Origin of the sequence: Nonomuraea sp. NPDC049421 (genome assembly GCF_040677005.1) — a bacterium.
GTDB classification, from domain to species: domain Bacteria; phylum Actinomycetota; class Actinomycetes; order Streptosporangiales; family Streptosporangiaceae; genus Nonomuraea; species Nonomuraea salmonea.
The window spans coordinates 383,190-428,765 of record NZ_JBFAQA010000004.1; the positions used below are offsets into that span (position 1 = coordinate 383,190).

General features: G+C 71.6%; 44 protein-coding genes and 1 pseudogene (1 of these 45 cut by a window edge). 23 read left to right on the top strand and 22 right to left on the bottom strand.

The genetic code is table 11. From position 1 onward, the window contains the following. From AB0K18_RS10125 to AB0K18_RS10135, 3 genes are all read left to right on the top strand, one after another. Positions 1-488, top strand: partial view of a CBS domain-containing protein gene (locus AB0K18_RS10125; protein ID WP_364912608.1) — the 3' portion only. 118 nt of this gene lie to the left of the window's left edge; 488 of the gene's 606 nt are visible here — the last part of the coding sequence; the start codon falls outside the window, past its left edge; the stop codon is at positions 486-488. Then, positions 485-1,168, top strand: a complete 684-nt coding sequence (locus AB0K18_RS10130) for a CBS domain-containing protein (protein WP_364912610.1) — start codon at positions 485-487, stop codon at positions 1,166-1,168. The genes AB0K18_RS10125 and AB0K18_RS10130 overlap by 4 nt, the downstream gene beginning before the upstream one ends. A gap of 142 nt (positions 1,169-1,310) precedes the next feature. Further along, positions 1,311-2,669 carry a DUF4389 domain-containing protein gene (locus tag AB0K18_RS10135; protein ID WP_364912613.1) on the top strand — a complete coding sequence of 453 codons (1,359 nt, stop codon included), beginning with the start codon at positions 1,311-1,313 and terminating at the stop codon, positions 2,667-2,669. Positions 2,670-2,678: 9 nt separating this feature from the next. Here the strand turns inward: AB0K18_RS10135 and AB0K18_RS10140 are convergent, their stop codons facing one another. The 9 genes and pseudogenes from AB0K18_RS10140 to AB0K18_RS10180 form a co-directional block, all read right to left on the bottom strand. Continuing rightward, the gene (locus tag AB0K18_RS10140) at positions 2,679-2,762 is read right to left on the bottom strand and encodes a universal stress protein (protein ID WP_364912747.1); all 84 of its coding nucleotides are present in this window, start codon (positions 2,760-2,762) and stop codon (positions 2,679-2,681) included. 96 nt (positions 2,763-2,858) lie between these two features. Beyond that, positions 2,859-3,086 carry a hypothetical protein gene (locus AB0K18_RS10145; RefSeq protein ID WP_364912615.1) on the bottom strand — a complete coding sequence of 76 codons (228 nt, stop codon included), beginning with the start codon at positions 3,084-3,086 and terminating at the stop codon, positions 2,859-2,861. 151 nt (positions 3,087-3,237) lie between these two features. After that, a pseudogene (locus AB0K18_RS10150) lies at positions 3,238-3,576 on the bottom strand (aldo/keto reductase); the annotation flags it as partial. Positions 3,577-3,784: 208 nt separating this feature from the next. Then, a complete protein-coding gene (locus AB0K18_RS10155) occupies positions 3,785-4,147 on the bottom strand; it encodes a hypothetical protein (protein WP_364912618.1) in 363 nt (120 codons plus the stop codon). 289 nt (positions 4,148-4,436) lie between these two features. Then, positions 4,437-5,273, bottom strand: a complete 837-nt coding sequence (locus AB0K18_RS10160) for a universal stress protein (protein ID WP_364912620.1) — start codon at positions 5,271-5,273, stop codon at positions 4,437-4,439. A 100-nt stretch (positions 5,274-5,373) separates the two neighbouring features. Beyond that, complete coding sequence (locus tag AB0K18_RS10165; RefSeq protein WP_364912623.1) at positions 5,374-7,068, bottom strand: GAF domain-containing protein; 1,695 nt, start codon at positions 7,066-7,068, stop codon at positions 5,374-5,376. Between the two features lie 43 nt (positions 7,069-7,111). Then, positions 7,112-8,671, bottom strand: coding sequence for an ABC transporter permease (locus AB0K18_RS10170; RefSeq protein WP_364912626.1), 1,560 nt, complete (start codon positions 8,669-8,671; stop codon positions 7,112-7,114). Further along, a complete protein-coding gene (locus tag AB0K18_RS10175; protein ID WP_364912629.1) occupies positions 8,668-9,570 on the bottom strand; it encodes an ABC transporter ATP-binding protein in 903 nt (300 codons plus the stop codon). Before AB0K18_RS10175 ends, AB0K18_RS10170 begins: the two co-directional genes overlap by 4 nt. A 214-nt stretch (positions 9,571-9,784) precedes the next feature. After that, positions 9,785-10,735, bottom strand: coding sequence for a sigma-70 family RNA polymerase sigma factor (locus AB0K18_RS10180; protein ID WP_364912632.1), 951 nt, complete (start codon positions 10,733-10,735; stop codon positions 9,785-9,787). 146 nt (positions 10,736-10,881) lie between these two features. Between AB0K18_RS10180 and AB0K18_RS10185 the strand changes: the two genes are divergently transcribed. Continuing rightward, complete coding sequence (locus AB0K18_RS10185) at positions 10,882-11,523, top strand: response regulator transcription factor (protein WP_364912635.1); 642 nt, start codon at positions 10,882-10,884, stop codon at positions 11,521-11,523. A gap of 7 nt (positions 11,524-11,530) precedes the next feature. On the opposite strand, the gene AB0K18_RS10190 is transcribed toward AB0K18_RS10185, so the two are convergent. The 4 genes from AB0K18_RS10190 to gap form a co-directional block, all read right to left on the bottom strand. Further along, positions 11,531-11,674: a hypothetical protein gene (locus AB0K18_RS10190; protein WP_364912637.1), complete on the bottom strand. Its 144-nt coding sequence runs from the start codon at positions 11,672-11,674 to the stop codon at positions 11,531-11,533. A gap of 346 nt (positions 11,675-12,020) precedes the next feature. Continuing rightward, positions 12,021-12,677, bottom strand: coding sequence for a CBS domain-containing protein (locus AB0K18_RS10195; RefSeq protein ID WP_364912639.1), 657 nt, complete (start codon positions 12,675-12,677; stop codon positions 12,021-12,023). Positions 12,678-12,769: 92 nt separating this feature from the next. Further along, positions 12,770-13,612: a universal stress protein gene (locus tag AB0K18_RS10200; RefSeq protein WP_364912642.1), complete on the bottom strand. Its 843-nt coding sequence runs from the start codon at positions 13,610-13,612 to the stop codon at positions 12,770-12,772. 197 nt (positions 13,613-13,809) lie between these two features. Further along, entirely contained in the window at positions 13,810-14,793 is a 984-nt protein-coding gene (gene gap, locus AB0K18_RS10205) for a type I glyceraldehyde-3-phosphate dehydrogenase (RefSeq protein WP_364912645.1), read from the bottom strand. A 191-nt stretch (positions 14,794-14,984) separates the two neighbouring features. On the opposite strand from gap, the gene AB0K18_RS10210 reads away from it, so the two are divergent. The 7 genes from AB0K18_RS10210 (at position 14,985) to narI (ending at position 25,361) form a co-directional block, all read left to right on the top strand. After that, positions 14,985-15,434, top strand: a complete 450-nt coding sequence (locus AB0K18_RS10210; protein WP_364912647.1) for a hypothetical protein — start codon at positions 14,985-14,987, stop codon at positions 15,432-15,434. 262 nt (positions 15,435-15,696) lie between these two features. Continuing rightward, positions 15,697-17,937 (top strand): formate C-acetyltransferase, encoded by a 2,241-nt coding sequence (pflB, locus tag AB0K18_RS10215; protein ID WP_364912650.1) that lies wholly within the window; start codon positions 15,697-15,699, stop codon positions 17,935-17,937. Then, positions 17,934-18,698: a pyruvate formate-lyase-activating protein gene (pflA, locus tag AB0K18_RS10220; RefSeq protein ID WP_364912652.1), complete on the top strand. Its 765-nt coding sequence runs from the start codon at positions 17,934-17,936 to the stop codon at positions 18,696-18,698. The genes pflB and pflA overlap by 4 nt, the downstream gene beginning before the upstream one ends. 123 nt (positions 18,699-18,821) lie before the next feature. Further along, positions 18,822-22,415 (top strand): nitrate reductase subunit alpha, encoded by a 3,594-nt coding sequence (locus AB0K18_RS10225; protein ID WP_364912655.1) that lies wholly within the window; start codon positions 18,822-18,824, stop codon positions 22,413-22,415. Beyond that, on the top strand, positions 22,415-24,046 hold the full coding sequence (gene narH, locus AB0K18_RS10230; RefSeq protein WP_364912658.1) for a nitrate reductase subunit beta: 1,632 nt from the start codon (positions 22,415-22,417) through the stop codon (positions 24,044-24,046). Before AB0K18_RS10225 ends, narH begins: the two co-directional genes overlap by 1 nt. Continuing rightward, a complete protein-coding gene (gene narJ, locus AB0K18_RS10235; RefSeq protein ID WP_364912659.1) occupies positions 24,043-24,651 on the top strand; it encodes a nitrate reductase molybdenum cofactor assembly chaperone in 609 nt (202 codons plus the stop codon). The genes narH and narJ overlap by 4 nt, the downstream gene beginning before the upstream one ends. Beyond that, positions 24,648-25,361, top strand: coding sequence for a respiratory nitrate reductase subunit gamma (gene narI / locus AB0K18_RS10240; RefSeq protein ID WP_364912661.1), 714 nt, complete (start codon positions 24,648-24,650; stop codon positions 25,359-25,361). Before narJ ends, narI begins: the two co-directional genes overlap by 4 nt. A gap of 3 nt (positions 25,362-25,364) precedes the next feature. Here narI and AB0K18_RS10245 read toward each other — a convergent pair whose 3' ends face one another. The 3 genes from AB0K18_RS10245 to AB0K18_RS10255 all read right to left on the bottom strand — a co-directional run bounded on the left by AB0K18_RS10245 (position 25,365) and on the right by AB0K18_RS10255 (position 29,936). Beyond that, complete coding sequence (locus tag AB0K18_RS10245) at positions 25,365-26,537, bottom strand: MFS transporter (RefSeq protein ID WP_364912664.1); 1,173 nt, start codon at positions 26,535-26,537, stop codon at positions 25,365-25,367. Positions 26,538-26,646: 109 nt separating this feature from the next. After that, positions 26,647-27,456 carry a universal stress protein gene (locus AB0K18_RS10250; protein ID WP_364912665.1) on the bottom strand — a complete coding sequence of 270 codons (810 nt, stop codon included), beginning with the start codon at positions 27,454-27,456 and terminating at the stop codon, positions 26,647-26,649. A gap of 59 nt (positions 27,457-27,515) precedes the next feature. Beyond that, positions 27,516-29,936 (bottom strand): phosphoketolase family protein, encoded by a 2,421-nt coding sequence (locus AB0K18_RS10255; RefSeq protein ID WP_364912667.1) that lies wholly within the window; start codon positions 29,934-29,936, stop codon positions 27,516-27,518. A 246-nt stretch (positions 29,937-30,182) separates the two neighbouring features. Between AB0K18_RS10255 and AB0K18_RS10260 the strand changes: the two genes are divergently transcribed. Together AB0K18_RS10260 and AB0K18_RS10265 are read left to right on the top strand one after the other, a co-directional pair. After that, the gene (locus tag AB0K18_RS10260) at positions 30,183-30,839 is read left to right on the top strand and encodes a pyridoxamine 5'-phosphate oxidase family protein (RefSeq protein ID WP_364912670.1); all 657 of its coding nucleotides are present in this window, start codon (positions 30,183-30,185) and stop codon (positions 30,837-30,839) included. A gap of 81 nt (positions 30,840-30,920) precedes the next feature. Beyond that, positions 30,921-31,283 carry a hypothetical protein gene (locus AB0K18_RS10265; protein WP_364912673.1) on the top strand — a complete coding sequence of 121 codons (363 nt, stop codon included), beginning with the start codon at positions 30,921-30,923 and terminating at the stop codon, positions 31,281-31,283. A 357-nt stretch (positions 31,284-31,640) separates the two neighbouring features. Here the strand turns inward: AB0K18_RS10265 and AB0K18_RS10270 are convergent, their stop codons facing one another. Further along, on the bottom strand, positions 31,641-32,006 hold the full coding sequence (locus AB0K18_RS10270) for a DoxX family protein (protein ID WP_364912676.1): 366 nt from the start codon (positions 32,004-32,006) through the stop codon (positions 31,641-31,643). Positions 32,007-32,138: 132 nt separating this feature from the next. On the opposite strand from AB0K18_RS10270, the gene AB0K18_RS10275 reads away from it, so the two are divergent. From AB0K18_RS10275 to AB0K18_RS10290, 4 genes are all read left to right on the top strand, one after another. Beyond that, positions 32,139-32,516: a helix-turn-helix domain-containing protein gene (locus AB0K18_RS10275; RefSeq protein WP_364912679.1), complete on the top strand. Its 378-nt coding sequence runs from the start codon at positions 32,139-32,141 to the stop codon at positions 32,514-32,516. A 244-nt stretch (positions 32,517-32,760) separates the two neighbouring features. Continuing rightward, positions 32,761-33,906: an FAD-dependent oxidoreductase gene (locus AB0K18_RS10280; protein ID WP_364912682.1), complete on the top strand. Its 1,146-nt coding sequence runs from the start codon at positions 32,761-32,763 to the stop codon at positions 33,904-33,906. Between the two features lie 3 nt (positions 33,907-33,909). Then, entirely contained in the window at positions 33,910-34,932 is a 1,023-nt protein-coding gene (locus tag AB0K18_RS10285) for an NAD-dependent epimerase/dehydratase family protein (RefSeq protein ID WP_364912685.1), read from the top strand. 39 nt (positions 34,933-34,971) lie between these two features. After that, positions 34,972-35,577, top strand: coding sequence for a TetR/AcrR family transcriptional regulator (locus AB0K18_RS10290; protein ID WP_364912688.1), 606 nt, complete (start codon positions 34,972-34,974; stop codon positions 35,575-35,577). Between the two features lie 168 nt (positions 35,578-35,745). Here the strand turns inward: AB0K18_RS10290 and AB0K18_RS10295 are convergent, their stop codons facing one another. Both AB0K18_RS10295 and AB0K18_RS10300 read right to left on the bottom strand, forming a co-directional pair. Next, the gene (locus AB0K18_RS10295; RefSeq protein ID WP_364912690.1) at positions 35,746-37,365 is read right to left on the bottom strand and encodes a CocE/NonD family hydrolase; all 1,620 of its coding nucleotides are present in this window, start codon (positions 37,363-37,365) and stop codon (positions 35,746-35,748) included. Positions 37,366-37,401: 36 nt separating this feature from the next. After that, complete coding sequence (locus AB0K18_RS10300) at positions 37,402-38,028, bottom strand: TetR family transcriptional regulator (RefSeq protein WP_364912693.1); 627 nt, start codon at positions 38,026-38,028, stop codon at positions 37,402-37,404. Positions 38,029-38,330: 302 nt separating this feature from the next. On the opposite strand from AB0K18_RS10300, the gene AB0K18_RS10305 reads away from it, so the two are divergent. The 4 genes from AB0K18_RS10305 (at position 38,331) to AB0K18_RS10320 (ending at position 41,255) form a co-directional block, all read left to right on the top strand. Beyond that, complete coding sequence (locus AB0K18_RS10305) at positions 38,331-39,056, top strand: potassium transporter TrkG (protein ID WP_364912696.1); 726 nt, start codon at positions 38,331-38,333, stop codon at positions 39,054-39,056. After that, complete coding sequence (locus AB0K18_RS10310) at positions 38,978-39,496, top strand: potassium transporter TrkG (RefSeq protein WP_364912698.1); 519 nt, start codon at positions 38,978-38,980, stop codon at positions 39,494-39,496. The genes AB0K18_RS10305 and AB0K18_RS10310 overlap by 79 nt, the downstream gene beginning before the upstream one ends. A 110-nt stretch (positions 39,497-39,606) precedes the next feature. Continuing rightward, a complete protein-coding gene (locus AB0K18_RS10315) occupies positions 39,607-40,104 on the top strand; it encodes a transcriptional regulator (RefSeq protein ID WP_364912701.1) in 498 nt (165 codons plus the stop codon). Next, a complete protein-coding gene (locus tag AB0K18_RS10320; RefSeq protein ID WP_364912703.1) occupies positions 40,101-41,255 on the top strand; it encodes an FAD-dependent monooxygenase in 1,155 nt (384 codons plus the stop codon). The genes AB0K18_RS10315 and AB0K18_RS10320 overlap by 4 nt, the downstream gene beginning before the upstream one ends. A gap of 89 nt (positions 41,256-41,344) precedes the next feature. Here AB0K18_RS10320 and AB0K18_RS10325 read toward each other — a convergent pair whose 3' ends face one another. From AB0K18_RS10325 to AB0K18_RS10335, 3 genes are all read right to left on the bottom strand, one after another. Continuing rightward, on the bottom strand, positions 41,345-42,634 hold the full coding sequence (locus AB0K18_RS10325) for an ArsB/NhaD family transporter (RefSeq protein WP_364912706.1): 1,290 nt from the start codon (positions 42,632-42,634) through the stop codon (positions 41,345-41,347). After that, complete coding sequence (locus AB0K18_RS10330) at positions 42,631-43,074, bottom strand: CBS domain-containing protein (RefSeq protein WP_364912708.1); 444 nt, start codon at positions 43,072-43,074, stop codon at positions 42,631-42,633. The genes AB0K18_RS10325 and AB0K18_RS10330 overlap by 4 nt, the downstream gene beginning before the upstream one ends. 157 nt (positions 43,075-43,231) lie before the next feature. Then, positions 43,232-43,423 (bottom strand): hypothetical protein, encoded by a 192-nt coding sequence (locus AB0K18_RS10335; RefSeq protein ID WP_364912711.1) that lies wholly within the window; start codon positions 43,421-43,423, stop codon positions 43,232-43,234. Positions 43,424-43,535: 112 nt separating this feature from the next. Between AB0K18_RS10335 and AB0K18_RS10340 the strand changes: the two genes are divergently transcribed. Together AB0K18_RS10340 and AB0K18_RS10345 are read left to right on the top strand one after the other, a co-directional pair. Continuing rightward, entirely contained in the window at positions 43,536-44,741 is a 1,206-nt protein-coding gene (locus tag AB0K18_RS10340; RefSeq protein ID WP_364912714.1) for a sensor histidine kinase, read from the top strand. Then, a complete protein-coding gene (locus tag AB0K18_RS10345) occupies positions 44,738-45,364 on the top strand; it encodes a response regulator transcription factor (protein WP_364912717.1) in 627 nt (208 codons plus the stop codon). Before AB0K18_RS10340 ends, AB0K18_RS10345 begins: the two co-directional genes overlap by 4 nt. The last annotated feature ends 212 nt before the right edge of the window (positions 45,365-45,576 follow it).

The window sequence follows — 45,576 nt, forward strand, 5'->3', positions numbered from 1 at the left end:
ACTCCGGCCGGCTGGTCGGCGTGGTCAGCGAGCTGGACCTGCTGCACGGGGAGTTCGAGCCGGACCCGCGCGCCACCGTACGTCCCGCGCCGGCGGCCGAGGAGGCGCCGCCCCGCCGCGTCATGGAGGTCATGACCCGCCGGCCGGTCACCGTCACCGAGACCACCGACGTCACCACCGCCATCGGCCTCATGGTCGGCGAGCGGATCAAGAGCCTGCCCGTGGTCGACGGCGACCGCGTCGTGGGCATGGTCAGCCGCCGCGACCTCATGGCGATGCTCGCCCGCCCCGACGCCGAGCTGCGCGAGGCCGTGGTGGAGGCGCTGCGCGAGCAGTACCCGTTCGGCCCGAGCTGGGACGTCACCGTCCGCGACGGCGTCGCCGAGCTGAGCGGCCCGCCCCATGAGCACGCGGACAAGATCGCCGATGTGCTCGCCCGTACCGTCCCCGGCATCATCCGGGTCAAGCACATCAGGAGGACGCCATGACCGCCACCGTCGAGAACGTGATGACCACCGACGTGGCCGCCGTCAACGAGAACGCGAGCTTCCACACCGTTGCTGAGCTGCTCATCAGCCGCGGCGTCAGCGGCGTGCCCGTGCTGGACGGCGAGCTCCGCGTGCTGGGCGTCGTGTCCGAGGCCGATCTGCTGGCCAAGGAGGAGTTCAAGGAGCGCTACCACGGCGACGACTACCGTCCGCCGCTGCGCGCCCGCATCCGGCAGGCGGCCGGCACCGGAGGCAGCGGCTACCGCAAGTCGCTCGGCGAGACCGCCGGCGCGCTGATGACCAGGCCCGCCCACGTCACCACCCCCGACGCGCCCGTGGTGTCGGCCGCCCGGCTGATGGACCGCCACGGCGTCAAGCGGCTCCCTGTCGTGGACGCCGACGGCCGCCTGGCCGGCATCGTCACCCGCCGCGACCTCATCAAGGTCTTCCTCCGGCGCGACGAGGACATCGAGCGGGAGGTGCGCGAGGCGTTGCACGGCAGGGCCGAGGTCGCGGTGCGCGAGGCCGTCGTCACCCTCACCGGGACGTACCCCGAGCGCAGCCAGGCCGTCACCGCCGTCCGCCTGGCCGAGAACATCGACGGCGTGGTCGCCGTGCGCGACGACCTGAGCTGGAAGCACGACGACATCGCCGACCTGCCCATCTGGGGCGGCGCCTGACCGGGTACGGCGCACGCCGTCGCGGGGCTTCCCCTGCGACGGCGTCGTCGTGCCGGTAACGCCCGTGGCCGATGCCGGTCAGCGCGCGAAGTCGGGACCTTCGTCCGTGGACCGGCCTCCCGCGCGGTGCTGCGCTCAAGGTATGACCGCTTATCCCGTACGGGTGGAGGCCCGGCTCGACGAGCCGCTCAACCGGGGCCTCTGGATCGTCAAGTGGCTCCTGGCGATACCCCACTACGTCGTGCTGAGCCTGCTGTGGACCGCGTTCGCGGCCCTCACCGTCATCGCGTTCTTCGCGATCCTGTTCACCGGCCGATATCCGCGCGCGCTGTTCGACTTCAATGTCGGGGTGCTGCGCTGGACCTGGCGGGTGGCGTATTACACCTACGGCGCCCTTGCCACCGACCGCTACCCGCCGTTCACCCTCGGCCCGGCTCCGGACTATCCGGCCACCCTGGAGATCGCCTACCCCGAACGACTCTCGCGCGGGCTGGTGCTGGTCAAGTGGTGGCTGCTGGCCATCCCGCACTACCTCATCGTGGGCCTGTTCACCAGCGGCAGGTTGATCTCCTGGCGCGGCGACCTGCCCGACGGCGGCGGCGTGCTGTACACGCTGGACTGGGGCGGGCTGATCGGGCTGCTGGTGCTCGTGGCCGCCCTGTCCCTGCTGTTCACCGGCCGCTACCCGAAGGGTGTGCACGACCTCGTCGTCGGCATGAACCGGTGGGTGCTGCGGGTGGCCGCGTACGCGACTTTGATGACCGACGCGTACCCGCCGTTCCGGCTGGAGCAGGGCGGCCACGAGACCCCGGACGCGGACGGGCGCCCCGCACCCACCCCGGTACGCCACGGCGCCCGCTCGATGGTCGCCATCACCCTCGGCGCGCTGCTGGCCTTCGCCGGGCTCGCCACCGCGGCCACCGCCACCGGATCGGCCCTGGTGAACGGCACCCGTGACGCCGCCGGCTTCATCAGCGCCCCCAGCACGTACGTCACCACCCCCACCTACGCCCTGACCACCGGGCAGTTCTCGGTCGCCGGGCAGGACCTGCCGTTCCTCCACGAGACCATCGGCCGCGTCCGCGTCGAGACCACCGACCCAGGCCTGTTCATCGGCATCGCCCGGCGAGACGACGCCACCGCCTACCTGCGCGACGTCGCGCACGAGCGCATCACGCACCTGTCCGGCCTGCCCGGCGGCGCCGGCTACGACCGCCGTCCCGGCGCGGCCCCCGCGACGCCGCCCACCGCCCAGACCTTCTGGGCCGCCACCGGGACGGGGTCGCTGATGTGGGACATCCGGCCCGGCGAGTGGACCGCCGTCCTCATGAACGCCGACGCCGCGCCCGACGTGACGACCGACCTCACCCTGGCGGCCACGCTGCCCTGGCTGGGCCGCCTGACATGGGGGTTGGCGATCGCCGCGGCGGTCCTGCTGCTCGCCGGCGTCGCCCTCGTCTTGACCGGCATCCGCCTCGCCGCCCCGCGCCGTGAGGGGTGACGTCGGGGCTCAGTGTGTTCTGATCACGGCGACCGTGCAGCGGGCGTGGTGCAGGACGCCCTTGCTGACCGAGCCCAGCAGGGCCGTGGTCAGAGCGCCGCGCCCGTGGGGAGCCGACGACCAGCAGGTCCGCCTCCTGTGACGCCTCGAGGAGCGTCTCGATCGGGTCGGCGTAGCGGAGGTCCTGGGTCACGGTGACGCCTGGGTGCCGCCGGGCGAACGGCCGCGGCAACTCCTCGACCATCGCCGTACGCTCCTCCCGGTTCTCGGCGTAGGCGTGACCGCCGCCTTGGCCTGCTCGCGCAGGACAGTCGCCGGCGTCCCCTCCTCCAGCAACGTCGTCACCTCGACGCCGGGCTGGCGCTCGTGGACGAGGGCGAGCGCCTCGTTGAGCGCCTTCTGCCCGCCGCGCCGCAACGAGTCAGACTGAGCGCGGTGGAGATGCGGCAGCGGTCGGTCGCCGGCGAGATCGAGCTGGGCAGCGCAGGCGTCCGCTACGCGAGTCCTTCGAGACGGCGGGCATCTTTGATCTCGCCGAACCGGGCAGCCGTCATCGGGGTCCAGTCCCTCCTCTCCCCAGCGGGCTGTAGGGGACGAAGGTGATGCCCAGCTCGCGGCAGGCGGGCAGCACCTCCTGCTCCACCTCGCGAGCCCACAGCGAGTACTCGCTCTGGAGGGCCGAGATCGGCGCCACGGCGGACGCCCGGTGCAGGATGTCCGGACCGACCGCGCTGAGCCCGATCGCGCGCACCTTGCCCGCCGTCACCAGACCGGCCATCGCGCCGACGGTGTCCTCGATCGGCACGGAGGTGTCATGGCGGTGGCAGTAATAAAGGTCGATGTGGTCGACCCCGAGGCGGCGCAGGCTGGCGTCGCAGGCGGCGGTCACGTAGCCGGGATGCCCGTCGAAGACCACCCCGCCCTCCGGGGCGAGCCGACACCAGCTCGGAGTCGGTCAGCACCGGGGGCGGCCCGTCCATCGCGGTCCCTTCAATTCATCGTCGATCTTCACGTAGAGTGCGGTCAAGAGGGTGTTCAGGTCCTGCGTCACAACAAGATCTTGAACACCCTCTACTCATGTCTGATCACCGGCCCAGGACTTGGGACTCACTCGTCTAGGGCCTGTACGAAGTTGAGATCAGAGGCGAGACGACACCGCCGGGCGGCACGCGCGAATACTCGTCCACGGTCGTGAACGTCGCGGGCGTCGATCCGTCCGGGAACAGGCCCTTCCCCGTCCCGACGACGACTGGGTACTGGAGCAGCCGGTAGTCGTCAGGTTCGGTGACTTTCGGCCAATACCCACCGAGCAGATCGAAGCTCGTGCGGCCGAAGAGGAAGGCGCCGGCCTCACCGAACCAGCTCTCGACGACCTCGTCGGTGTGCGCCGAGGCGTGCGGAACGGGCCACTCGCCAGACCACGTTAACGATGGCGACCACCAAGCCGATTGCCTCCACCCCTTCACCGTATCCGGCATGCCCTCTCACGACATGAGATTGGACAGCAATGAGCGCTTTTGACCAGGACCCCTGGACCACCGACAGTCGCCGTCGAGGAAGCGTACGCGTCGTTGTCCCAGACGACCTTGCCGTCGGCCGCCGTGATCAGGGCGGGTGACAAGCTCGCGATGAAACCGCGCTCGGCGGCGTCGAAGTCCGCGCGGTCGTGCAAGGGAAGGTCTGCCATGCGGCGGTCATGCCCGCGTCCGTCTTCGATCAGGGCAGCGAACACCCAAGAAACCCCCACGGCGCCTGATCCCGCCTCGGTCAGTGGACTACGGCGACGGGGCAGGGCGCGTGGTGCACCATGGCCTGGCTGACCGAGCCGAGCAGCAGTCCGCGCACCTCGCCCACGCCGCGCGCGCCGACCACCAACAGGCGGGCCTTGCGCGCCGCCTCCAGCAGCGCGCGGCGCGCGGGCTCGTCCACTAGCTCGACGCTCGCCCGCAGCTCCGGGCAGGCGCGCTGCCGGCCGGTCAGCTCGTTCCATGCGAGCCCTTCCGCCTGGATGCGCTGCTCCTGCGTGTCGGTGTCCCTGTGCCGCTCGCTGCGCGCGACCACGACCTGGATCGGGCTGCCCAGCCGGTACGCCTCCTCAGCGGCGAAGCGCAGCGCGGCCAGCGACGCCGGGCTGCCGTCGAAGCCCACCACGACCTCGCGGGCACCGCGTTCCTCCGCGTCGCCGCGCATGACGATCACCGGGCACGCGGCGCGGGCGGCGACCTGACCGCTCACCGACCCGGCCGCCATCCCGTACAGCGCGCCGTGCCCCCGGCTGCCCACCATGATCAGTGCGGCGCCGGCGGCCAGGTCCGTCAGGAGCGCGGCCGGGGAGCCACGGCCGGTCAGCGTGTTCACCGGCACGCGGGGATGGTGCCGCGCGACCCAGGACGCCGCGGCCTTGACCAGCCGCTGGGCGGGGCGGCGCACGAGTTCGAGCGGCACCAGCTCGCCGGGCCACTCGTGGTGCGGCCACTCCCACGCGTGGCACACCGTCAGCGGCACTCCCCTGCCGTCGGCCTCGGCGGCGCCCCAGTGCAGGGCCTCCCCCGCCGACGGGGATCCGTCGTAGCCGACCACCACACCGAGCTCGTCCGTGTCCATCGCAGCCTCCTCAGGGCTGCTTCCACCCTCCCGCGAACCGAACGCGCAGCGTAGGGGCATCCCTCCCGGACCGGCGGGACTTTGGTCCCCATCGCGGGTGCTACAGGGGGATCTGCCACCGCAGCCGCGTGCCGCCCCCGTCGGGCGACTCCAGGTGAGCGGTGCCGCCCAGCCGACCGGCCCGTTCCTCGATGTTGCGCAGGCCGCTGCGCCGGTCGTCGTCGCCCACCCCGACCCCGTTGTCGCTGACGATCAGGGTGAGGGTGGCGGCGCCGACCTCGACGGACACCTCGGCGCGGGTGGCGTGGGAGTGGCGGACCACGTTGGACAGCGCCTCGCGCAGCACGGCCAGGACGTGCTCGGCGGCCGGCTCGGGCACCAGCGTGTCGATCTGGCCCTCCATGCGCAGGCCCGGCATGAACCCGAGGTGGCTGCCCGCGCCCTCCACCAGGTCCACGATCTGCGCACGCAGGCTCGGCACGGCGTCGGCGGGCGAGCCCTGCAGGGCGAAGATGGACGAGCGGATCTGCCTGATGGTCTCGTCCAGCTCGTCGATGGCGTGCTGCAGCCGTTTCGACGCCTCGGGCCGCTCCACCAGCCGGACCGCGCTCATCAGCGTCATCGCGGTCGCGAACAGCCGCTGGATGACCACGTCGTGCAGGTCTCTGGCGATCCGATCGCGGTCTTCTAGCAGGCCCAGCCGCTCGGCGTCGCGGCGCGCCTCGGCCAGCTCGAGCGCGATCGCCGCCTGCCCGGCGAACGCCTGGAGCATCTGCCGGGTCGCCTGGCTGAACGGCAGCCGCCCGCTGCGCTTGGCCATCGCCAGCACCCCGCGCACGTCCGGCGCCGCCCCCAGCGGAACCATCAGCCCTGGACCGTAGCCCAGCCGCCCGAGAGGCGAACCCTGGTAGGGGGCGGTCTGCAGGTCGGGGCTGTCCATCGGCTCCCCCTGGGTGAAGGCGTCGCCCGCGAGCGTGGTGGACATCTCGTAGGAGACGCCGGTCAGGTCGCCGGCGCCGTCGCCCTCGGCGACCTCCACCAGCAGCGAGTGCCCCTCCGCGTCCGGCAGCAGCACCTGCACGGCGTCCGCGTCGCTCATCTGGCGGGCGCGAGCGGCCACCACTCTCAGCACCTCCCGCTGGTCCGCGCCGGACAGCAGGCTCGTGGTCACCTCCGAGGACGCCTGCAGCCAGGTTTCGCGGCTGCGCGACTCCTCGTACAGGCGGGCGTTCTCCACCGCCACGCCCGCCGCGGTGGCCAGGGCGATCACCACCGCCTGGTCCTCTTCGTCGAACTCGGCGCCGCCGCGCTTCTCGGTGAGGTAGAGGTTGCCGAACACCTCGTCGCGCACCCGGATCGGAACGCCGAGGAAGCTGCCCATGGGCGGGTGGCCGGGCGGGAAGCCGTAGGACTCGGGGTGGTCGGAGATGCGGGCCAGCCGCAGCGGCCTGGCGTCCTTGATGAGCAGGCCGAGCAGGCCGAGGCCGTGCGGCCAGTGCTCGATGCGGGCGATCTCCTCCTCGCTCAGCCCGACCGGGATGAACTGGAGGAGGGTGTTCTCCTGCCCGACGACGCCGAGCGCGCCGTAGCTGGCGTCGACCAGTTTGGTCGCCGTCTCCACGATGCGGCGCAGCACGGTCTCCAGATCGAGGTCGCTGCCCACCGAGACGACGGCCTCCAGCAGGGCGTGCACCCGGTCGCGGGTGGCCAGCACGGCGTTCAGCCTGGTCTGCAGTTCCGCGAGCAGCTCGTCGAGCCGCATCTGCGGCATCAGCGGATTGCGCTCATCCTCCACGCCGAACAGTGTGGCACCGGAGTGTCGCGCTGCCTAGGCGTGATCATGGAGTGGTCCTTCGCCGGGCGCGTACGACGGCGAGCGCCGCGATCCCGGCCGCCGTCCAGGCCGCCACGACGGCGAGGTCCGCCCACGGCCACGGCCGGCCCGCCGGGTCCAGCACGGTGAGGATCGCGTGGGAGACGTGCCTGAGCGGCAGGACGTCGCCGGCGCCGCGCAGCACGGCGGGCAGCTCGCCGATGACGAAGACGTCGGAGACGAAGGCCAGGGGCAGGAAGGTGCCGAGGGTAATGGCGTTGACCGTCTGCTGCCTGCTCGCCAGGGCCACCACGAGGGCGCCGAGCACGGAGAAGCACGCTGCTCCGGCGACGATCGCGGCGAGCATGCCGAGCACCGCGCGCGGCTCGATCCGCACGCCGTAGCCGAGCGCCGTCACCAGCGCCAACGTCAGGGCGGTGGCGATGGTCACCAGGAGTGCGTTGGTGAGGTTGCCTGCGTGGTAGGCCCAGCCCGGCAGCGGGGTGCCGGCCAGCCGCTTGAGCACGCCGCGCTCGCGGTCGCCGGAGATCGTCTCGGCGATGTTCACGTAGGAGGCCACGCCCACCGTGTACGTGATCATCGCGCCGAGCATGAACACCGGCAGCCGCACCCCCGACACCTGGGCTCCGGGGAAGATGAGCGAGATCAGCACGAGGAGCAGCACCGGCAGGATCACCGTGAAGAACGCGGTGGCCGGATCCCGCCGTAACCGGACCAGCGCGTGGACGGCCTGCCCGGCCGGCAGCGACATGGACGAGGGGCGGCCCCGCGGGCGTGCCGGCCGCCCGCGCGGCGTGGCGGCCGTCCGGGCCGGGGCGCGTTCCCATCCGAAGCGCCACACGGCCAGCGCCGCGCCGCCGATCCCCCAGGCCACCAGCACCAGCAGGTGATCGCCTGACAAGCCCGCTCCCGGCAGGAACGGGTTCGTCGCGTCCCGCACGGCGTGGGCCAGATGCCGTAGGGGGAAGACCCAGCCCACGGCGTCCAGCCAGGCGGGCAGGCGAGCGCCGACGAGGATGACGTCGGAGATGAACGCCAGTGCCAGCAGCAGGCCGGTGCCGAGCAGCTGCACCGCCGCGGCGCTGCGTACCAGCGCGACCGCGGCGAAGCCGAGCGCTGTGAAGCACGCCGCCCCGGCGAGCAGGGCGAGCAGCAGCGCGGGCACCGCACGCCACACCACCTGCGTGTCGTAGAAGACGACGCCCACGGCCAGCTGCACGGCCACCGTCGCCGCTCCGACGGCCAGCGACGCCCCCGCCAGCCCGCCGAGCACCGCCCACGCGGGCACAGGCGTGCCGCGCAGCCGTTTGAGCCAGCCGCGGTCGCGCAGCTCCGCCATGCGGATGGCCAGGGCGCCGAAGCAGCCCTGCGCGAGGCCGAACACCGCCATGACGGGGACGACGAACTGCATGACCCGCACGTCCGAGCCCGGCCGGACGAGCTGGTCGCCCAGGCTCGCCCCGATGATCACCGTCATCAGCAGCGGCATCGCGACGGTGAAGACGGCCGCCATCGGCGTGCGGAGGAACGACCTGGTCTCGTGCCAGGCCAGCCGCCCGATCATGACGTCGCCTCGCCGACCAGGTCGAGGTAGACGTCCTCGAGCGACGGGCGGGCCAGCGTGAGGGAGGTCAGCTCGTGGCCGTGCTCCAGCGCCCATCCGGTCAGCGCGTGCATGTCGCGGGCGGGCTCGGCGGTCGCGAGCGACACGGCCGGGCCGCGCGCCTCGACGTGGCCGCTGAGTGGCGGCAGGTCAGTGGTGGCCGTGCCCTCGGGCAGGCGGAAGGACAGCACGCTGGTGCGTTCCGCCGCGATGAGCGTGCCGGGGGCGCCGGTGGCGACCACGCGGCCCGCGCGCAGCACGGCGACCCGGTCGGCCAGGTGCTGGGCCTCGTCCATGTAGTGGGTGGTGAGCAGAATCGTCGTGCCGGACGAACGCAGCCCGTCGATGAGCTCCCAGGCGTGGTGGCGGGCAGACGGGTCGAAGCCGGTGGTGGGCTCGTCGAGGAACAGCATCTCGGGCCGCCCGACGAGGCCGAGCGCCAGGTCCAGGCGGCGGCGCTGCCCGCCCGACAGGGTGCGCACGCGCGCGTCCCGCTTGTCCTTCAGCCCCACCTGCTCGATGGTCTCGTCGGGGTCGCGCGGGCGCGGGTAGAAGCCGGCGTACAGGCGGACCAGCTCGAAGACGGAGAACTCCTCCTCGAACCCGGCCTCCTGGAGCACGATCCCGATGTGCTCGCGGTAGGCCCGGCCACCGGTGGCGGGGTCGAAGCCGAGCACCGACACCTCGCCGGCGTCGCGCTCCCGATGTCCCTCCAGGATCTCCACCGTGGTGGTCTTGCCCGCCCCGTTAGGGCCGAGCAGCGCGAACACCTCACCGCGCTCGACGGTGAAGCTCACGGTGTCCACGGCCGTCACGGTGCCGTACCGTTTGCGCAGTCCTTCGACGATCACCGCTGACATGGCCCGCTCCTTTCCTGCACCTCCAGCGTCGGACGCACCCCGGAGCTCGCACAGGGCCGAAAGACCCCTTCTACGGGCCGTGATCTGGAACACGAGGACCTGTGCGGCGACCTGCCGAAAGTCCTTGAGCGGCGCGTGGCGCAGGATGGCGCATGTTCCGTGGGCTCGACCTCGACGAGCCGGACGCTCATGCGCCGGCCGGGCACCTCCGACGTCACCTGCTCACCCAGGCGCGCAGGCCGTACGGGCGGCCGGAGCGGCGCAGCCTCCCGAGCGACTCCTGCTCGAGCTGGCGGACCCACTGCGGGGTGAGCCCGAATTTCTCGGCGATCTGCCGGGCGGTGTGCGGGGCGTGGCCGTCCAGGCCGTAGCGCATCCGCATGATGAGCGCCTGCCGGGGTGCGAGCCCGGCCACGAGGGGGTCGAGCACCGCTTTCAGCGCCCGCTGCTCGGCCTGGTGGGCGACGGCCGGGGTGCGGTCGTCCTCCATGAGGTCCCCGAGGGTGTAGTGGTGGCGGTCCGCACCGGCCTCGACGTCGAGGCTGGCACAGGTGGCGGGCAGTTGCCGCAGGAAGGCGAGCCGTGCGGGTTTGCGACCCGACTCCTCGGCCACCTCACGCTCGGTCGGGACGCGTTCCAGCCGGTGCGTCGCCCGTCCCTCCGCCTGCGCGACCTCGGCCAGCTCCCGCTGTATGGCGATGGGCAGCCGGACGGGGTACGCGTGTTCCAGGCCCCGCTGGATGGCCTTGCGGATCCACCAGGTGGCGACCGTGGAGAACCGGTTGCCGCGCCGGTGGTCGAACCGCTCGACGGCCTCGATCAGGCCGAGGTTGCCATCCTGGATCACGTCCGCCAGCGACGTGCCGCGGTGCGCGTACCGTTTGGCGATGGACACCACCAGCCGCAGGTTCGCCTCGATCAGGTGGCGGCGGGCCGTTAGGCCGTCGGCGGCGACGTCCCGCAGCCCCGGCTCGCCGGCGCCCTCCCGGATGAGACGGGCGGCCTCGGCGCCCGCCTCCATACGTTCGGCGAGGCGGACCTCCTCGGGGGCGGTCAGCAACCGCGTGCGGCCGATGCGGGCGAGATAGTCGTGCACCGGGTCCGCCGGGGCGCCCGCGTCCGCCTGCGGACGGCGTGCGGGTGGGTGCACATCGACGAGCGTCATGGCTCCTCCTTCGTGTCCTCTCAAGGACACGCCGGAGATCGCCGCCCGCCCAGCGCCGTAGGGCCCGACGCGGGTGGACGTTCGCCCGGCTGAAACGAGGACTTTCGTCCTTTCGGCGGGGCCGCCGCTTCGGTAGCGTCACAGACATGATTCGTGTGTTCCTCCTCGACGACCACGAGGTCGTCCGCCGAGGTGTCGCCGCCCTGCTGGACTCCGAGGACGACATCGAGGTGATCGGCGAGGCAGGCACCGCCGAGTCCGCGATCGCGCGCATCCCGGCGCTCACGCCCGACGTGGCGGTGCTGGACGTGCGCCTGCCCGACGGCAACGGCGTGGACGTCTGCCGCGAGGTGCGTTCGCGGGTGCCGGGGCTGGCGTGCCTGATGCTGACCTCGTTCGCCGACGACGACGCCCTGTTCGACGCCGTGATGGCGGGCGCCGCCGGCTACGTGCTCAAGCAGATCCACGGCTCGGACCTCGTCGGCGCCGTCCGCACGGTCGCCTCGGGACAGTCGCTGCTCGACCCGCAGACCACGGCCGCCATGCTGCAGCGGCTGCGCGACCAGGCCGCCAAGAAGGACCCGCTCGCCGCCCTGACCGAGCAGGAGCGCCACATCCTCGACCTCATCGGGGAAGGGCTGACCAACCGGCAGATCGGCGAGCGCATGTTTTTGGCCGAGAAGACCGTCAAGAACTACGTCTCGAACCTGCTGTCCAAGCTCGACATGCAGCGCCGTACCCAGGCCGCCGCTCTGGCCGCCCGCCTGCGGGCCGACCGCAAGGACTGACGGGGCCTCACTCGCGTGCCAGCCGCGCCGCCGCAACCGCCGCAACCGCCGCCTGCCCGTAGCTGATGCCGGCGTCGTCGACCGGCACCCGCTCCCCGATGTACGGCTCGAAACCCGCCGCCGCGAGCCGGGCCAGCACGCCGGTGGCCACGCAGAGGAACGGCGGCCGCAGCCGGTGTTCGGCGGCGACGGCGAGCCCCGAGATCCCACCGGCCGGCCGGCGTGGCCGGCGCTGGTGACCAAACGAGGGGGCGGCGCAGCGCGTCCAGCAGCAGGTGGTGCAGGGGCGTGTACGGCAGGAACACCCCGATGTCCGGCATGCCGTGGCAGACTCCGGGCGACAGCAAGCCGCCCAGCCCTTTGACGGCGACGACGCCGCCGCACGCGATGGCGTCCACGGCCGCCCGCGGCGCGGCGGGACGAGCACGTCCCGGACGTCGTCCGACGTCCGGGAGCTGGCGTCCCGCACCTCCATGGCGGTGTCCATGGCGGCGCGCCTACATCAGCGGCGGGACGACGACGAAGTCGTCCTCGTCGCAGACCACCTCGCTGACCACGTCCACCACGCCCTCGACGGCGCGGACGGCCTCGGCCAGCGCGATCGCCTGCGACCGCCGGCGCACCCGGCCGCCGACCGTCACCACGCCCGCGTCGATCTCGACGGTGAACGGGACGCCCTCCGGCAGCGCGGTGCGCACGTCCTTCTCCAGCTCGGCGGCCGGGCGGTTGAAGACGCGCAGCACGTCGCGCCGGCGCAGGACGCCGATGACGCGGCCGGTCACCACGTCGATCACCGGAAGCTGCTTGATCTGCCTGGCGTGCATCAGCTGCGCCGCGTCCCGCACGCTCGTCCTCGGCGTGACGGTGATGGCCGGCGCGGTCATCAGCTCGCCCGCTGTGACGGCGGCGGCCTTGTCGTGCGCGCGGCGCCGCCTGCGGGACTCGAAGATCGACACGCTGTGCCGCACCGGGTCGATCTCCTTGAGCAACAGGTCGTCCTCCGAGACCACGCCGATCGGCCGCCGCTCGGCGTCGATCACCGTGACCGCGTCGACCGCGTACCGCCGCATCGCGGCGACGATCTCCCCGAACGACGCCTGCACGAGCACCGTGACGGCCGTCCGGCCCATGACGTCCTTGACTTCGATCGACATGACGTCCACCTCCCTTGTCACCTCTCACGCTTCCGCGGCGCGGCTCGCGCGGTCAGCGGCGTACGTCCTTGGCCGCAGGGCCGAAGGTCCCCTCACGGGCGGACCACGGCCACCGGGCAGCCGGCGTGGTGCAGCACGCCCCTGCTGACCGAGCCGAGCAGCGCCGCGCCCAGCGCGCCGCGCCCGTGCGAGCCCACCACCAGCAGGTCGGCCCGCCCGGCCGCCGTGATGAGCGCGTCCACCGGGTGCGTGGACCGCACGTGCTCGACCACCGTCACCCCGGGGTGGCCCTGGCCGGCGATCTTGACCTGCTCGCGGACGGCCTGCTGCCGGGACGCGCGCAGTTCGGCGGCGTCGCGGGCGGTCTGCGGTGTGAAGTCGTGCACCGCCGGCTGCCAGGCGTGCACGACATGGAGCGCCGCGCCGCGCAGTTGCGCCTGCTCGAAGGCGTAGACCAAGGCGGGCGCGCTGTCCGGGGAACCGTCCACGCCGACCACGACCTCGCCGCGCACGGGCCGGCGCTCGGCCCGCACGACCACGACGGGGCAGGGGGCGTGCCCGGCCACGTGCGCGCTCACCGAGCCCAGCAGCGCGCCGGACAGCCCGCCGAGCCCGCGGCTGCCGACCACCAGGGTGATCGCGCCCCGCGCCTGCTCGCACAGCGCCTGGGAGGGGGTGCCCTCCATCTCGCGTGTGGTGACCTCGACGGACGGCTGCCGCTCGCGTACGAGGGCCTCCGCCTCCCGCAGCACCCGCCGCCCCTCCTTGTGCAGGGAGTCGGGCAGCACGGCGGTGGGGCGCCTGCCCACCAGGTACCAGGACGTGTCGGTCACGTGCACGATGCGCAGCGGCACATCTCTGCGAGCGGCGTCACCTGCGGCCCACACCACGGCGGCCCGTGCGGCGACGGAACCGTCGACTCCTACAATGATCATGTTCCCTCCTTCGTCACCTCTCCATCGGACCTTGCGCGCGTGCGGGTGATGCAGAGCCGGAAGTCCGCGGTGCGTGGGACGAAGGACCCCGAGGCTCCACTGGGGGCAGCCGCATGCGTCCGCCGCACGACGGCGCCGGCCCGCTCCGCCGCCGTCGAAGCGGAGTGTGATGGCAAGGTGGGGGTTCATGGCGGGGCTCAGGTCATCCGCTGGGCCATCTCGACGAGCCGGTTGGCGTAGCCCCACTCGTTGTCGTACCAGCCGAAGACTTTGACCAGCTCGCCGCCCGCCTGGGTGAGGGGCGCGTCGAACACGCAGGACGACGCGTCGCCGATGACGTCGCGGGAGACCAGCGGGGCGGTGCTGTAGCGCAGGATGCCGGGCAGCTCGTCGCGGGCGGCGGCGTGGAAGGCGTCGTTGACCTCCTCCACCGTGACCGGGCGGGTCAGCTGGGCGGACAGGTCGGTGATCGAACCGTCCTCGACCGGCACGCGGATGGCGACGCCGTCCAGCCTGCCGTCAAGCTCGGGCAGCACCTGGCCGACCATGCGGGCGGCGCCGGTGGTCGTGGGCACGATGTTGACGGCCGCGGAGCGGGCCCTGCGCGGATCCTTGTGCGGGGCGTCCAGCAGCATCTGGTCGCCGGTGTAGGCGTGGATGGTGGTCATGAAGCCGCGTACGAGGCCGAAGCGCTCGTGCAGCACCTTGACCATGGGGGCGACGCAGTTGGTGGTGCAGGAGGCCAGCGAGACGATCTCGTGGCGGTCCGGGTCGTAGACGGCGTCGTTGACGCCGGGCACGACGGTGGCGTCCAGGCCCTTGCCGGGAGCCGACAGCAGCACCCTGCGGGCGCCCGCCTTCAGGTGGCCGGCCAGGGCGTCCCTCGTGCGGAAGCGGCCGGTGGCGTCGATGACCAGCTCCACGTCGTGGTCTCGCCAGCCGATCGCGGCGGGGTCGCGTTCCGTGCTGACGGCGATCGTGCGGCCGTCCACGTCGATCAGGCCGGGGCCGGCGGCGACGGGCAGGTCGAGCGGCCCGTACGTGGAGTCGTACGCGAGCAGGTGGGCCAGCGTGTCGGGACCGGTGATGTCGTTGATCGCGACGATCTCTAGGTCGGTGCGCAGCGCGCGGCGCAGGACGGCCCTGCCGATCCTGCCGAAGCCGTTGATTCCGATTCTCATGCCGTCATCGTCCGGCGGCGCCGGGAGGCGGGTCAGAGGCAACGGTCCCCCGGAGCGAGGGACCTTCGGCCCCCCATGAGGACCGCCGCCACCTGCCCTCGGACATACCGGTCACTAGAGTCGAGCGCGCTGAGTGGATCATGAAGTAAGATCGCGCGAGTTTGTGAGCACCCGCGCGAAAGGCCCCCCACATGTCCCTGCGTAGCAAGCTGTCCGCCGTCCTGGCGGCATGCGTCGTGACCATCCCGCTGTCGGCGGTGGCGGCGCAGCCCGCCTCCGCCACCGGCGGCAGCTGCGGATCCGGGTACAACTTCCTGTCGTCGTACCCCATGCGTTACGGCGACGCCGTCGGCGGCAGTCTGGACCTCTACTACAACCCCTCCAACGGCTACAACTGCGCCATCGCCCGGGCCAAGGCCGCGTGGGACGGCGTAGCGCACCACATCAAGGTCATGCTGAGCGACGGCGGCTCCCGCATCGTCAGGGACCCGGCGCTCAACAGCACCGCCAACTACCGCTACTACGCGGGCCCGGTCAAGCTCTACCTGAAGAACACGTGCGTGTACGCGGACGGTCAACTGACCTACAACGGCGACTGGTACCGCACCGGCGATGCCGCGTTCGGGGTCCACTGCGGCTGACGAAAGCCGCCGCCGGGTCGGAGGCCCCGGTCCCCCGGGACGAGGGGCCTTGGCCGGGTCGAGCGCGAGCAGCACGTTCGTGGACCAGGGTGAAGCCGGCCGGCATGCCGGTCAGGCTGCTGCACGACCCGGTCCGCTCCCCAGGGCCGTCCGTCACCGGCGCGAAAGGACCTTGGTCCCCCGCAGAGGTGCCCTTTGGCCGCCGTACGCGCCGCCTGGATCAGGGAGGGTGAAGGCGGACACCCGATGCGAAGGGGGAGCCATGACGGCGATCGCGTTCGACGCCTGGCGCGGCTTTGCGGGCACGGCCTGGCGGGACAGGGTGGACGTCCGTGCCTTCATCCAGGCCAACTACACGCCCTACGCCGGCGAGGCGGACTTCCTGTCCGGCCCCACCGAGCGGACCCTTGCGGTCTGGGATCGGGTGAGCGGCCTGTTCCCGGAGGAGCGGCGGCGCGGCATCCATGACGTGGACGCCTCGACGCCGTCCTCCATCACCGCCCACCGGCCCGGTTACATCGACCGGGAGCGTGAGCTCATCGTCGGGTTGCAGACGGACGCCCCGCTCAAGCGGGCCATCATGCCGGCGGGCGGGCTGCGCATGGTGGAGAACGGCCTGGCCGCCTACGGCTACGAGCTGAACCCGGCGGTCAGGGAGATCTTCACCAAGTACCGCAGGACGCACAACGACGGCGTGTTCGACGCCTACACCCCCGAGATCCTGCGGGCCCGCAAGGCCGGCGTGATCACCGGCCTGCCGGACGCCTACGGCCGGGGCCGCATCATCGGCGACTACCGCCGCGTCGCCCTGTACGGCGTGGACCGGCTCATCGAGGCCAAGCGGGCCGAGCTGCGCTCCCTGGACGACCTCGACGCGAGTGACGCCGTCATCCGCGACCGTGAGGAGCTGTCGGAGCAGCTCCGCGCCCTCGATGAGCTGACGGAGATGGCCGCCGCCTACGGGCACGACGTCTCCCGCCCGGCCGCCACCGCGCACGAGGCGATCCAGTGGCTGTACTTCGCCTACCTGGCCGCCATCAAGGAGCAGAACGGCGCCGCCATGTCACTCGGCCGCACCTCCACCTTCCTCGACGTCTACCTTGAACGCGACCTGGCCGAAGGCCGCATCACCGAGGAGCGGGCGCAGGAGCTCATCGACGACTTCGTCATCAAGCTGCGCATCGTCCGGTTCCTGCGCACCCCCGAGTACGACCAGCTCTTCTCCGGCGACCCCACCTGGGTGACCGAGTCGATCGGCGGCATCGGCGCGGACGGCCGCCCGCTGGTCACGCGTACCAGCTACCGCTTCCTGCAGACCCTGCGCGACCTCGGTCCCGCCCCTGAGCCCAACCTGACCGTCCTGTGGTCGCCGCGGCTGCCGGAGCCGTTCAAGCGCTTCTGCGCGACCTTGTCCATCGAGACCAGCGCCATCCAGTACGAGAGCGACGAGCTGATGCGGCCCCGCACCGGCGACGACACCGCCATCGCCTGCTGCGTGTCGGCCGCGCCCGTGGGCAGGCAGATGCAGTTCTTCGGCGCCCGCGTCAACCTCGCCAAGACCCTCCTGTACGCGATCAACGGCGGCCGTGACGAGCTCACCGGCGACCAGGTGGGCCCCGCCCACCCGCCGCTGACCGGCGACGTGCTCGACTACGAGGAGGTGTCGAAGGCGCTGGACCGGATGATGGACTGGCTGGCCCGCACGTACGTCAACGCGCTCAACATCATCCACTACATGCACGACAAGTACGCCTACGAGCGCCTGGAGATGGCGCTGCACGACCACCCGGTCAGGCGCACGCTGGCGTGCGGCATCGCCGGCCTGTCCGTCGCCGCCGACAGCCTGTCGGCCATCAAGCACGCCCGCGTCAAGGTGATCCGCGACGCGGGCGGGCTGGCCGTGGACTACGAGATCGAGGGCGGCTACCCGGCCTACGGCAACAACGACGACCGGGCCGATGCCATCGCCGTCGAGCTGGTCCGCTCGTTCATGGCGAAGATCCGCGAGCACCGCGCGTACCGGGGGGCCGAGCACACCCAGTCCGTGCTCACCATCACCTCCAACGTCGTGTACGGCAGGCACACCGGCAACACGCCAGACGGCCGCCGAGCCGGCAAGCCGTTCGCGCCCGGCGCCAACCCGATGAACGGCCGCGACCGCCACGGCGTGATCGCCTCGGCCCTGTCGGTCGCCAAGCTCCCCTACGACCAGGCGCTCGACGGCATCAGCCTGACCAGCACCGCCACCCCCGACGGGCTCGGCCGCACGCCGGAGGAGCGCGTCACGAACCTGGTGGGCGTGCTGGACGGCTATGTCGACGCCGGTGGCTTCCACATGAACGTCAACGTGCTCACCCGGGCCGTGCTGCTGGACGCGATGGAGCACCCCGAGCGCTACCCGCAGCTCACCGTCCGGGTCTCCGGCTACGCGGTCAACTTCGTCCGCCTGACCCCCGAGCAGCAGCGCGACGTCGTCAACCGCACCTTCCACGGTGCCCTGTGAGCAGCGCCGTGACCCCTCCGGCCGTCCACCGGTCCGGTACGGGCGTCATCAGCTCCTGGGACCTGTCGGTCGGCGTGGACGGCCCCGGCACCCGCTTCGTGGTCTTCACCGCCGGCTGCCCGCTGCGCTGCCTGTACTGCCACAATCCGGAGACCTGGCGGATGCGCGACGGCCGCCGGGTCACCACCGGCGAGATCATGACCGAGATCGGCAAGTACCGGCGGTTCATCTCCGTCGCCGGCGGTGGCGTGACCGTCAGCGGCGGCGAGCCGCTGATGCAGCCGGCCTTCACCACCGACCTGCTGCGCCGCTGCCACGACAGCGGCCTGCACACCGCCCTGGACACCTCCGGCCTGCTCGGCGTGCGCGCCACCGACGCCATGCTCGCCGACACCGACCTAGTCCTGCTCGACATCAAGTCTTACGACCCGGCCACCTACCGCCGACTGACCGGCGGGCCGGTGGAGCCCACCCTGCGCTTCGCGCGCCGGCTCGCCGACCTGGGCCGGCCCACGTGGATCCGGTTCGTGCTGGTCCCCGGGCTGACGGACGCGCCCGCCAACGTGGACGCGCTGGCGGGCTTCGTGGCCGGGCTCGGCAACGTCGAACGGGTCGACGTGCTGCCGTTCCACCGCATGGCGAGCGCCAAGTACGAGCGCCTCGGCCTGCGCTTCCCCCTCGCGCACGTCGAACCGCCGGGCCGGGAACTGCTGGACCGCGTGCACGGCCAGTTCCGCGCGCACGGCGTCCTGAGCACCTGACCATGACGGAACAGGGCATTGCGGCCGCCCGCATTCCTCCGAATCCGGGCGTGCCGGGTTTCTGTGACCTCCGGCGGGCTAAGTACCGGACATGTCGGATCCGTGACGGCAGGGGCGAGTGATATGGCAGGTATGGACGGACCGGTCAGCGACGCGCTGCTCAGGATGGGCCGGCACCTGCGGCCGGGCACGGTCTCGCCCGACCTCCGGGCGCTTCACCAGGTGGGCGGGCGGAACGACGCGTTCTACCGGGACCGGTGGAGCCACGACAAGGTGGTCCGCTCCACGCACGGCGTCAACTGCACCGGCTCGTGCTCGTGGAAGGTGTACGTCAAGGACGGGATCATCACCTGGGAGGCGCAGCAGACCGACTATCCGAGCGTCGGCGGCGACCGGCCCGAGTACGAGCCGCGCGGCTGCCCCCGTGGCGCGGCCTTCTCCTGGTACACCTACTCCCCCACCCGCGTCCGCTACCCCTACGCGCGCGGCGTCCTGGTGGAGCTGTACCGGGAGGCGAAGGCGCGGCTGGGTGACCCGGTGGCGGCGTGGTCGGAGGTCACCTCGGACCCGGGCAAACGGGCCAGGTACCAGTCGGCGCGGGGCAAGGGCGGGCTCGTCCGCATCACCTGGGACGAGGCATGCGAGATCATCGCGGCCGCGCACGTGCACACCATCAAGACCTACGGGCCCGACCGGGTGGCGGGCTTCTCCCCCATCCCGGCCATGTCGATGGCCTCGCACGCGGTCGGGGCCCGGTTCGTCTCGCTGATCGGCGGCGCGATGTTGTCGTTCTACGACTGGTACGCCGACCTGCCGGTCGCCTCGCCCCAGGTCTTCGGCGACCAGACGGACGTGCCGGAGTCGGCCGACTGGTGGGACGCGGCGTACCTGCTGCTGTGGGGCTCCAACGTGCCGGTCACCCGCACGCCGGACGCCCACTACCTGGCCGAGGCGCGCTACCGCGGGCAGAAGGTGGTGGTGCTGGCGCCCGACTACAACGACGCCGCCAAGTTCGCCGACGAGTGGCTGGCCCCGCACCCGGGCACGGACGGCGCGCTGGCGATGGCGATGGGGCACGTGATTCTCAAGGAGTTCTTCGTCGACCGCGAGACGCCCGCCTTCACCGGCTACGTCAAGCGCTTCACCGATCTGCCGTTCCTGGTGCGGCTGCGGGAGCGCGGCGGGGCGTACGTGCCGGACAAGTTCCTCACGGCGGCCGATCTCGGCAGGCCGGAGGGAGCGTTCGCGACGGTGCTGCTGGACACGCGCACCGGCGAGCCGGTCGTGCCCAACGGCTCGCTCGCCTTCCGCTACGGCGAATCCGGTCAGGGCCGCTGGAACCTCGGCCTGGACGGCGTGGACCCGCTGCTGACCTGCATGGGAGCGGAGGCGGTGACGGTCGCGCTGCCCCGCTTCGACGGCGAGGGCGTGCTGGAGCGCGGCGTGCCGGTGCGGCGGATCGGCGGCCACCTGGTCACCACGGTGTACGACCTGATGCTCGCCCAGTACGGGGTGGCGCGCGACGGGCTGCGGGGAGCATCGGAGAACGAGCCGTACACGCCGGCCTGGCAGGAGGCGATCACCGGCGTGCCCGCGCGGGCGGTGGCCAGGATCGCCAGGGAGTTCGCCGCCAGCGCGGAGGAGTCGGGCGGCCGTTCGATGATCATCATGGGGGCGGGGACGAACCACTGGTTCCACTCCGACACCATCTACCGGGCGATGCTGGCGCTGACCACGCTGACCGGCTGCCAGGGCGTCAACGGCGGCGGCTGGGCCCACTACGTCGGGCAGGAGAAGTGCCGGCCGATCACCGGGTGGGCGCAGCTGGCGTTCGGGCTGGACTGGGTGCGACCGCCCCGGCAGATGATCGGCACCGCGTACTGGTATCTGCACACCGACCAGTGGCGCTACGACACCTACAGCGCCGACGTCGTCTCCTCGCCGCTCGCCGAGGGCGTCTTCGCCGGGAAGGCCACCGCGGACCTGCTGGCGCAGTCGGCCCGGCTGGGATGGATGCCGTCGTATCCGACGTTCGACCGCAACCCGCTCGACCTGGCCGACGAGGCAGGCGATGACCCGGGAGCGTACGTGGCGGGGCAGGTCGCCACCGGGCGGCTCGGCTTCGCCTGCGAGGACCCCGACGCCCCCGAGAACTGGCCGCGCGTGCTGACCGTGTGGCGGGCGAACCTGCTGGGCTCCTCCGCCAAGGGCAACGAGTACTTCCTGCGTCACCTGCTGGGCGCCGTCTCGGCCGTCCGCGCCCAGGAGGCCCCGCCAGAACGGCGTCCCGAGGGCGTGGCCTGGCCGGACGAGGCGCCGCGCGGCAAGCTCGACCTGCTGCTGTCGCTGGACTTCCGGATGACGTCCACGACGCTGTTCTCCGACATCGTGCTGCCGGCCGCCACCTGGTACGAGAAGCACGACCTGTCCTCGACCGACATGCACCCGTTCGTGCACGCCTTCACCCCGGCCATCGACCCGCCCTGGCAGACCCGTACGGACTTCGCCGCCTTCCACGCCATCGCCCGCGCCTTCAGCGACCTGGCCCGCACCCACCTCGGCACGCGCAAGGACCTGGTGGCCGTGCCGCTGCTGCACGACACCCCCGACGAGCTGGCCACCCCGCACGGCCGCGTGCAGGACTGGCGCGCGATGGGACGGCCGCCCACGCCGGGCCGCGACTTCCCGAAGGTGGTCGTCGTGGAGCGCGACTACGCGGCGGTGGCCGAGAAGATGGCCGCGCTCGGCCCGCTGCTGGAGCGGCTCGGCGCGACCACGAAGGGCCTGACGTACGACGTGTCGGGCGAGATCGACCGGCTGTCCCGGCTGAACGGCACGCGGGACGGCCGCCCGTCGCTGGCCCGCGACAGCGACCTGTGCGAGGCCATCCTGGCGTTGTCGGGCACCACGAACGGGCACCTGGCCGCGCAGGGGTTCGCCACGCTGGGCCGGCGGACCGGCACGTCGTTCGACGGGCTGGCCGACGAGCACCGGCAGATCACCTTCGCCGACACCCAGGCCAGGCCGGTGCCGGTGATCACCTCGCCGGAGTGGTCGGGCAGCGAGAGCGGCGGGCGGCGCTACGCGCCGTTCACGATCAACGTCGAGCACCGCAAGCCCTGGCACACGCTCACCGGCCGCCAGCACTTCTACCTCGACCACGACTGGATCCACGAGGCGGGCGAGGCACTGCCGGTCTACCGGCCGCCGCTCAACATGACCGCGATGTTCGGCGAACCGGCCTTCGGCGCGAGCGAGCAGGGCGTGGTCGTGCGCTACCTCACCCCGCACTCGAAGTGGTCCATCCACTCCGAGTACCAGGACAACCTGCTCATGCTGACGCTGTCGCGGGGCGGGCCGACGATCTGGATGAGCCCGGCGGACGCCGCGAAGGCCGGCGTCGGCGACAACGACTGGGTGGAGGCGGTCAACCGCAACGGCGTCGTGGTGGCCCGCGCGGTCGTCTCGCACCGCATGCCGGAGGGCACGGTGTTCATGTACCACGCCCAGGAGCGCGTGGTGGACGTGCCCAAGAGCGAGACCTCCGGCCTGCGCGGCGGCATCCACAACTCCCTCACCCGCCTCCTGGTCAAACCCACCCACCTGATCGGCGGGTACGCCCAGCTCAGCTTCGCCTTCAACTATCTGGGCCCGACCGGCAACCAGCGCGACGAGGTCACCGTGATCCGCCGCCGCAGCCAGGAGGTCGACTACTGATGCGCGTGATGGCACAGCTCGCCATGGTGATGAACCTGGACAAGTGCATCGGCTGCCACACCTGTTCCGTCACCTGCAAGCAGGCATGGACCAACCGGGCGGGCACCGAGTACGTCTGGTTCAACAACGTCGAGACCCGCCCGGGCCAGGGCTACCCTCGCGGCTACCAGGACCAGGAGAAGTGGCAGGGCGGCTGGGAGCTGAACCGGCGCGGCCGGCTGAAGCTGAAGGCCGGCGGCCGGCTCAAGAAGCTGCTGACGATCTTCGCCAATCCGCTCATGCCGTCCATCCAGGACTACTACGAGCCCTGGACGTACGACTACGACCGGCTCTTCTCCGCCCCCATGCAGGCCGACACCCCCGTGGCGCGGCCCCGCTCGCTCATCACCGGGCAGCCCATGAAGATCGGCTGGAGCGCGAACTGGGACGACGACCTGGCCGGCGACCCCTCGCCCGACCCGGTGCTGGGGAAGCTGTCGGAGCAGGTCAGGCTGGAGTTCGAGCGGGCGTTCATGTTCTACCTGCCGCGCATCTGCGAGCACTGCCTCAACCCCTCCTGCGTGGCCTCCTGCCCGTCCGGCGCGCTGTACAAGCGGTCGGAGGACGGCATCGTGCTGGTGGACCAGGACCGCTGCCGGGGGTGGCGGATGTGCGTGACGGGGTGCCCGTACAAGAAGGTGTACTTCAACCATCGCACCGGCAAGGCGGAGAAGTGCACGTTCTGCTTCCCGCGCGTCGAGGTGGGCATCCCGACGGTCTGCTCGGAGACGTGCGTGGGGCGGCTGCGCTACATCGGTATCGTCCTGTACGACGCCGACCGCGTCGCCGAGGCCGCCTCCGCGCCGGACGAGCGGGAGCTGTTCGCGGCGCAGAAGGGCGTGCTGCTCGACCCGCACGACCCCGGCGTGATCGCCGCCGCCCGCGCCGAGGGCATCCCCGACGACTGGCTGGCCGCCGCCCGCGACTCCCCGATCCACCGGCTGATCTTCGAGTACGGCGTCGCGCTGCCGCTGCACCCGGAGTACCGGACGATGCCGATGGTCTGGTACATCCCGCCCCTGTCCCCTGTCGTGGACGTGCTGGCGAACACCGGGCACGACGGCGAGGACGCCGGCAACCTGTTCGGCGCCATCGACGCGCTGCGCATCCCGATCGGCTACCTCGCCGAGCTGTTCACGGCCGGCGACCCCGAGCCGGTGCGGGCGGTGCTGCGCCGGCTGGCCGCGATGCGCTCGTACATGCGCCGGCTCAACCTCGGCCAGGAGCCCGACGAGTGGATCGCGCGGGCGGTCGGGTTGAGCGGCGCGCAGGTCGAGGCCATGCACCGGCTGCTGGCGCTCGCCCCCTACGGCGAGCGGTACGTCATCCCCAAGGCCCACGCCGAGCAGGCCGCCCAGCTGGAGGAGCTGGGCTGCAGCCTCGACTACGAGGGCGGCCCCGGCATGAACGGCCCGTTCGGCGAGGCGTCCGGGCGGCCCGCGCCGGTCGCGGTGGAGAACTTCCACGCCCTGCGCGACCGCCAGACCGGCGACGACCTGGACGACGCCGACGAGCTGCGCGGCCGGGTCAACCTGCTCAACTGGGACGGCAAGGGCGTCCCGGACGGCCTGTTCCCGAGGAGGAAGAAGTGAGCGTGCGGACCGTCCACATGGTCGCCTCTGTGCTGCTCGGCTACCCCGACGAGCGGCTGCACGACGGGCTCGGCGTGCTGCGCGAAGCGGTGGACGGGCTGCCGGTCGGCGAGGCGCGCGAGCGGCTGTCTGCCTTCCTCGGTCACGTGGCCGCCACCGGCCAGGCCGGGCTGGCCGCGCACTATGTCGCCACGTTCGACATGAAGCGGCGCTGTTGCCCGTACCTCACCTATTACGCCTACGGCGACACCCGCAAGCGCGGCGCCGCGCTGCTGCGCTTCCAGCACGCGCTGAAGGCGGCGGGCTTCGAGCTCGCCGACGGCGAGCTGCCCGATCACCTGTCCGTGGTGTGCGAGCTGTCGGCGCGCGGCGCCGTCCGCGAGGCCCGCCGGCTGCTGCTGGAGCACCGGGCGGGCGTGGAGGTGCTGCACGCGGCGCTGCGCGAGGAGGACTCGCCGTACGCGGACGTGGTGGCCGCCGTGCTGGCCACGCTGCCGCCGGCGGGCCCGCGCGAGCGGGAGGCCGCGCTGCGGCTGGCCGCCGAGGGCCCGCCCGCCGAGGCGGTCGGCCTGGAACCCTACGCGATCATGGAGGCGGGCCGATGAGCGTCCTGCTGTGGGTGGTGCTGCCGTACGTGGCGCTGACCGTGTTCGTGCTCGGGCACGTGTGGCGCTACCGCTACGACAAGTTCGGCTGGACGACGCGCTCGTCCCAGCTGTACGAGTCGCGGCTGCTGCGCGTCGGCAGCCCGCTGTTCCACTTCGGCATCCTGGTCGTCGCGCTCGGCCACGTCGGCGGCCTGGCGATCCCCAAGAGCTGGACCGAGGCCGTCGGCATCAGTGAGGGGCTCTACCATCTGCTCGCCGTCGTCCTGGGGGCGATCGCGGGCGTCGCGACGGTGGGCGGCCTGGCGATCCTCATCTACCGGCGCCGCACGGTCGGCCCCGTCTTCACCGCCACCACCCGCAACGACAAGCTCATGTACGCCGTCCTCGCCCTCACCATCGCGCTCGGCCTGGCCGCCACGGTGCTGGCCAACATGGTCGGCGGCGGCTACGACTACCGGACGACCGTCTCGCCCTGGTTCCGGTCGATCTTCCTCTTCCAGCCCCAGCCGGAGTTGATGGCGGGCGCGCCCCTGCTGTTCCAGCTGCACGCATTGAGCGCGCTGGTGCTGTTCGGGATCTGGCCGTTCACCCGGCTGGTGCACATGCTCACCGCGCCGGTCGGCTACCTCACCCGGCCGTACATCGTCTACCGCAGCAGGGACGAGGGCCGGACCGCCGCACGGCGCGGCTGGGAGCCGTCCCGCTGACGCTCAGCGCGCGGGCACGTGCCGGGCGGCCAGCGCGCGCACCGCGGTCAGGGTCAGGACGACGGCCAGCGCGGCGGTGACGGCCAGCAGGGCCAGGCCCAGCCCGTACGAGCCGAGCCGCCCGTAGATGAAGCCCATGACCAGGGGCGGCACGAACCCGCCCAGCCCGCCGGCCGCCCCCACCAGCCCGGTGACCGACCCGACCTTGTCGGCCGGGGCGACCTGGGCGACGAGCGCGAACGTGGCGCCGCTGCCCGCGCCGAGCGCCGCCGCCATCGACAGGAACGCGACGGTGCCCACCGGCAGCAGCGGCGGCGTCAGGGCCTGGATCGCGGCCATGACGGCGACCACGGCGAACACCCCGGCCAGCACCCGCACGGGGCCGATCCGGTCCGACAGCCAGCCGCCGACCGGCCGCAGCAGCACCGCCAGCACGACGAACCCGGCCATCCGGTAGGAGGCGTCCGCCTGCTCCAGGCCGTACCCGGTCTGCAGGTAGGCGGGCAGGTAGACGGAGAAGGCGACGTAGCCGCCGAACGCGACCGCGTACAGCAGGCACGCCTGCCACGTGATCGGCAGCCGCGCCGTGGCCGCCAGGCGCGTCATCAGCGGCTGCCCGGGAATGCTGCGGCCCGGCGCGTCCCGCAGCACCAGCCACGACACGACCGCGTAGACCGCCAGCACGACCGCCGTGATGACGAACGGCGCCGCCGCCCCGCCCCACTCGACCAGCCCGACCGTGGTCAGGGCGCTGACGGCGGTGCCGCCCATGCCCGCGCCGAAGATACCCACCGCGAGGCCGCGCCGGTGCGGCGGGAACCACGCGTTGACGAACGGCACCCCGACGGCGAACGCGGTGCCCGCTATGCCCAGGAAGAACCCGCTGGCCAGCAGCGCCGCCAGCGACGTCTGTCCCGCCAGGCCGATGAACAGCACGGGGACGATGGTGGCGGCCGACATCAGGGGAAACATCACCCGGCCGCCGTACCGGTCGGTCAGCGCGCCCACCGGGATGCGTCCCAGCGAGCCCACGATCACCGGCACCGCCACCAGCAGGGCCTGCTGCGGCGCCGAGAGGCCGAGCAGCTCCTTGAAGCGCGGGCCCAGCGGGCTGAGCAGGGCCCAGGCCCAGAAGTTCACCGCGAACCCCACGGTCGCGAGGGCCAGCATCAGCATCGGCCGTCCGTCTCGCGCGCCGGTCTCCGTCATCTCGCCCCGCCCTCACCTACGACACCGGTCATCAGTTTCCGAGCCGCCCGCCCCGCACGTCCAGGCGCCGCGCGCGTCATTGCGCGGGCCTGACGACGGCGAGCGGGCAGGGAGCGTGGTGCAGCAGCGCGTGGCTGACCGAGCCCAGCAGCATCCCGGCGAACGTCCGGTGCCCGTGCGAGCCCACGACCAGCAGCTCCGCTCCGGCCCCGGCCTGCCGCAGCACCTCGACGGGGTGGCCGTGCACCGCCTCCTCGACGACCTCCAGGCCCGGGTGCCGGGCGCGCAGGCCGTTCAGCATCACCTTGATCGCGCCGGATTCCTCATGGACGGGGTCGAAGCCCTGCCGTCCCCTGACGTGCACGACCCGCAGCCGCGCGCCGCGCAGCGCCGCCTCGGCGCAGGCGAACTCCAGCACCCTCGGCGTCGCCGCGGACCCGTCGGCGCCGGCCACGATCTCGCCGCCCGCTGACGCCCTGCGGACCACCACGACGTCGCACGGCGCGTGCGCGGCCACCCCGTAGGCGACCGAGCCGACCAGCATCCCGCGTACCCCGCCGAGCCCGTGGCTGCCCACCACCAGCAGCTCGGCGTCCCGCGCAGCCTCGACCAGCGCGGCCCTGGGGTCATCGGGCAGGAACGTCGTGCGCAGCTCGACCTTCGGCTCCTGCGTGCGCGCCCGTTCCTCCGCCGCCGTCAGCACGCTTCTGCCGCCCTCGCGCATCCACGCGGCCACGTCGGCGAGCCTGCCGGTCTCGGTCTCGTACGTCCAGCGCGGCATCGCGTGCGCCAGGAGCAGCGGCACGTCGCGCAGGACCGCCTCGCGCGCGGCCCATCCGGCGGCCTCGAGCCCGGCCCGCGAGCCGTCCACGCCTACCAGGATCATGATCGCTCCTTCGTCCTGACCCGCCCGCCCCGGACCCGGTGCGAGGCGGGCGGGTGGTTTCAGCCCTGCCGCGCCCAGTCGCCCAGCGACCAGTCGCGGACCTCGGGCATGTCCTCGAGGTGCTCGACCACGTACGCCTCGTGCTCGGCGAGCTTGCCCTGGCACCAGGTCATGAGGTCGGCGGCGCCGCGCGGCAGGCGGCGGGCGTTGTTGATGGCGTCCATGACCAGGTGGTAGCGGGAGGCGCGGTTGCGCACGGTCATGTCGAACGGCGTCGTGGTGGTGCCCTCCTCGATGAAGCCGCGCACCCGGAACCGGTCGGCGTCGGGGCGGCCGTGCACGAGCTGGTGGATCGCGCCGGGATAGCCGTGGAAGGCGAACACGACGTCCACGGTGTCGGTGAACAGCTCGGTGAACAGCGTCTCGCTCATGCCGTGGGGGTGGTCCTTGGGGCGGGGCAGGGTCATCAGGTCCACGACGTTGACCACGCGCACCTTGAAGCCGGGCAGCCGTTCCTTGAGTATCTGCGCCGCCGCGACCGTTTCCATGGTGACCACGTCGCCGGCGCAGGCCAGCACGATGTCCGGGTCGCTGGTGCCGTCGTCGGTGCCGGCCCAGTCCCACATGCCGGCGCCGCGCGCGCAGTGCTCGATCGCCTGGTCCATCGTCAGCCACTGCAGCTGCGGCTGCTTGTCGATGACGATGAGGTTGATGTACGAGCGCGAGCGCAGACAGTGGTCGGCCACCGAGAGCAGGCAGTTGGCGTCCGGTGGCAGGTAGACGCGGGCCACGTCGCCGCGCTGGGTCAGCACGACCTGGATCAGTCCCGGGCCCTGGTGGGAGAAGCCGTTGTGGTCGTTGCGCCAGGCCGTCGAGGTGAGCAGCACGTTCAGGCTCGGCACCTTGGCCCGCCACGGCAGCCGGGTCGCCTCCTGCAGCCACTTGCCGTGCTGCACCGTCTGCGAGGCGCTGACCATCGCGAACGCCTCGTAGGTGGCGAACATGCCGTGCCTGCCGGTCAGCGTGTAGCCCTCCAGCCAGCCGTGGCAGTTGTGCTCCGACAGCACCTCCATGACCCGGCCGTCGGGGCCGATCGCCACGTCGTCGTCCGTGACGCGTTCGGCGAAGGCGCGCTTCGAGACCTCGAAGACGGCTCCGAGCCGGTTGCTGTTGGTCTCGTCCGGGCAGAACAGCCGGAACGTCGTGGGGTTGTCGCGGTAGACGTCGCGCAGCAGTTCGCCGAGCCTCCGCGTCGACTCGGCGCGCACGCGCGCGGGACGTTCGACGTCGACGGCGTAGTCGCGGAAGTCGGGCAGGGCGAGGTCGCGGGTCAGCAGGCCGCCGTTGGCGTGCGGGCTCGCGCTCATCCGCAGGTCGCCCTCCGGTGGGAGCGCTCGTACGATCTCGGCGGGCGCGCCGGTGCCGTCGAACAGCTCCTCCGGCCGGTACGAGCGCAGCCAGCGCTCCAGGATCGCCAGGTGCTCCGGGTTGTCCCGTACGCCGGACAACGGCACCTGGTGCGAGCGCCACGTGCCCTCCATCTGCACGCCGTCCACCTGATCGGGGCCGGTCCAGCCCTTGGGCGAGCGGAGCACGATCATCGGCCAGCGGGGGCGGTCTCCCGTACGGGCTTCGTGCTTGATGGCCTGGATCTTGCCCCACGCCTCGGCCAGCGTCGCGGCGAAGCGGTGGTGCATGCCCGGCAGGTCCGCCCCTTCGACCTCCAGCACCTCGTAGCCGTGGCCTTCCAGCAGCTTGCGCACCTCGGCGGGGTCCTTGCGGGCCAGCACCGTGGGGCCGGCGATCTTCGCGCCGTTGAGGTGCAGGATCGGCAGCACGGCCCCGTCACGCTCGGGGTTGAGGAACGAGATGCCCTTCCACGACCCCTCCAGCGGCCCCGTCTCGGCCTCACCGTCGCCCACGACCGCCACGGCGAGCAGGTCGGGGTTGTCCATGACCGCGCCGAAGGCGTGCACCAGCACGTACCCCAGCTCGCCGCCCTCGTGGATCGAGCCCGGAGTGGTCACCGAGACGTGGCTCGGGATGCCGCCCGGGCTGGAGAACTGCCGGAACAGCCGCGTCATCCCGGCCTCGTCCTGGCTGACGCGCGGGTAGATCTCGCTGTACGTGCCCTCCAGGTACCCGGCGGCCACCAGCGCGGGCCCGCCGTGACCGGGGCCGGCCAGATAGATGGCCTGCTGGCCGGTGTGCCGGATGAGCCGCGAGACGTGCGCGTAGATCAGCGAGAGCCCGGGGCTGGTGCCCCAGTGGCCCAGCAGGCGCGGCTTGATGTGCCGCGGCTCCAGCGCCTCACGCAGCAGCGGGTTGCCCTGCAGATAGATCTGGCCGACGGTGAGATAGTTGGCCGCCCGCCACCAGGCGTCCAGTTGCTCGACCTCCTTCTCCTCCGGGGCGGCCAACCTGCGCAGCAGCGCCTCATCGACGGCCTTGCGAACCTGCTCGTCCGTGACTGCGGTCATGAATCGATCCCTCTCTCGGTGGGGTGCGACGCTCGATGCGAGTCCTGACGCGAACGAGCGGGCTCCCCTTCATCCGACCTCAGCCGAAGTGCTGGGAATAGGGCCGGAAGTCCCGACAGATCGATGTCCTAGGGCTACCTCAAGGTCAGGGACCAAAGCCCCTGACGGGTCCGGCGAGCGAGTGGGTAGCTTCTGACGAGACGGCCGGTGCCACGCCTGTCGTCATCACCCGTCGAGGAGACCTTCATGACGAATTCTGGCGATTTCGGGCGTCGGATCACTCAGCACCGCACCAAGCTCGACCTCACGCTGGAGGAGGTGGCCGACCGCGCGGACATGTCGGCCGGATACGTCCAGTACCTGGAGGATCACCTGGGCACCCCCGACAGGGGCACGGTGGACCGGCTGGCCAAGGCGCTGGAGACCACGCCCGAGAACCTGCTGGGCGGCGGCCACGACCGCCCGCCCGGACAGGGAGCCGCCGCGGATCGCCCGGTGTTGGAGAAGCTGGAGCCCGAGGAGTGCCTGCGCCTGATCGCGCCGGGCGGCATCGGCCGGGTGGCGTTCAACGGCTCGCACGGCCCGACGGTGCTGCCGGTCAACTACAAGGTGCACAAGGGCGCGATCGTCTTCTGCACCCAGCACGGCGGCCCCATGGACCAGGACCTGCGCACCGGCCTGAAGGGCGTCGAGATCAAGATCGGCTTCGAGGTGGACAGGATCGACGAGCCGCGCCGCGAGGGCTGGAGCGTCCTCGTCCAGGGGCCCGCCCACCACGTGCCCGACGACGAGGTGGCCGACGTGATCGACGTCGATGTCAGCCCGTGGGCGGGCGGCGAACGCCACCTCTACATCCGCATCGTCCCCCACCAGATCACCGGCCGCCGCATCCACGGCCTCTAGAGCGGGAGTGGGTCTGGCCACACCCCTCCGTACGTACAGCCTCATACCGGACGCACCCTCACCGTCCGTAACGTCTCCGGCATGACGAAGAACGCCTTCAAGTGCCTCTACATCTACGGCGTGTTCAGCGCCGTCACCCTCGTGACGGTCGCCGCACTGACGATCCTCGGCGACACCGCCAGCACCTTCATGTGGGTACGCGCGGTCATCCTCCTCGCCGTCGCCCCGCTCCTGCACCGGCTGCTCACCCGTGCTGAGGCGGGCTCGCGGACGAGCCTCGACCGCGTGCGCACCATCACCACGATCATGCCGATCGCCATCATCGGCGTGGACCTGATCCCCGGCCTCTGCCCGCCCTGGTACGCCGTCATGCAGGGCCTGAGCGCCATCCCCCTCGTCGCGGTCGCCTTCCTGACCCGCGCCGCCCTCGCCGAACGTCCCTGACGTCTCGGTAGGGTCAATGGCGTGGCGGGCTCAGAGGTCGGGGGCATCTCGTACACGTGCGCGGTGCCCGGCGCGCTGACCGGCCCTTCCACTCCCGCCTGGCGCGACACGTGAGCCCAGCGGACCCCGGCGCGTGGCCGCTGGACCGGATCGACGCCCGACCTCGATCATCTGCGGATGACCCGCAGGATCTTGCTTGTCCTCGCCCGCGAGCCCGGTCCGACATCCCCGCCACGACCGGCTCCCGCCGTGCCTGACCATCCCCGTCTACCAGCGGATTCTCACCCTCATGGCTGACACCGGCCAGCCCTCACGAGCGTATGACCTCTGTCCGGCCCTGGACCTTCCCCTGGCGCATCAGAGCCAGGTCGTGCCGAGCCAGGCGGTTGCCGCAGCGGCTGCCAGGAGGACGATGTTGAGTCCGATCAGCCGGGCCTCGCCGCGGGTCAGGTGGACTGCGATGCCACCGACCTGGATCAGGACGAGGCCGACCGCTGCGGCGATGGCAAGCCAGGACGCGATCCCGGTCAGCGGCGGCAGGATCAGCCCGGCCGCGCCGAGGACTTCCAGCACTCCGATCAGGCGGACGAGCGGCATGGGAACGGTGTCGACCCAGCCCATCATCGGCTGAAGTCGCTCCTGGCTCTGCGCGACCTTCTTGCCTCCGGCGTAGAGGTAGAAGACGGCCAGAAGGCCTGCGACGATCGTGTAGGAAATCTCCATGAAGGACACCTCGGAGTAGGGCGACGTAGGGCTGGCCCAGGATGGTTACCAGTCGTAAGTAGCCTCATGATGCGTCACTATTGGATGCCTTACAAAAGGCACATACGTGTGCGTTGCGCACAGGGGGCTGTCATGTCGGAGTACGAGCACACCTGCATGATCCGAGGGGACGGAGGACGGACCATCCGCGCCATCCTCGACCGCATCTGCAACAAGTGGACGTTGCTGATCGTGGCGACCCTCGACCAGGGAACCCTGCGCTTCACCGACCTGCACCAGCAGATCCCGGGGATCTCCCAGCGGATGCTGACCCTGACACTCCGGAACCTCGAACGCGATGGCCTGGTATCGCGGACGGTGCACGCCGAGGTTCCGCCACGGGTCGAATACGCACTGACCCCCACCGGAAAAAGCCTCATTCCGCCCGCACTGGCCCTCGCCGGCTGGGCCATCGAGCACGTCCCGCACATCGAGGCCAGCCGAGAGGCCTATGAGACCCGAAACGTTTGACCCGATGCCCCGCCTTCAGTCATGTGCCCTGGTGACCGCTGACCGAGAGGTGCGCGGCCTTCACGCCGTGATCACGGGCTCGATCAGGGCCCACCGCTCATCGGATAAGTCGCTCGCGTACGGCTTGCGCCCACTCGCCCCGCCCTCTCACCTCACCTGACCCATCACCGAGCACCGGGTGCGCTCTCTTGAAAACATATCTACAATCTGTTTTCATAGACACACGAAGGAAAGGGGCACGGACATGCGGGCCATCATCATCGGGGCGGGGATCGCCGGGCTGGCGGCGGCACTCCGGCTGCATCAGGCGGGCTGGGAGACGCTGGTGATCGAGCGCGCGCCACAGCGTCGCGGGGGCGGCTACGGGGTCACGTTCGGTGGCATCGGCTACGACGGGGCCGAGCGGATGGGCGTCCTGGCGGAGCTGCAGCGGCGCGCGTTCGTGACGCGCGAGCTGGTCTACCGCAAGCCCGACGGGGCGCGCCGCTTCTCCCTCGGCGCCGCGACGATCGCCGCCACCATGGGCCTAAGGTCGTTCACCATCCTGCGGGGCGACATCGAGGCCGTCCTGTACGAGGCCGTCGCCGATCACACGACGATCCGGTTCGGCACCACGATCACCGCCCTCGAGCAGGACGCGGACGCGGTGCACGTCACGCTCAGCGACGGGAGCACCGAGCACGCCGACCTGCTGATCGGCGCCGACGGGCTGCACTCGGCGACGCGCGCGCTGGCGTTCGGCCCGGAGGAGGACTACCGGCTCGACCTGGACCACCGGGTCGCGGTCTACATGCTGAAGGAGCCGCCGGCCGGCCTGCCCGCCCAGACGACCGGCTCGATCAGCGCGGGCGGGCGCACGTTCGCGATGATGAGCGTCGGCGACGGCCGTACCGCCGCCTTCTTCGGCTACCGCACCGACGGCGGCCGGGCAGGGGCGTCGCTGGAGGAGTTGCACGAGCTCTACGGCGACATGGGCTGGCTCGTCCCCCACGCCCTGGAGGGGCTGAGGACGGCTGACTCGGTCTACTTCGACAGCATCAGCCAGATCGTGGTCGACCGGTGGAGCAGAGGCAGGATCTTGCTGCTCGGCGACGCCGCGTGGTGCGTGACCTTGTTCGCCGGCTACGGCTCCTCGCTGGCGGTCGGCGGCGCCGACCGGCTCGGCGCCGCCCTGGAACGCCACGGCGACGACGTCCCGGCCGCGCTGGCGGACTGGGAGGCCGAGCTGCGGCCCGAGGCGGACAAGAAGCAGAAGCTCGGCCGCCGGGTCAAGGAAGTGTACGCCCCGCGCAACCCGCTGCTGCTGGAGCTCACCCAGCTTCCACTGCGGCTGGCGTCATGGGCGCCGGTACGCAAGCTGATCGAGCGCGGCTTCCAGCTGGCAGGTTGAGGGATGGGGATGCACGTACTGGTCATGGGCGGCACCCACCACGTCGGCCGCGCCGTGGTGCAGGCGGCGCTGCGGCGCGGCGACACCGTCACCACGCTCAACCGCGGGCTGTCGCGCCCGCCCGCACCGGAGGTGGAGGCGCTGCCGGCCGATCGCACCGACCCCGGCGCGGTACGACAGGCGCTCGGCCGCCGTACCTGGGACGCCGTGATCGACACCTGGGCGTGGGCCCCGAGCGTGGTCCGAGACAGCGCCCGGCTGCTGGCCGGACGGACGGGGCACTACGGTTACGTCTCCAGCCGCGCCGTCTACGCCTGGCCCTGGCCGGCCGGAGCAGACGAGAGCGCGCCGCTCGTGGCCGCTGATCCCGGCAGCCAGGACGGCACCGACTACGCCGCGGCCAAGCGTGGCGGCGAGCTGGCCGTGCTGGAGGCGTTCGGGAAGCGTGCGCTGCTGGCCAGGGCGGGCATGATCCTCGGCCCGTACGAGGACGTCGGGCGGATTCCCTGGTGGCTGCGGCGGCTCGAACGGGGCGGCCCCGTGCTCGCCCCGGGGCCGGCCGACGCGGCCCTGCAGTACATCGACGCGACCGACCTGGCCGCCTGGATGCTGGCAGCGGCCGAACGCGGCACCGGCGGGGCCTTCAACGTCGCCGGGCCGGCCGGGCACACCACGATCGGCGACCTGCTCACCACCGCCGCGCAGGTGATCGGCTCAGACGCCGAGCTGGTGTGGGCGTCCCCGGAACTGCTGGAGCGGGAGAACTTCCCGCTCGGCATGGAGTTCGGGCTGCGCTACCCCGGCGACCCCCACCCGACGGGCCTGCACGACGCCGACGTCAGCGCCGCCCTGGCGGCCGGGCTCACCGTCCGGCCCCTGCGCGAGACCCTGGCCGACACCTGGGCCTGGCTGCGGCGTGAAGGTGATCCCGTGCCCCGCCCTGACACCCCGTCCCCGGCCCAGTGGTTCGACCCGGCCCAGGAGCAGCACGTCCTGGACCTGGTCCGATCTCGCCGCTCCGCGTGAAAAGATTGTTCTGTTTCGACCCATCGGAAGGTGCACCTCATGCCTCCCGCCTTCTCGGCCGCGGAAAAGGCGCGCATCACGCGGCTGCTCCTGGACAACGGCCTGAAGTTGTTCACCACGCAGGGCCTGCGCAAGACCTCCCTGGAGGACCTGGTCTCCGGGACCGGCATCGCCAAGAGCACCTTCTACGTCTTCTTCGACTCCAAGGAGGCGCTCTACCTGGAGCTGATGCTCGCCCAGATGGCCGAGGTCAAGAGCAGGGTCATCGACGGAGCGCTACGAGAGGAGAGCGACACCCGCGCCGGGCTGCGCGCCTTCCTGCACGCCACGCTGGCCGAGCTGGACGACAACCCCCTCTACGGCAGGCTGATGACGCACCCCGAGGAGATGGAGGCGGTGGTCAGGAAGCTGGACCAGGAACGGGTGACCTCCGCACCGGACAACCCGGTCACCGCGCTGGCGGCCTATCTCACCGAGCACAGCGACGACCTCGCCGGCGACGACCCGGAGGTGATCGTCGGTGTCCTGCAGGCCGTCCTCATGATGCCGCTGCACCGCGACCGGCTGGCCCGCCCGGACCTGTACCAGAAGGTCCTGGACCGGCTCATCGACATCGTCGCCACCGGTCTCACCCAGGCGAGATAGAGAGGCAGATCAAGTACGCGAGCAAGGGGCAGTGCGATGCGGGCGTCGCACCGTCATGGACATCGGCCGTTCCCATGACGCATGCCGTGACGACCGGTCGGGCGTAGGTTCGAAGGGGTGACCCCGCACGGTGGCAGCGGCGGCCATGCGAAAGGCCATGCCTTCTCGTCAGCAGACCGGCAGGATGAGGGCGGATGGCCTGCGGGGATCGTGATGAACCTGCTGGTCGGCTGCGCGCATCGCGATCGCGGTGGCGGGCGGCTCACCGGTGCCGAGGTTACGGTCCCAGCGCGGGTAGGCGGCACTGGCGACCTGCACCCGGATGCGGTGGCCGCGCTTGAACCGGTGGGCCACCGGCGCCAGCTCGATCTCTACCAGCCCGTCGATGGGCCGGTCGGCGGCGCACCGGCGCAGCGCGTCGGAGACATGCGTGATCGCGCCCGAGGGCGTCACGTCGCTGACGCGCACGTAGAAGTCGGTGTGCGCCAGGCTGGAGGTCACGTGCAGCTCGGCGGCGGGGACGCCGATGGCCTCGAGATCGGCCGGCAACGGCTCACCGGTGTAGGTCAGGACGTCGTCACGCCCGGCCAGCACGCTCTCCCCGGTCCTGCGCGAGATGCCGATCATGCGGGACATCCCGGCCACCGCCGGGGTCGGGTCGGAAGGGTCGAAACGGTAACGGTCGGGCGCGGAGTCAGCAGGCAGATCGCCTCCCAGACCGCCGTCCGGGTGCAGGTGGAAGCGCTGCGGTCGTACCTCGGCGGGCGGGTAGGCCGGCAGGTCGCGCCACTCCTCGGCGCCTCTGACGTAGACGCGCACCGGCGCGGTGCGCAGCCCGTCCCGGTCTTTCAGCAGGTGGGCGCGCAGCCAGACGATGCTCTCCCGCAGGGCCGTCATCGACAGCTCGGCGTCCCAGTGCTGCCATGGCCCGATGGTGAGGTACGGCTCGCGCCCCGCCTTGCGCAGCACTTGGTAGTCGCGGACCAGGCCGGGCAGCGCGAAGTCGTCCCAGCCGCTGACCAGGTGGTTGGGGACGGACACCGCCGAGATCTCCCGGCTGTGGTCACCAGCGGACCACCACGGGTCCCCCGCGTCGGGATGTGCGAGCCAGTCCCGCCAGTGCGGCGCCACGGCGCCGATGGCGATGGTGTCGGCCTCGGCGAGCGGGAGGACGCGAGCGGCCCGCGCCCGCCTCTTACCGCCCAGCGCCACGGTGGACAGATAGACGGGCAACGGCTTCTCCTGGTGGGCGACCATGCTGATCCAGCCGAGGAAGAGCTCGAGAGCCAGTGCGCCGCCCGGATAGACCAGGTCGTAGGCGTTGGACCCGATCAGCGAGGTGCTCATCGCGCGCAGCTCCGGTCCGGCGCCGGCGGCGATCGCCCACTGCGTGTAGCCGTTGTAGCTCTGTCCCAGGGTGCCCAGCTCGCCGGTGAACCACGGCTGCCGGCGCAGCCACTCCAGGACGGCCAGGCCGTCGTCGCGCTCGGAGACGAACGGGGTGAGCGTCCCCTCCGATCCGCAGGTCCCCCGGCCGCTGACGACCACGACGTGGAAGCCGCGCTCGGCGACCAGGCGGCTCACCATGGCGCCCTTGGTCCTGTCGGTGTAGACCGAGCGGATCAGCACCGTCGGCCGGTCGCCGAGCCCTTGGGGAGCGTAGTGGTCGGCCAGCAGCACGACGCCGTCCGGCATCGGGACACGCAGGTCCTTCTCGATGGTCACGTTCTGGGTCTCGGCCGGGGCCAGTTTGGCTCTGCCGGCCAGCACCTTGGCGGCGATGCTCATGACGGATGTTCCTTTCCTGACAGTAGGCGCGGCGGCTCAGCGCGGGCCGCGTTCGTCACGCATGGCGTCCCACGCGTCCAGGGCGCGGTCGTCGGCGAACACGCCGCGGGTGAAGATCTCGATGCCGGCGCGGGAGACGCGCAGCAAGGTCCGCATGTCGTGCACGTCCGTCACGCGCAGTGAGCGCGCCAGATGTTCGCCGAACGCCAGCGGTGCCAGCAGCCAGGTGACGTACATCGCGGCCCGCGCCGGCGGGTCGTCGCTGGGCTGCACCCACCCTTCGCTCACGCCCTGCTCCAGCCATTGACCGGTGGAGGCCACGAGCTCGTCGAACAGCGCCGCCGCCTCCGGGGTGCCGTCCAGGAACGCTCGTCCCAGGTAGCGGCGTACCTCCGTCCCCGCCTCCAGCATGGCGGCCAGTCCCGCCGTGTCGCCCAGGTCGGCGTCCGGAGTATCGCGCACCAGCGAGATCACGTAGTCGTCGCACGCCTGACGCAGGCCCTCCTTGGTGCCGAAGTGATGCAGGACCAGGGCGTGCGAGACGCCGGCCCGCTGGGCCACCGCGCGAAGACTCACCCGGCCTACTCCTTCGGCGCCGAACAACTCCAGCGCCGCGTTCCTGATCCGGGCTCGCGCCGTCAGATCATCCTCGGCTGATCGCATGGACAGCATGCTAACCATATGGTCAGCCGGAAGGGAAGCCGGCCCTGCCAGCTGTGATCATGCGGGTCGCAGCGCGTCACGGTCGCGGCCCACGGGCCGGCCTGTACTGCTCACGCGCCGCGCTGCGCTACGGTATGGCCCGGAGTGCCGGGAAGTCTGGTCGGCGACGTCTATGACCGCGCGACCGAACGGAGCCTCCGCGATGAATGACGGCATTGACAGCTCGTCGGGCGACCCGCGACGCGGGTGATCTCATGATGCGGCGCCACACGGCCGCGCCGGGCCGCGGCCGGCATCCAGCCGTGGTCATCGCGGCCGGGTTCGGCTCGGCGGTGTTGATCGGGACAATCCTGCTCGGCACCCCGCTGGCCACGACAGAAGGGGAAAGCCCTCACTGGCTCACGGCGCTGTTCACCGCCACCTCCGCCGTCTGCGTGACCGGCCTGATCGTGGTCGACACCGAGACGCACTGGTCGGTCTTCGGTGAGGTCGTGATCGTCCTGCTCATCCAGGCCGGTGGGCTGGGCATCATGACGCTCGCCACGCTGATCATGGTCATCGTCTCCGGCCGCGTCGGCCTGCGGGCCAGATTGTCCGCCCAGTTAGAGACCAAGGCGGTGGTCGCGGCCGATCTGCGTCACGTGCTTGCCAAGGTGGTGATGTTCAGCTTGATCTGCGAGGCGGCCATCGCCGCCGTTCTCGCCGTACGTTTTGTCACGGGATATGGTGAGCTGCTGGGCCGGGCCGTCTACCTCGGCATCTTCCATGGGGTGTCGGCGTTCAACAACGCCGGCTTCGCACTCTGGCCGGACAACCTGATGCGTTTCGTCACCGACCCGTGGATCTGCCTGCCCATCGCCCTGGCGGTCATCGTCGGCGGTCTCGGCTATCCGGTGGTCTTCGAACTGTTGCGCACCTGGCGATGCCTGCGGCCTTCTTCGCCGCCGTCATGCCGCGCTCCGGCGGCTTCAACACCCTCGACATCGGCCAGATGTACCCCTCCTCCTGGCTGGTCACCGATGTGCTGATGTTCATCGGCGGTGGCAGCGCGGGCACGGCGGGCGGCGTCAAGGTCACCACGTTCGGCTTCCTGCTCTTCATCATCTGGTCCGAGATGCGGGGCGAGCACCAGGTCAACATCGGCCATCGGCGCCTGCCCTCCGCGACGCAACGGCAGGCGCTGTCCATCGGCCTGCTCGGCGTCATCCTGGTCACGATCTCCACCTGGCTGTTGCTCATCATCACTCCGCACAGCCTCGACCAGGTGCTGTTCGAGGTCATCTCAGCCTTCGCCACCAACGGGCTGTCCACCGGTATCACCGCCCACACCTCACTGGCCGGGCATGTCCTGCTCAGCGTGCTGATGTTCATCGGCCGCATCGGCCCGCTCACCCTGGGCTCGGCGCTCGCCCTGAAACAGCGCACCCGCCGCTACGAACTGCCGGAGGAAAAAGTGATCATCGGCTGACACGGGGCTCCCTGCGGCGAGCCAGGCATTCCCGTATCCCGGCTCTCCTCTCCAGCGATACAGCTATTTTAGTTTATGCTGAAATCACTGCAAGAGAGGACTGCACCGGTATGACGCAACAGGATCCGCTGCTGGAATGGGTGGAGCGGGTAGCCATGTACTTGGCGCGTGATGGAGTGCCGCCGATCGCCGGGCGGGTGCTGGGCTGGCTGATGGTGTGCGATCCACCGGAGCAGTCCGCCGGGGACATCAGCCAGGCCATCGGTGCCAGCCGCGCCTCGCTCACCTCGAACCTGCGGCTGCTGACCAGCATGGGGTTCCTCAGCTGGCGCACCCGGCCGGGCGAGCGGACCGTCTACTACCGGATGGCCGACGACGCCTGGGCGGTGGTGGTCCGCAAGCAGATCGCCGGCATCACCTCCTTCCTCGACATCACCCGTGACGGCCTTGACCTGGTCGGCTCCGGCGATGCGCGGGCCGCGCGCATCCGCCAGGCGCACGCCACCTTCGAATGGATGGCCACGATCTTCGACAACGCGCCACCCTTGCGCCCCGATCCGGCCGACGACGACCCTGCCAACGATCTCGACGATGAGGTGACCCCGTGAGCGGACAGGCGATCGTGATCGGCGGCGGCATCGGCGGGCTGGCCGCCGCCCTGGCCCTGCACCGGATCGGGTGGCGCGCCGTCGTGCTGGAGCGAGCGGTCGAGCTGCGCGAGATCGGCGCCGGCATGTCCCAGGCCCCGAACGCCATGCGCGCGCTGGACGAGCTCGGCGTCGGCGCCGAGGCCCGAGCCGTCGGCGCGCCCACCCGCGCGGCCGGCAACCTGCGTCTGCCCGATGGCCGTTACCTGCAGCGCTCCCGGCCGGACGATGCGGCCGCCATGCTCGCCTTCCACCGCGCCGACCTGCACGAGGTGCTGCTCGATGCGCTGCCGGACGGCTGGGTGCGCACGGGGGCGGAGGTCACCGCGGTCCGGCAGGAGGACAGCGGTGTCACGGTGACCTACGGCGGCGTCGAGCTCGGCGGCGAGTTGGTCGTCGCCGCCGACGGCGTCCACAGCACGGTGCGCCGGCTGCTGTGGCCGGACGCGCCGCCGCCGCGTTTCCTGGGCCGGACCGCCTGGCTGGGCATCGCCGAGATGGCCGACCTGCCGGGCAGCATCACGCTCGGCCCCGGCGGCTACGTCCTCATCCATCCGATCAGCCGCGGCCGCGCGTATTGGGCCTACGTCACCACTGCCGGCCGACCGGGCATCCGCTACGAGGAGGAGAAGACCGAGGCGGCCCGCCGCCTCGCCACCTGGCACGAGCCGATCCCGGCGCTGATCGAGGCCACCCCGGACGAGGCGGTGATCCATGTCGACATCCGCGACCTGGCACCGCTGCCCACCTACGTCCGCGGCCGGGTGGCGCTGCTCGGCGATGCCGCGCACGCGATGAGCCCCGATCGTGGCCAGGGCGCCGGGCAGTCACTCGAAGACGCCGTCGTGCTCGCCGCCGCCCTCGCCGGCGAACCCGCGATCGAGGCCGCGCTGCGCCGCTACGACGCCGAACGCCGCCCGCGCACCCAGGCCACCGCTCGCGGCGCTGGCGCCGACGGGCGGCGCACCACCTCGGCCGCCGCCTACCGGGCGATGGTGACCATGATCCGGCTGATGCCCGCGTCGTTGTGGCGCAAGGGCATCGCCGCCGACGGCAACGCCACCTGGCGGTGGCGGCCGCCGCATCTGCCCTCGCCGAGCACGCACTCATGAGCCGGAGCCCGCCTCCGGCGCCCCTGGGGCTCAACCCATCGCGGCTCCGCGCGGCGTGCCGGACCAAGGCCGCGTGCCGTACCTGTGGCTCACAGGTAGCGCAGCCACAGGTACGGCACGCACAGCGCGATGGTGACCACCGTGACGACCAGGCCGTACTTGGTGAACTGCCAGAAACTGATCGGGTGGCCGTTACGGGCGGCGATGCCGAGGACGACCACGTTGGCGGCCGCGCCCACGGCGGTGGCGTTGCCGCCGAGGTCTGCGCCGAACGCCAGGGCCCACCACAGCACCTGGGCCGGGCCGTTGCCGCCGGCCGCCTGGACCAGGTCGGCGACGATCGGGCTCATGGTGGCGACGTAGGGAATGTTGTCGACGATCGCCGACAGCCCGGCCGAGGCCCACAACAGGCCCATGGCGGTCAGCCCGAGCTGCCCCTGCGTCACCTCGGCCGCGGCCTGCGAGATCTGGCCGATCACGCCCGTCTCGACCAGCGCGCCGACCATCACGAACAGCCCGGCGAAGAACACCAGGGTCGGCCACTCCACCTCGGCGATCGCGTCCTGGGTGGTGACCTTGGTGACGGCCACCAGGATGCCCGCGCCCAGGATCGCCACCACGGACGGCTCATAGTGCAACACCGGGTGCAGCACGAACGCGACCATGACCAGGGCCAGCACGACGAGCGACTGCCACAGCAGCCGCCGGTCGGTGATCGCCTCGCGCTCGTTCAGCGCCATGATCTCGGCCGCCCGCTCGGGGTCGTAGCGGAAGTACTTGCGGAACAGGACCCGGCACAACCCGATGAAAACGATCATCAGGACGACGACCAACGGCGCCATGTGAACGAGGAAGTCGTTGAAGCTCAGCCCGGCACGGCTGGCGATGATGATGTTCGGCGGGTCGCCGACCAGCGTCGCGGCACCACCGATGTTGGAGGCCATCGCCTCGGCGATCAGGAACGGCGCCGCCGGCAGCGCCAGCCGCTCGCACACCAGGAACGTCACCGGCGCGATCAGCAGCACGGTGGTGACGTTGTCCAGCAAGGCAGAGGCGACGGCGGTGATGACCACCAGCAGCACCATCAGCCGGTACGGATACCCCTTGGCACGCTTGGCGGCCCAGATGGCCAGGTATTCGAAGACCCCGGTCTGTTTCAGCACACCGACGATGATCATCATGCCGAGCAGCAGGAAGACGACGTTCCAGTCGATGCCGGTGTGCTCGTCGAAGAACGCCGCCCCGGCGTCGGTGGCGTGGATCAACAGCATGATCCCCGCTCCGCCGAGCGCCGCCGCGACACGGTGGATCTTCTCGGTGGCGATCAGCGCGTACGCGCCCAGGAAGACCACCACCGCCAGCCATGCGGTGACCGTCATGCGGACACCGCCCAGTCCATCAGCGCCTGCAGGGTGACCGCGCCGATCAGCCGCCCGCCCTCGACGACGGCCACCAGCGGACTGCGCGTGCGGGCCATTAAGGCGGCCAGCTCCAGCACCGTGGCGTCGGGATCGGTGACCGGCAACTCGCGAGACTCCCTCGGCAACGCCTCGCGTACGGTCCGCCCGGCCAGCGACCGCAAGAAATGGTCGGCGTGCGGCTCGTCCACGACCCGCGCCAGCGCGGGATCGTCACGGCAGTAGCCCGGCACGGCCAGCCACAGCACCTGCGTGCCCGACAGAACGCTCAAGGGCAGCCCTTGGTCATCGACCACGATGAGGCCCGGCAGATCCTGCTCGGCCAGCAGCCGGGCGGCCTCGGCGACGGAGGTGTCCAGAGTGACGGTGGGAAAATCGGCAGCCAGAACGCGCGCGCGCATGCGCAAGCCTCTTTCGACGTCGACGACATGACCTCGCCGACCAGGCTTCCCGGCACACCTGCGATCAACCTACCAACGATCACCGGCCCGTGGGCACCCCCCATCGGACGCGACTCGCGATCGCCAGGCCCGTGCCGCCCTCCTCAGCCACCTGCCCTCACTCGCGCGGCTGTCCGCGCCCGGTGAACAGGCCGCGCACCACCCACAGGCCGCCGAGCACCACGGCGCCGGCGATCAGGAAGGTCATCATGGCCGCCTCGGCGACGCCGAGCATGGCCAGCAGGCCGACGGTCAGACCGTAGACGACGGACAGGGCGACGAGGATCCGTGCGGAGAGTTTCGCGTTCATGGCCGGAAGTCTTTCCGAGCACGACGGCACGCGGACAGTCACCGGAGGATGGGACGTCGAATCAGACGACAGTCGGATACCGGCGGCGGCATCGCCGGTCCATACTGGCGGGATGGCTGGCGGCACTCTCACGGCTCCGGTCGACCCAGGACGGGACGACTGGCACAGGACCGTTCCCGGCTGGCATCTCGCCTTCGCCACGTTCGCCCTGCTCACCGCCGGTCTCATCATCATGGGCGACCCCGGCCCGCCCACCGTCGAGCGGCTCGCCGCCCTCGTCGTCCTCGCGCTGCTGTGCGTCTGGTACGCCGTCACCGGCGCCCGCGCGCTCCACCGCAGCCACGGCCGGCTGGGCGTCGTCTACCTGTGCGGCGCCCTCCCCCTGTCGGCGGCGCTGTGGGCGGCGGCACCGTCCGGCCCGCTGATGTCGTTCATGCTGTACCCGCACATCTGGGCGCTGCTGCCGCTGCGCAGGGCCATCCCGGTGACGGTCGCGAGCGTGACGTCGATGGCCGCCGTCATGATCGTCCGCAGCGACGCGTACGGGCAGGAGCCGGCCTCGGTGCTTCTGATGGCGGCGGTGGCGCTGCTGACCGCACTCGTCCTCGGTGTCTGGATCACCCGGATCATCGAGCAGAGCCGGCAGCGGGCCAGGCTCGTCGAAGAGCTGGCCGCGGCGCGGACGGAGCTGGCCGAGGTCAGCAGGGAGGCCGGGGTGCTGGCCGAGCGGGAGCGGCTGGCCAGGGAGATCCACGACACGCTCGCGCAGGGCTTCACCAGCGTGCTGCTCCTGATCGAAGCCGCCAAGGCCGGCACCTGCGAACGCGATCAGGCCGCCCGCGGCCACCTCGACCAGGCCCGCCGCACCGCCATGGACAACCTGGCCGAGGCCAGGGCCCTGGTCGCCGCGCTGCCGCCGCCCCAGCTCCGCGACTCCTCGCTGCCTGACGCGCTGCGCGGGCTCATCGAGCGGTTCGCGGCGGAGACGGCGCTCGACGCCGCCTTCACGGTGACCGGCACACCCCGCCGGCTCACCCCCAACGAGGAAGTGGTGCTGTTACGCGTCACCCAGGAAGCCCTGGCCAACGTCCGCAAGCACGCCTCCGGCGCGGCCCGGGTGGAGGGCATGCTGGCATACGAGGACATGGGCGTGATCCTGAGCATCGGCGACGACGGCCACGGCTTCGACCCCCGCGAGACCGGCGCCGGGTACGGCATCGGCGGCATGCGCGAGCGCGTCACCGAGATCGGCGGCACGCTGACCGTCGGCCCCAACCGGCCCAGTGGGACGCTCGTGCAGGTGGAGTTGCCGTCGTGACCGTACGCGTGCTCATCGTCGACGACCACCCCATCGTCCGGCAGGGGCTGTGCGCCGTGCTGGCCGCCCAGCAGGGCCTCACGGTGGTGGGCGAGTGCGGCACCGGCGAGGAGGCGGTCGCGCTGGCGGCGGCCGTCGGGCCCGACGTGGTGCTGATGGACCTGCGGCTGCCCGGCATGGGCGGCGTCGAGGCGACCCGGCAGATCGTCGCGGCCGGGACCGCGAAGGCGATCGTCGTCCTCACCACCTACGACTCCGACGGCGACATCCTGCGCGCCGTCGCCGCGGGCGCGACCGGCTACCTGCTGAAGGACACCTCGGCGGAACAACTGGTCGCCGGCATCCGCACGGCCGCGACGGGCGGCACCGTGCTCGCCGCCCCGGTCGCCGCCAAGCTGGCCACCCGCATGCGCGGCGACGTTCCCTCCCTCACCACCCGCGAGATCCAGGTGCTGGAGTGCGCCGCCCGCGGCCTGTCGAACCCGGAGACCGGCCGCGAGCTGTTCATCAGCGAGGCGACCGTGAAGAGCCACATGATGCGCATCTTCGACAAACTCGGCGTCACCGACCGCACCGCCGCCGTCACTACCGCCATCGCCCGCGGCATCCTCACCCCGCCCTGACCCCCGCCTCCAGAACAGCGCTGGAAACGCCGAGGAAACCGGGTCGTGTGCTCGCTGAGCTCGCCGGCCGCGTCCGGCCGGCGGAGCGGACGAAGGAGCCTTCGCTTGACCTCCTCCCCCCCTCGTGAACGAGGGGGATTCCCACGGTCGCCCGTGAGGCTTCCTGCTTCACCGCCGGTCGCCCGCCCGAGAAAGGAACTCTCGTTGAGGTC

Excerpts from the sequence above, each read along its gene's own strand:
- AB0K18_RS10210 (WP_364912647.1), top strand. The coding sequence starts at position 14,985 with ATGTCCCTGCGTAGCAAGCTGTCCGCCGTCCTGGCGGCATGCGTCGTG.
- AB0K18_RS10245 (WP_364912664.1), bottom strand. The coding sequence starts at position 26,537 with ATGCTGATGCTGGCCCTCGCGACCGTGGGGTTCGCGGTGAACTTCTGG.
- AB0K18_RS10280 (WP_364912682.1), top strand. The coding sequence starts at position 32,761 with ATGCGGGCCATCATCATCGGGGCGGGGATCGCCGGGCTGGCGGCGGCA.
- AB0K18_RS10170 (WP_364912626.1), bottom strand. The coding sequence starts at position 8,671 with ATGATCGGGCGGCTGGCCTGGCACGAGACCAGGTCGTTCCTCCGCACG.
- narH (WP_364912658.1), top strand. The coding sequence starts at position 22,415 with ATGCGCGTGATGGCACAGCTCGCCATGGTGATGAACCTGGACAAGTGC.
- AB0K18_RS10200 (WP_364912642.1), bottom strand. The coding sequence starts at position 13,612 with ATGATCATTGTAGGAGTCGACGGTTCCGTCGCCGCACGGGCCGCCGTG.
- AB0K18_RS10285 (WP_364912685.1), top strand. The coding sequence starts at position 33,910 with ATGGGGATGCACGTACTGGTCATGGGCGGCACCCACCACGTCGGCCGC.
- AB0K18_RS10160 (WP_364912620.1), bottom strand. The coding sequence starts at position 5,273 with ATGGACACGGACGAGCTCGGTGTGGTGGTCGGCTACGACGGATCCCCG.
- AB0K18_RS10155 (WP_364912618.1), bottom strand. The coding sequence starts at position 4,147 with ATGCCGGATACGGTGAAGGGGTGGAGGCAATCGGCTTGGTGGTCGCCA.
- AB0K18_RS10290 (WP_364912688.1), top strand. The coding sequence starts at position 34,972 with ATGCCTCCCGCCTTCTCGGCCGCGGAAAAGGCGCGCATCACGCGGCTG.
- AB0K18_RS10330 (WP_364912708.1), bottom strand. The coding sequence starts at position 43,074 with ATGCGCGCGCGCGTTCTGGCTGCCGATTTTCCCACCGTCACTCTGGAC.
- AB0K18_RS10180 (WP_364912632.1), bottom strand. The coding sequence starts at position 10,735 with ATGACGCTCGTCGATGTGCACCCACCCGCACGCCGTCCGCAGGCGGAC.
- AB0K18_RS10270 (WP_364912676.1), bottom strand. The coding sequence starts at position 32,006 with ATGGAGATTTCCTACACGATCGTCGCAGGCCTTCTGGCCGTCTTCTAC.
- AB0K18_RS10135 (WP_364912613.1), top strand. The coding sequence starts at position 1,311 with ATGACCGCTTATCCCGTACGGGTGGAGGCCCGGCTCGACGAGCCGCTC.
- AB0K18_RS10325 (WP_364912706.1), bottom strand. The coding sequence starts at position 42,634 with ATGACGGTCACCGCATGGCTGGCGGTGGTGGTCTTCCTGGGCGCGTAC.
- pflB (WP_364912650.1), top strand. The coding sequence starts at position 15,697 with ATGACGGCGATCGCGTTCGACGCCTGGCGCGGCTTTGCGGGCACGGCC.
- AB0K18_RS10340 (WP_364912714.1), top strand. The coding sequence starts at position 43,536 with ATGGCTGGCGGCACTCTCACGGCTCCGGTCGACCCAGGACGGGACGAC.
- AB0K18_RS10185 (WP_364912635.1), top strand. The coding sequence starts at position 10,882 with ATGATTCGTGTGTTCCTCCTCGACGACCACGAGGTCGTCCGCCGAGGT.
- gap (WP_364912645.1), bottom strand. The coding sequence starts at position 14,793 with ATGAGAATCGGAATCAACGGCTTCGGCAGGATCGGCAGGGCCGTCCTG.
- AB0K18_RS10295 (WP_364912690.1), bottom strand. The coding sequence starts at position 37,365 with ATGAGCATCGCCGCCAAGGTGCTGGCCGGCAGAGCCAAACTGGCCCCG.
- AB0K18_RS10260 (WP_364912670.1), top strand. The coding sequence starts at position 30,183 with ATGACGAATTCTGGCGATTTCGGGCGTCGGATCACTCAGCACCGCACC.
- AB0K18_RS10195 (WP_364912639.1), bottom strand. The coding sequence starts at position 12,677 with ATGTCGATCGAAGTCAAGGACGTCATGGGCCGGACGGCCGTCACGGTG.
- AB0K18_RS10250 (WP_364912665.1), bottom strand. The coding sequence starts at position 27,456 with ATGATCCTGGTAGGCGTGGACGGCTCGCGGGCCGGGCTCGAGGCCGCC.
- AB0K18_RS10315 (WP_364912701.1), top strand. The coding sequence starts at position 39,607 with ATGACGCAACAGGATCCGCTGCTGGAATGGGTGGAGCGGGTAGCCATG.
- AB0K18_RS10335 (WP_364912711.1), bottom strand. The coding sequence starts at position 43,423 with ATGAACGCGAAACTCTCCGCACGGATCCTCGTCGCCCTGTCCGTCGTC.
- narI (WP_364912661.1), top strand. The coding sequence starts at position 24,648 with ATGAGCGTCCTGCTGTGGGTGGTGCTGCCGTACGTGGCGCTGACCGTG.
- AB0K18_RS10300 (WP_364912693.1), bottom strand. The coding sequence starts at position 38,028 with ATGCGATCAGCCGAGGATGATCTGACGGCGCGAGCCCGGATCAGGAAC.
- AB0K18_RS10130 (WP_364912610.1), top strand. The coding sequence starts at position 485 with ATGACCGCCACCGTCGAGAACGTGATGACCACCGACGTGGCCGCCGTC.
- AB0K18_RS10255 (WP_364912667.1), bottom strand. The coding sequence starts at position 29,936 with ATGACCGCAGTCACGGACGAGCAGGTTCGCAAGGCCGTCGATGAGGCG.
- AB0K18_RS10275 (WP_364912679.1), top strand. The coding sequence starts at position 32,139 with ATGTCGGAGTACGAGCACACCTGCATGATCCGAGGGGACGGAGGACGG.
- AB0K18_RS10225 (WP_364912655.1), top strand. The coding sequence starts at position 18,822 with ATGGCAGGTATGGACGGACCGGTCAGCGACGCGCTGCTCAGGATGGGC.
- AB0K18_RS10265 (WP_364912673.1), top strand. The coding sequence starts at position 30,921 with ATGACGAAGAACGCCTTCAAGTGCCTCTACATCTACGGCGTGTTCAGC.
- AB0K18_RS10175 (WP_364912629.1), bottom strand. The coding sequence starts at position 9,570 with ATGTCAGCGGTGATCGTCGAAGGACTGCGCAAACGGTACGGCACCGTG.
- AB0K18_RS10310 (WP_364912698.1), top strand. The coding sequence starts at position 38,978 with ATGCCGCGCTCCGGCGGCTTCAACACCCTCGACATCGGCCAGATGTAC.